Source organism: Hymenobacter jeongseonensis (assembly GCF_015694725.1).
Lineage (GTDB): Bacteria > Bacteroidota > Bacteroidia > Cytophagales > Hymenobacteraceae > Hymenobacter > Hymenobacter jeongseonensis.
The window spans coordinates 1-57,529 of record NZ_JADQDQ010000011.1 but is presented as its reverse complement, the minus strand read 5'-3'; the positions used below and the strand labels follow the sequence as shown (position 1 = coordinate 57,529).

The 57,529-nt window shown below is 61.0% G+C and carries 47 protein-coding genes; 28 read left to right on the top strand and 19 right to left on the bottom strand.

Annotation, left to right across the window (positions count from 1 at the left end; genetic code table 11):
- Positions 1-79 precede the first annotated feature (79 nt).
- The 8 genes from I2I05_RS18130 (at position 80) to I2I05_RS18095 (ending at position 6,928) form a co-directional block, all read left to right on the top strand.
- The gene (locus tag I2I05_RS18130) at positions 80-277 is read left to right on the top strand and encodes a hypothetical protein (protein WP_196283666.1); all 198 of its coding nucleotides are present in this window, start codon (positions 80-82) and stop codon (positions 275-277) included.
- Positions 271-1,161: a cbb3-type cytochrome c oxidase N-terminal domain-containing protein gene (locus I2I05_RS18125; RefSeq protein ID WP_196283665.1), complete on the top strand. Its 891-nt coding sequence runs from the start codon at positions 271-273 to the stop codon at positions 1,159-1,161. Before I2I05_RS18130 ends, I2I05_RS18125 begins: the two co-directional genes overlap by 7 nt.
- 155 nt (positions 1,162-1,316) lie before the next feature.
- Positions 1,317-2,726 (top strand): cytochrome c oxidase accessory protein CcoG, encoded by a 1,410-nt coding sequence (ccoG, locus tag I2I05_RS18120; protein WP_196283664.1) that lies wholly within the window; start codon positions 1,317-1,319, stop codon positions 2,724-2,726.
- A 143-nt stretch (positions 2,727-2,869) separates the two neighbouring features.
- Positions 2,870-3,346, top strand: a complete 477-nt coding sequence (locus I2I05_RS18115; protein WP_196283663.1) for a FixH family protein — start codon at positions 2,870-2,872, stop codon at positions 3,344-3,346.
- 8 nt (positions 3,347-3,354) lie between these two features.
- Entirely contained in the window at positions 3,355-4,086 is a 732-nt protein-coding gene (locus I2I05_RS18110; protein ID WP_196283662.1) for a sulfite exporter TauE/SafE family protein, read from the top strand.
- Between the two features lie 50 nt (positions 4,087-4,136).
- The gene (locus I2I05_RS18105; RefSeq protein WP_196283661.1) at positions 4,137-5,057 is read left to right on the top strand and encodes a universal stress protein; all 921 of its coding nucleotides are present in this window, start codon (positions 4,137-4,139) and stop codon (positions 5,055-5,057) included.
- 49 nt (positions 5,058-5,106) lie between these two features.
- Positions 5,107-6,045 carry an oxygen-dependent coproporphyrinogen oxidase gene (gene hemF / locus I2I05_RS18100; protein WP_196283660.1) on the top strand — a complete coding sequence of 313 codons (939 nt, stop codon included), beginning with the start codon at positions 5,107-5,109 and terminating at the stop codon, positions 6,043-6,045.
- 175 nt (positions 6,046-6,220) lie between these two features.
- Positions 6,221-6,928 carry a hypothetical protein gene (locus tag I2I05_RS18095; protein ID WP_196283659.1) on the top strand — a complete coding sequence of 236 codons (708 nt, stop codon included), beginning with the start codon at positions 6,221-6,223 and terminating at the stop codon, positions 6,926-6,928.
- A 9-nt stretch (positions 6,929-6,937) separates the two neighbouring features.
- On the opposite strand, the gene hemA is transcribed toward I2I05_RS18095, so the two are convergent.
- Entirely contained in the window at positions 6,938-8,212 is a 1,275-nt protein-coding gene (gene hemA, locus I2I05_RS18090) for a glutamyl-tRNA reductase (protein ID WP_196283658.1), read from the bottom strand.
- Positions 8,213-8,528: 316 nt separating this feature from the next.
- Between hemA and I2I05_RS18085 the strand changes: the two genes are divergently transcribed.
- The 5 genes from I2I05_RS18085 to I2I05_RS18065 all read left to right on the top strand — a co-directional run bounded on the left by I2I05_RS18085 (position 8,529) and on the right by I2I05_RS18065 (position 16,475).
- Positions 8,529-8,975 (top strand): hypothetical protein, encoded by a 447-nt coding sequence (locus tag I2I05_RS18085; RefSeq protein ID WP_196283657.1) that lies wholly within the window; start codon positions 8,529-8,531, stop codon positions 8,973-8,975.
- A 780-nt stretch (positions 8,976-9,755) separates the two neighbouring features.
- Positions 9,756-11,789, top strand: coding sequence for a carbohydrate binding domain-containing protein (locus I2I05_RS22385; protein ID WP_196283656.1), 2,034 nt, complete (start codon positions 9,756-9,758; stop codon positions 11,787-11,789).
- Positions 11,790-12,038: 249 nt separating this feature from the next.
- Positions 12,039-12,461: a nuclear transport factor 2 family protein gene (locus tag I2I05_RS18075; RefSeq protein ID WP_196283655.1), complete on the top strand. Its 423-nt coding sequence runs from the start codon at positions 12,039-12,041 to the stop codon at positions 12,459-12,461.
- 267 nt (positions 12,462-12,728) lie between these two features.
- Positions 12,729-15,140 carry a TonB-dependent receptor gene (locus tag I2I05_RS18070; protein ID WP_196283654.1) on the top strand — a complete coding sequence of 804 codons (2,412 nt, stop codon included), beginning with the start codon at positions 12,729-12,731 and terminating at the stop codon, positions 15,138-15,140.
- Positions 15,141-15,299: 159 nt separating this feature from the next.
- Entirely contained in the window at positions 15,300-16,475 is a 1,176-nt protein-coding gene (locus tag I2I05_RS18065) for a PepSY-associated TM helix domain-containing protein (RefSeq protein ID WP_196283653.1), read from the top strand.
- Between the two features lie 95 nt (positions 16,476-16,570).
- Here the strand turns inward: I2I05_RS18065 and I2I05_RS18060 are convergent, their stop codons facing one another.
- Complete coding sequence (locus I2I05_RS18060; RefSeq protein WP_230688411.1) at positions 16,571-19,582, bottom strand: PAS domain S-box protein; 3,012 nt, start codon at positions 19,580-19,582, stop codon at positions 16,571-16,573.
- A gap of 283 nt (positions 19,583-19,865) precedes the next feature.
- Complete coding sequence (locus I2I05_RS18055; protein WP_196283652.1) at positions 19,866-20,528, bottom strand: YceI family protein; 663 nt, start codon at positions 20,526-20,528, stop codon at positions 19,866-19,868.
- Between the two features lie 191 nt (positions 20,529-20,719).
- Between I2I05_RS18055 and I2I05_RS18050 the strand changes: the two genes are divergently transcribed.
- The 3 genes from I2I05_RS18050 to I2I05_RS18040 all read left to right on the top strand — a co-directional run bounded on the left by I2I05_RS18050 (position 20,720) and on the right by I2I05_RS18040 (position 23,591).
- On the top strand, positions 20,720-21,343 hold the full coding sequence (locus I2I05_RS18050) for a BLUF domain-containing protein (RefSeq protein WP_230688410.1): 624 nt from the start codon (positions 20,720-20,722) through the stop codon (positions 21,341-21,343).
- A 152-nt stretch (positions 21,344-21,495) separates the two neighbouring features.
- The gene (locus tag I2I05_RS18045) at positions 21,496-22,701 is read left to right on the top strand and encodes a PAS domain-containing sensor histidine kinase (protein WP_196283651.1); all 1,206 of its coding nucleotides are present in this window, start codon (positions 21,496-21,498) and stop codon (positions 22,699-22,701) included.
- Between the two features lie 272 nt (positions 22,702-22,973).
- On the top strand, positions 22,974-23,591 hold the full coding sequence (locus I2I05_RS18040) for an OmpA family protein (RefSeq protein ID WP_196283650.1): 618 nt from the start codon (positions 22,974-22,976) through the stop codon (positions 23,589-23,591).
- Positions 23,592-23,837: 246 nt separating this feature from the next.
- Here the strand turns inward: I2I05_RS18040 and I2I05_RS18035 are convergent, their stop codons facing one another.
- The 10 genes from I2I05_RS18035 to I2I05_RS17990 form a co-directional block, all read right to left on the bottom strand.
- The gene (locus I2I05_RS18035) at positions 23,838-24,626 is read right to left on the bottom strand and encodes an SGNH/GDSL hydrolase family protein (RefSeq protein WP_196283649.1); all 789 of its coding nucleotides are present in this window, start codon (positions 24,624-24,626) and stop codon (positions 23,838-23,840) included.
- A 23-nt stretch (positions 24,627-24,649) separates the two neighbouring features.
- Positions 24,650-26,137 carry a glycoside hydrolase family 30 protein gene (locus I2I05_RS18030; RefSeq protein WP_196283648.1) on the bottom strand — a complete coding sequence of 496 codons (1,488 nt, stop codon included), beginning with the start codon at positions 26,135-26,137 and terminating at the stop codon, positions 24,650-24,652.
- Positions 26,138-26,252: 115 nt separating this feature from the next.
- The gene (locus tag I2I05_RS18025; protein WP_196283647.1) at positions 26,253-28,454 is read right to left on the bottom strand and encodes an RICIN domain-containing protein; all 2,202 of its coding nucleotides are present in this window, start codon (positions 28,452-28,454) and stop codon (positions 26,253-26,255) included.
- Positions 28,455-28,663: 209 nt separating this feature from the next.
- Positions 28,664-30,115, bottom strand: a complete 1,452-nt coding sequence (locus I2I05_RS18020) for a glycoside hydrolase family 30 protein (protein ID WP_196283646.1) — start codon at positions 30,113-30,115, stop codon at positions 28,664-28,666.
- A gap of 81 nt (positions 30,116-30,196) precedes the next feature.
- Positions 30,197-31,312, bottom strand: coding sequence for a T9SS type A sorting domain-containing protein (locus I2I05_RS18015; RefSeq protein WP_196283645.1), 1,116 nt, complete (start codon positions 31,310-31,312; stop codon positions 30,197-30,199).
- 75 nt (positions 31,313-31,387) lie between these two features.
- Positions 31,388-32,833 (bottom strand): glycoside hydrolase family 30 protein, encoded by a 1,446-nt coding sequence (locus tag I2I05_RS18010; protein WP_196283644.1) that lies wholly within the window; start codon positions 32,831-32,833, stop codon positions 31,388-31,390.
- 156 nt (positions 32,834-32,989) lie between these two features.
- Entirely contained in the window at positions 32,990-34,447 is a 1,458-nt protein-coding gene (locus tag I2I05_RS18005) for a RagB/SusD family nutrient uptake outer membrane protein (protein ID WP_196283643.1), read from the bottom strand.
- A gap of 26 nt (positions 34,448-34,473) precedes the next feature.
- On the bottom strand, positions 34,474-37,917 hold the full coding sequence (locus I2I05_RS18000) for a SusC/RagA family TonB-linked outer membrane protein (protein WP_196283642.1): 3,444 nt from the start codon (positions 37,915-37,917) through the stop codon (positions 34,474-34,476).
- A 6-nt stretch (positions 37,918-37,923) separates the two neighbouring features.
- Positions 37,924-38,961 carry a FecR family protein gene (locus I2I05_RS17995; RefSeq protein WP_196283641.1) on the bottom strand — a complete coding sequence of 346 codons (1,038 nt, stop codon included), beginning with the start codon at positions 38,959-38,961 and terminating at the stop codon, positions 37,924-37,926.
- A gap of 170 nt (positions 38,962-39,131) precedes the next feature.
- On the bottom strand, positions 39,132-39,722 hold the full coding sequence (locus tag I2I05_RS17990) for an RNA polymerase sigma-70 factor (RefSeq protein WP_196283640.1): 591 nt from the start codon (positions 39,720-39,722) through the stop codon (positions 39,132-39,134).
- 687 nt (positions 39,723-40,409) lie between these two features.
- On the opposite strand from I2I05_RS17990, the gene I2I05_RS17985 reads away from it, so the two are divergent.
- The 5 genes from I2I05_RS17985 to I2I05_RS17965 all read left to right on the top strand — a co-directional run bounded on the left by I2I05_RS17985 (position 40,410) and on the right by I2I05_RS17965 (position 44,447).
- Complete coding sequence (locus I2I05_RS17985; protein WP_196283639.1) at positions 40,410-41,198, top strand: hypothetical protein; 789 nt, start codon at positions 40,410-40,412, stop codon at positions 41,196-41,198.
- 5 nt (positions 41,199-41,203) lie between these two features.
- Complete coding sequence (locus I2I05_RS17980; RefSeq protein WP_196283638.1) at positions 41,204-41,833, top strand: recombinase family protein; 630 nt, start codon at positions 41,204-41,206, stop codon at positions 41,831-41,833.
- Positions 41,834-41,870: 37 nt separating this feature from the next.
- A complete protein-coding gene (locus I2I05_RS17975) occupies positions 41,871-42,431 on the top strand; it encodes a hypothetical protein (protein ID WP_196283637.1) in 561 nt (186 codons plus the stop codon).
- Between the two features lie 90 nt (positions 42,432-42,521).
- Complete coding sequence (locus I2I05_RS17970) at positions 42,522-42,920, top strand: hypothetical protein (RefSeq protein ID WP_196283636.1); 399 nt, start codon at positions 42,522-42,524, stop codon at positions 42,918-42,920.
- Positions 42,921-43,187: 267 nt separating this feature from the next.
- Positions 43,188-44,447: a site-specific integrase gene (locus I2I05_RS17965; RefSeq protein WP_196283635.1), complete on the top strand. Its 1,260-nt coding sequence runs from the start codon at positions 43,188-43,190 to the stop codon at positions 44,445-44,447.
- Between the two features lie 284 nt (positions 44,448-44,731).
- Here the strand turns inward: I2I05_RS17965 and I2I05_RS17960 are convergent, their stop codons facing one another.
- Together I2I05_RS17960 and I2I05_RS17955 are read right to left on the bottom strand one after the other, a co-directional pair.
- Entirely contained in the window at positions 44,732-45,241 is a 510-nt protein-coding gene (locus I2I05_RS17960; protein ID WP_196283634.1) for a hypothetical protein, read from the bottom strand.
- Between the two features lie 82 nt (positions 45,242-45,323).
- Positions 45,324-45,773, bottom strand: a complete 450-nt coding sequence (locus I2I05_RS17955) for a hypothetical protein (RefSeq protein WP_196283633.1) — start codon at positions 45,771-45,773, stop codon at positions 45,324-45,326.
- Positions 45,774-46,027: 254 nt separating this feature from the next.
- Between I2I05_RS17955 and I2I05_RS17950 the strand changes: the two genes are divergently transcribed.
- The 4 genes from I2I05_RS17950 to I2I05_RS17935 all read left to right on the top strand — a co-directional run bounded on the left by I2I05_RS17950 (position 46,028) and on the right by I2I05_RS17935 (position 51,301).
- Positions 46,028-46,549 (top strand): RNA polymerase sigma-70 factor, encoded by a 522-nt coding sequence (locus I2I05_RS17950; protein ID WP_196283632.1) that lies wholly within the window; start codon positions 46,028-46,030, stop codon positions 46,547-46,549.
- A gap of 144 nt (positions 46,550-46,693) precedes the next feature.
- A complete protein-coding gene (locus I2I05_RS17945) occupies positions 46,694-47,713 on the top strand; it encodes a FecR family protein (protein WP_196283631.1) in 1,020 nt (339 codons plus the stop codon).
- A 44-nt stretch (positions 47,714-47,757) separates the two neighbouring features.
- Positions 47,758-50,436, top strand: a complete 2,679-nt coding sequence (locus I2I05_RS17940; RefSeq protein ID WP_196283630.1) for a TonB-dependent receptor — start codon at positions 47,758-47,760, stop codon at positions 50,434-50,436.
- The gene (locus I2I05_RS17935) at positions 50,420-51,301 is read left to right on the top strand and encodes a DUF4249 domain-containing protein (protein WP_196283629.1); all 882 of its coding nucleotides are present in this window, start codon (positions 50,420-50,422) and stop codon (positions 51,299-51,301) included. Before I2I05_RS17940 ends, I2I05_RS17935 begins: the two co-directional genes overlap by 17 nt.
- Positions 51,302-51,395: 94 nt before the next feature.
- On the opposite strand, the gene I2I05_RS17930 is transcribed toward I2I05_RS17935, so the two are convergent.
- A complete protein-coding gene (locus I2I05_RS17930; protein ID WP_196283628.1) occupies positions 51,396-51,710 on the bottom strand; it encodes a hypothetical protein in 315 nt (104 codons plus the stop codon).
- A gap of 158 nt (positions 51,711-51,868) precedes the next feature.
- On the opposite strand from I2I05_RS17930, the gene I2I05_RS17925 reads away from it, so the two are divergent.
- Together I2I05_RS17925 and I2I05_RS17920 are read left to right on the top strand one after the other, a co-directional pair.
- Entirely contained in the window at positions 51,869-53,002 is a 1,134-nt protein-coding gene (locus I2I05_RS17925; protein WP_196283627.1) for a hypothetical protein, read from the top strand.
- 2 nt (positions 53,003-53,004) lie between these two features.
- Complete coding sequence (locus tag I2I05_RS17920; RefSeq protein ID WP_196283626.1) at positions 53,005-53,247, top strand: hypothetical protein; 243 nt, start codon at positions 53,005-53,007, stop codon at positions 53,245-53,247.
- A gap of 152 nt (positions 53,248-53,399) precedes the next feature.
- On the opposite strand, the gene I2I05_RS17915 is transcribed toward I2I05_RS17920, so the two are convergent.
- Positions 53,400-53,954: a hypothetical protein gene (locus tag I2I05_RS17915; protein WP_196283625.1), complete on the bottom strand. Its 555-nt coding sequence runs from the start codon at positions 53,952-53,954 to the stop codon at positions 53,400-53,402.
- 74 nt (positions 53,955-54,028) lie between these two features.
- On the opposite strand from I2I05_RS17915, the gene I2I05_RS17910 reads away from it, so the two are divergent.
- Positions 54,029-54,418, top strand: a complete 390-nt coding sequence (locus I2I05_RS17910) for a hypothetical protein (protein WP_196283624.1) — start codon at positions 54,029-54,031, stop codon at positions 54,416-54,418.
- Positions 54,419-54,475: 57 nt separating this feature from the next.
- On the opposite strand, the gene I2I05_RS17905 is transcribed toward I2I05_RS17910, so the two are convergent.
- Both I2I05_RS17905 and I2I05_RS17900 read right to left on the bottom strand, forming a co-directional pair.
- On the bottom strand, positions 54,476-56,371 hold the full coding sequence (locus I2I05_RS17905) for an Ig-like domain-containing protein (protein WP_196283623.1): 1,896 nt from the start codon (positions 56,369-56,371) through the stop codon (positions 54,476-54,478).
- A 421-nt stretch (positions 56,372-56,792) separates the two neighbouring features.
- The gene (locus I2I05_RS17900) at positions 56,793-57,353 is read right to left on the bottom strand and encodes a DUF6567 family protein (RefSeq protein ID WP_196283622.1); all 561 of its coding nucleotides are present in this window, start codon (positions 57,351-57,353) and stop codon (positions 56,793-56,795) included.
- Between the last annotated feature and the right edge of the window lie 176 nt (positions 57,354-57,529).

Below are 57,529 nucleotides of genomic sequence, written 5' to 3'. Positions count from 1 at the left end.
CAACGAAGCGGCAGAGATGCTTCGACAAGCTCAGCATGACCGGCGGCTGGCAATCAAATCCCTCCAAAACCTCCTCACCATGTACAAAGAAGTTCTGCAGTCCATCACGGGCATTTCGATTTACCCGCTCATCTCCTTCGTCATTTTCTTCCTCTTTTTCATAGCCCTGTTGGTGTACGTGCTGGTCGTCAATCGCCAGCACATCAGTGCCATGAGCATGCTGCCGCTGCTGGAAGATGAGCCCCTGAAACCCGTTAAATCCAACCCCTCATGCTAGCGCCAGCGAAAACCACCCGATTGGCGTTGCTGACTGCGGCCAGCCTCCTGCTGCGCGGCGTAGCCCACGCCCAGACTCCGGAAACCACCGCGCCCGCCAAAGCCGCCGGCATGAACCAGCAGGAGCTGCTGTTCTGGCTGCTGCTGGGCCTGTTGGGCGTGCTGCTGCTGACGCTGCTGTCCGTAGGCATCACCATCGTAGTGCAGATGAAGACGCAGCTGCGCCAGCTCTACGACCTGCCCACGGTGCACGGCACCTGGAGCGGCAAGGTGCTGGGCCTGCTGGTGGGCGATGCCACGCTGGTGCGCGGCGAGTACAAGGATGAGCTCCTCGACCACAACTACGACGGCATCCACGAGTTCGACAACGACCTGCCGCCGTGGTGGAAGTACGGTTTCTACTTCACCATCGTGTTTGGCCTTGTGTACGTGGGCTACTACCACCTCACCACCAAGGGCCAGCTGCAAGCCGCTGAGTACGAAACCGAAATGCGCCAGGCGGCGCTGCTCGTCTCGGCCGGGGCCGATGACCCCACCAAGCTCACCACCTACCAGGCCCTGGCCACCGCGGCCGACCTGAGCAGCGGCAAAAGCATCTACACCACCAACTGCGCCCCCTGCCACGGCGCCAACGCCGAGGGCAAAGTCGGTCCCAACCTGACCGACGAATTCTGGCTGCACGGCGGGGAGGTGAACCACGTCTACAAAACCATCAAGTACGGCATTCCGAGCAAGGGCATGGTGGCCTGGAAAGGCAAGCTTTCTGGCAAGCAGATTCTGCAGGTGGCGTCCTACGCCCTGAGTTTGCAAGGCTCCAAGCCGGCTAATGCCAAGGAGCCGCAGGGCGAGAAAGAGGCTCCTAATAAGCCTGTAGCCAAGCTGTAACGGCTGATTACAACCCCAGTAGCACGTCATGCTGAGCGCAGTCGAAGCATCTCTACTGCTTCGTTGGGTAGCGTTGATTACTCCTGCGGTAGAGATGCTTCGACTGCGCTCAGCATGACGTCCCTATTTGATTTTCCTCCCACTTCCTCCAACCCATGGCCACCACCCAATTCAAACCCGACGACGCCTACCGCGACAGCATCTCCACGGTGGATGCGGCGGGCAAGCGGGTGTGGCTCTATCCTAAGAAGCCCGCCGGCCGCCTCTACCGCGCCCGGAAGTGGCTGAGCTACGGCTTTCTGGCCGTGCTGTTTGCCGGGCCCTGGCTGCGGCTCAATGGCCTGCCGCTGCTGATGCTGAACCTGCCGGCGCGGAAGTTCATCATCTTCGGCCAGATATTCTGGCCGCAGGACTTCTTCATTCTGCTGCTGGCCACGCTCACATTTCTGGTGTTCATCATCCTGTTCACGGTGGTGTACGGGCGCGTGTTTTGCGGCTGGGTGTGCCCGCAGACCATTTTCCTTGAGATGGTGTTCCGCCGCATTGAGTACTGGCTGGAAGGCGACGCCCCCCAGCAAAAGGCCCTCGACCGGCGCGCGCTTGATTGGGACAAGCTCTGGCGCAAAACCACCAAGCACGTTCTGTTTCTGGCTGTCTCGTTTTTCATTGCCAACACCTTTCTGGCCTACATCATCGGCTCGGATGCGCTGGTGGCCATCATCACCGACCCGCTCACGGCCCATTTGGGCGGGCTGGCGGCCATGATCGGCTTCACGGGCGTGTTCTACGCCGTGTTTGCGCGGTTTCGGGAGCAGGTGTGCACCATTGTGTGCCCCTACGGCCGCCTGCAGGGCGTATTGCTCGACCAGGACAGCCTGGTAGTGGCCTATGACTACAAGCGGGGCGAGCCGCGCGAGAAGCTGCACAAGAACAAGGTGCGCACCGAGGGCGACTGCATCGACTGCCACCAGTGCGTGCAGGTGTGCCCCACCGGCATCGACATCCGCAACGGCGCGCAGCAGATGGAGTGCACCAACTGCACCGCCTGCATCGATGCCTGCAATTCCATCATGGACCTGGTGAATTTGCCGCAGGGCCTCATCCGCCACGCCTCGGAAAACGGCATTGCCAACGGCACCAAATTCCGGTTCACGGGCCGCGTGAAGGCGCTCTCGGGCGGGCTGGTGCTGCTGCTGGCCGTGCTCACGGGCCTGCTGGTGTCGCGCTCCAACGTGGAAGCCACCGTGCTACGCACGCCCGGGCAGCTCTACCAAAAAACCGACCACGGCACCATCACCAACCTCTACAACATCTCGGTCATCAACAAAACCAACCGCCGCTACCCCATCACCCTGCGCATCCTCGAACCCGCGCAGGGCCAGATTTCGCTCATCGGCACCAATGGCCTGAAACTGCCCGCCCAAGGCATCACCGAAGGCGTGTTTTTCGCTGAACTACCCCGCACCGCCCTGCACCGCACCAACCAGAAAATCCGCATCGGCCTGTTCAGCGGCGGCGAGTTGATTTCGGAAACCAGCACCAAGTTTCTCGGGCCATCGCAGTAGCTGGTAGTGCTGGCAACTAATTAGCACGTCATGCTGAGCGCAGCCGAAGCATCTCTACCGCAGTAGTAATCAACGCTGCCACAACGAAGCGGTAGAGATGCTTCGACTGCGCTCAGCATGACCGTTCTCAAACCCAAACACCCATGACTAACCCGGCCGTTTCCCCTCCCAAACGCAACATCTGGCCCTACGCCATCATCGCGGTATTCGTGCTGTTCGCCGCCTACATCGGCTCGATGGTGTACCGGGCCATGCAAACCGACGTGAACCTGGTCAGCGCCGACTATTACCAAAAGGAGCTGGCCCACCAGCAGCGCATGGACGCCGTGGCCCGCACCACCGCTTTGCCCACGCCGGTGCAAATCCGCCACGATGCCGCCAGCCGGCGCCTGACGCTGGAGTTGCCGGCGGCGCTGGCGGGCCAGGCCGTGCAGGGCCAAGTCCACTTTTTCCGCCCTTCCAACGAAGACCTGGATTTCGCGCTGCCCCTGCAGCCGGCGGCGGATTTGCGGCAGTCCATCAACACCAGCAAAATGGCGCCCGGCCTGTGGCGCGTTCAGCTCGATTTCACGGCCGGTGGACAAGCCTATTTCCTCGAACAAGACCTCACGCTTAACTGAACTAAACCATGCTCTTGGCCGGATTCCTCTTTGGATTGCTGGGCAGTTTCCACTGCGTGGGCATGTGCGGGGCCATTGCCCTGGCGCTGCCCGGCGGCGTGGATAAGGCGACTTCGCCGCTGCGCTACGCGGGCGGCCGCCTGCTCTACAACCTGGGCCGCGTCACGACCTATGCTACCCTAGGGGCCGCGGCCGGGCTGGTGGGCCAAGGCCTGCGCCTAGCCGGGGTGCAGCAGGGCTTATCCATTGCCTCGGGCGTGCTGATTTTGCTGCTGGTGGCGGTGCCGGAGCGCTACACCAGCCGCCTGGCCAGTGCTCTGGGCCTGAACCAGCCGCTGGCTTGGGTGAAAACCACTTTGGGCCGCCTGTTTCAGCGGCCTGCGCTGTCGGCTCTGTATGCCACGGGCGTGCTCAATGGCCTGCTGCCCTGCGGCCTGGTGTACCTCGCGCTGGCCGGGGCGCTGAGCGCGCCGGGCGTGGCGGGCGCGGCGGCTTACATGGCCTGCTTTGGCCTGGGCACGCTGCCGCTGATGTTCGGCTTGTCGTTGAGCGGGCGCCTGGTGCCGTTGTTCTGGCGCACCCGCATGCGCCAGGCCGTGCCCTACGCGGCTTCGGTGCTGGCGGTGCTGTTCATCGTGCGCGGGCTGGGACTCGGCATTCCTTACCTGAGCCCGCAGTTGGGGCCTTCCGCTGCCAAAACCACCGCTTCCCAGCGGGCCACGGTGTACGACTGTCACTAGTCTCTTCTCATTTTCTCTCCCATTATTCGGCCTACTGCGCGCCCCTGCTCATGAAAACCATTCTCGTCCCCATCGACCACACCCCGGCCGCCGAATTCACCTTGGCTTACGCCAACAAGCTGGCCGTGCGCTGGCCCGCCGAAGTGGTGCTGCTGTACTGCCACCAGCTCGATGACCAGGCCGCCGAGCCCGCCGCCGTGCTGCGGGCCCAGGAGCAGCGGTTGCGCGTGTTGGTTGAGCGCCTGCGTTACCAGCAGCTCACCCGCCAAAATGGCCGCCGCATTCAGTACCGCTACCGGGTGCTGGCCGGCTGCCTGCACGACCATGTGCAAGCCGAAGCCGCCGCCTGCGCCGCTGACCTCGTGGTGATGGGCCTCGAGCACATCGACTGCGGCCAGGAAGAAGCCCCCGGCAACCACGCGGCCACCATCGCCGCCCTGGTGAGCTGCCCGGTGCTGGTGGTGCCGGCCAAGCACCGCTCCTTGCCCAACAGCTTGGTTTTCTCCGCCGATTTTGATGCCTTGGGCCTGCACCTGCTGCCTCGGCTCTCGGGCCTGGCCAGTGCCTTTCCGGGTTCGCTGGATTTGGTGCAGTTCTACCCGCGCACGGCGCGGCCCCGGCGCCGGCGCCTGAAGCAGGCCCTCGGGCGGGCCGCGTCGCAGCTCACCTGGCCCACCATCACCGAGCATTTGGTGGAAGACGAAGCGCCCTTGGAAGGCATCAGCGAGTACTGCGCCCGCACGCAGGCGCAGCTGCTCATCATTGCACCGGCCACCACGGCGCAGCTCCTGCGCTACTTCGACCAGTGCTACACCCAAACGCAGGCCTACCACACCCAAATCCCGGTGCTGGTGCTGCGCGCCACCGAACCCGCCGTGCCCGAAGCCTGCTGCGAACACTGCCAGCAGCGCCTGGCCCAGGAAGAAGCCGCCGCCCGGCTCGCCGCCTACCGCGCCGTGGCCTGGGCCTGAACCAGTCCTGCTCATTCTTAACTCCGCATTTGCTTAACTCTGCTTCATCATGACTGCTGTTGAAACCCTGACCCTGCCCCGCACCCGGGTTGAGAACTGGATGCGCCACTTTCAAGATTGGCTCTGCTACCGGCTGGAGCTGGCCGATGGCAGCGGCATCAAGTTCCAGGAAACGCCCTGGGAGCACGCCGGCGGTGGCGGGGGCCGCACCCGCGTGCTGCTAAACGGCGACATATTGGAGAAAGGCGGCGTGGCCTTTTCCACCGTGCGCGGCGGCCTCACCGAGCAGGCCGCGCAAGCGCTGCTCCTGCCCGACCGGCGCTACTTTGCCACCGGCGTGAGCGTGGTGCAGCACCCGCGCAGCCCCCTGGTGCCCATCTCGCACATGAACGTGCGCTACTTTGAGGCCGGCAACGGTGAAGCCTGGTTCGGTGGCGGGCTCGACCTGACCCCGATTTACGTGGACGAGGCGCAGGCCCGCTGGTTTCACGAGCAGATTCGCGAGATGTGCCAGCGTCACGACCCCAGCTATTACTCGCGCTTTAAGAAGTGGGCCGACGAGTATTTCTACCTGCCGCATCGCAAGGAAACGCGCGGCGTAGGCGGCATCTTTTTCGACCGCCTCACCGTGGGCCAAGACGGCTCGTTTGAAGAGCTGTTTGCCTTCGTGCAGGACGTGGGCGAACTCTACGGCCGCACCTACGCCGCCATCATGCGGCAAAACCAGGGCCTGATTTTCACTGAGCGGGAAAAGCAATGGCAGCAAGTGCGCCGCAGCCGCTACGCCGAGTTCAACCTCGCCATTGACCGAGGCACCCGCTTCGGCCTCGAAACCGGCGGCCGCACCGAAAGCATCCTCATGAGCCTGCCCCCGCAAGCCGAGTGGCACTACAACTACACCGTCGAGCCCGGCTCGCCGGAGGAAGCCACGCAGCAGTGGCTGAAGCAGGGTGTGGAGTGGGCGCCGGCTGCGGCCGTGCCGGCGTAGTGCTTACCTAAGAAACAGCGTCATGCTGAGCGCAGCCGAAGCATCTCTACCGCCAGAGTAATTATTTACTTCCTCAGTAGAGATGCTTCGGCTGCGCTCAGCATGACGGTCTAGTCCCCAAAATTTTAACCTTAATAAGCGCCTGGTGCTTTTAAACTCCTTCTTATTTGACCTCATGCGAATTCCCCTCGGCCTTACCAGCCTTTCCCTAGCCTTGTTGCTCGTGGCCTGTGACACCAAAAATCCCAACGGCATGCCCGATGAAGCGGCCGGTCAGGGTGCCATCAAGGTTGCCACCGACAATCCGCCCAAGCCTGACTCGGCCGCTGCGCGCACCGAAAACGCTGTGATGCCCGCCGACACCTCCGTGGCCGGGGCGTGGCTGCTGCTGGAAGGCGCCCTGCGCGGCCACGATGCCGCAGTGCTCAACCAGCTCCTCGACCCGGAATTTGGCCTCTGGATTCTGGAGCAGCCCGGCGCTGTGCCGCTGGTGACGCGAGTGGCCGAAGTGGAAGCTTTCCGCCGCTCTTACCAGAACCTGCCGCTGTTTTCGCTGGACAAGCAGCTCATGACCTGCCCGCAGCTGCAAAACGTGGCGCGGCTGCTGGAAGCCGACTGCGCCCTGCAAACCAAGGATAACGCGGGGTTTGCCCGGCAAGGTTGTTTTGCTGGTCCGGCCACCGCCTTTCGGGCGCTGGACTTGTGGGGGAGTGCCACGGTGAAAGGTGGCACGGCCGCGCAGGGCCAGGCGGCCCAAGGGCGCACCGTGCGCAGCGTGCTGCAAACCCGGACCGGGTTTCGGTTTCACTTCGCCAAGTCGGCGGGGGTGGGCGGGCGCTGGCGCCTGATATTTCTGGACCTGCGCGTGCCCTGTTCGGCCTGATGCCGGGCGCTAGGCTAGGGCGGCAGCCGGCTGCCGCTCCAAGTCGAATAGCTCGCTGAGCAGTTCGACCAGCTGGCCGGGTTCGCCGCGCTTGCAGGCCGCCTTGAGCTGCAGCACGGGCTGCTTGAGCACCTTTTGCATCAGCGAGCGGGTGATTTCGTCCAGCATTCCGGCTTCGGCAGGGCTCATTCGCTTGCCGTAGCGCTGCATTTCCTCCTGCCGCAGCTGCTCCAGGGCGTTTTTCAGCTTGTGGATGGTGGGCGACACGGCCATTTCCTCGCTCCAGTCCTGCAGGCCGGCCACACTTTCGGCAATGATGGCGCGCACCTGGGGCACGGCTGCTAGCCGCCGCTCTAGGGCCGCCGAGGCCTTGCTCTGAATGGCCTCGAGTGGATAGAGCAACACGCCGGGCACCGTTTCGACCGTGGCAGCAATGCTGTGGGGCATGGACAAATCGACCAGGTACTTGTGGCTGAGCACGGGCTGGTTGCCCAGCAGTTCCGGTGTGATGAGCGGCGATGGAGCGGCCACCGAAGAAATAACAACGTCGGCCGCCTGAATGCCGCGGGCCAAATCGGCAAAATCTAGCACGGGCAGTCCGCACTCGGCCGCTACGGCTTCGGCCCGGGCCCGCGTGCGGTTGCAAATAGTGACGTGCGCAAACCGCGGGTTGGCCGCAAAATACCGGGCCACGTCGGCTCCGAAATCTCCCGCGCCCAGCAGCAGCACCCGGGGGCTGGGCAGGTGGGCCGTGAGGTCCTCCACCAGCTGCAAGGCAGCGTAGGCAACCGAGGCGGTTCCGTCGCAGAAGCCCGTTTCCTGGCGCACCCGCTTGTGGGTGAAAAATACGGTGTGCAGCAGCCGGTGCAGAAATGGGCCCGCCGTATCCGCGTCCGCCGACCATTGGTAGGCCTGCTTCACCTGGTGGCTTATCTGCTGGTCGCCGATTACCTGCGCGTCCAGGCCCATGGCTACTTCGAAGAGATGTTGCACGGCGGCGGCCCCGGTGAGACTGATAAAGTAAGGCGCGAGCCGGGCGGGGGAGGGGAAGTGCTTAATGCGGGCCCATTCGTCGAGGATGGCGCCGCTCTGGTCCTGGTCAGCACAGTAATATATTTCGGTGCGGTTGCAGGTGCTCAGCACGAGCACATCGGTAAGCCCCAGGCCTTTGTTTAGCGTAATCAGCAAGGCGCGGCAGGCGGGCTCGCTCAGTGCCAACTGCTCCCGAACGGCAGCAGGGGCGTGCCGGTGACTAAGGCTGAGAACGTTGAAACCTTGGTTCATGCGAAGATTCGAAGTGGAGAGAGTAGGAACGCGCACGCCGGATGCGAATCAGGCGCTGACAAAGGTCCTTGCCACCGCAAGCCGAAAGCATGACACACGTCATCAGTCCAGCTGATTGGTGTCATGGTAAGCCGGACCGGACCGTGGCACTTTTGTGGGATAAAACCGGGGTGTGCCCAGGCTAAAGCAGGGGCGAGGCCAGCGGTCGGTTTCCGGGCCTGCTTTGCCTTTCGGTTCCGGCCTGGCGCGCTCCCTGCCTGCTCCAGGTCCTGCTGCACTACTGCAGCAGGCCAGTACTTCCCAGCAATTTCGCGCTATGAAAACCCTTCTGTTACTTGGTGTGGTCCTGCTGCTGGCCAGCAGCAGTCGTGCCCAACTCATCAGCTCCGACCAAGTGCCACCGCTGGCCTTCGTGGCCCTCCAGCAGCAGCATCCGCGCGCCACCACCGTTCAATGGAAAAAGACCCAGGGGCTGTATCAGGCCAGTTTCACCCAGGGCCCGGCCCAGCAATTGGTCCGTTTTACGGCTAATGGGGACGTGGAATCCACCGGTGTGCCGTTGGCCGTGAGTGCCCTGCCAGCCTCCGTGCTCCAAACGCTGGCCGTGCACTACCCGAGCCGGAAAGTCTGCCAGGCTGCCAAATTCGTGAACGCCCACACGCAGGCTATTACCTATGAGGCCGCGACTTGCGAAAGCAGTCTCAGCCGAACCCTCGTGTTCACGGCCGATGGCCGCAAGGTGCGCCGCACCAGCCACCGCTAGCTTGTTTGATTTGTACACGAAGCTGTTTGATTCCTGTTCTCGGCGGGCAAGGGGCTGGAGGACCTTTGTATTACACCGGCACTACGCCGCTTGCGTTTCGCCAAGCGGCGTAAAAAGCACTAATCGTTCCTAACGAAGGCCACACCGAAACGAGCCGACCATCAGGTCGGCTCGTTTCGGTGTGGCCTTCGTTTAAATAAGCTGATAGTGCGCATAAGGTACTTGCTCGTCCCAATTGCAGTGAGAACCCCATCAGCATGCGTCCCCCCCACGCTCCAACGGCTGCTTAGTGTTTGCTGCCAAACGCTAGGAGCGGAGCGCCCCTGAGTTGCTTTGCCTAAGCGGTGGGTTCAACTCCTGTCAAATGCCACGCCTGCTGAAGCCCTTGCGCGCTGCTTTGGTGGTCTGCTCATACATCGCAGGAGAGGTAGAGTAACTCATTGTCTGTGAGGCGATTTTTAGCTATATAAGCCGCCCGCGCCCTGACGGCCGCCTGCTTCCCAACTCTGGTTAGGAAAAAAACCTCGACAAAATGGCACTGCTGCGCTTGAGCCGGTGTTGAAGCTCAACATTTTTCGGTTTTAATGAATTTACAGCGCTGATTAGTGATATTTTTTATGTGAATATTTCCGAGTTTTCGTGCTTGGGTCGCCTTGCTTTTCAGCCATTTCTGCTTCTCTATTCTTTCACACATACGCTTTATTTATTATGAGAAATGCAATGAGATGGGCTTGGTTGGTCTTTGGTGCCAGTCCGTTACTCACAAAAGCGCAGGCGACGGTGGTCGTTAATACGGAGTCGGTCATTGCGAGCGGGGTAGCCGACAAATACGGCATCAACCTCAACGCGGGGCTTGATGCCGACGCCAACCGGCCCGCCGGGGCCCGGCCGCTGGCCCAGGCCGTTCAGGAAATGGGGGCCAAGCGGCTGCGCTTCCCCGGCGGTGCAAAATCTAATTTTTACGTGTGGGCTGCGGCACCCTACACTTCGGCGGCCACGGCGCACTGGGTTCCGGGCAGCTATTACGCTGGGGCTTCGCGCAACACCATGAACACGGACCAACTCATGGCCACGTGCCGGCAAACGGGCGCCCAGGCCCACATCAACGTGGCCTACAACCCGGCAGCCGGCCTCGACCAGCAAGTAGCCGCGGCGTGGGTCCGGTACGCAAATATCACGAAGGGGTACGGCATCAAATACTGGGAAGTGGGCAACGAGATGTGGAACGACAAAGGCCTAAGCGCGGCGCAGGCCGCCGACATTGCCAGCCGCTACGCCGCGGCCATGAAAGCCGTCGACCCATCCATCAAAGTCGGCATCAGTTGGAACAGCCAGGCCGGCTTTCAAACCATTGTCAATGCCGCGCCCAATATCGATTTTGTGGCGTGTAGCAATTACACCACCGCTTGGTATGGTGCTTACAGTACGTACGCCACCACTCCCGACATAGACCTGCTGCCGGACGCCCGCGCGGCGCTCAATGCCGTGGGCAGCAGCGGAAAATCGGTGGTGGTTTCGGAATTCAACGCCATCAACTGGTACCAGGGCTGGGGCAAAACCAACGACCTGGGCCACGCGCTGGTCAACTTCGAAACCATTGGCCAGCTGCTCACCACCCCCCGCATTGATTACGGGGCGCTTTGGAACACCCGCTGGTTTGGCGAGGAATGGGATGGCTTTTCTCTGTACACCGCGCTCAACCGCGCCAATGGCCTGCATGCATCGGGCATGGCGCTGGCCGTGTGGGGCAAGTTCATTCAAGACCAACTCGTGAGGACCACCAGCAGCCCCACCGTGAAGACCTTTGCGGCGTACGATGCCAGCACGGGCACGCTCAATGTTTTTCTGGAAAACAAGGCCGAGCAGGCCCAGCGCGTCGCGGTGCCCATCCGGTCCTCCAACGCCTACGGGGCCACGGCGGCGGTGTGGCAGCTTACGGGCAGTGGCTCCTGGGACCAAACCCCCACGTGGGCCGCGGCCGCCCCGGTGCGCGTGGCCGGCAACACCATTCCCGAAATAAACCTGCCGGCGGTGTCCGTCACGGTGGTGTCGCTCACCAAAGCGGGCGCCGGGCCCGTGGCCACCACCCGGGTGGCGAACGGCGGCTTTGAAACCGGCACGCTGGCCCCGTGGGCCACTTGGCTGAACGGCGGCGAGGCGGGTCTCACCACCTCCACCACGCGGGCGGGCAGCCAGGCGGGCTGGGCCGGCGGCGGCTTGGCCTATCTCTACCAGGTAGTGCAGGGCCTGCAGCCCAATACCACCTACACCCTCACCTGCGACGTGGCGGCCTACAGCAGCAGCGGCGCCACGGCCTGGGTAGGTGTGAAGAACACGGGCACAACCGAACAGTACCAGGAAGTGGGCGATACCAATGGCGGTTGGCGCACGGTTAGCTTCACCTTTACGACTGGCAGCTCCCAAACTTCAGCGGAAATCTACCTCTGGAACACCGATGCCTCGACCTGGGCCTGGATAGACGAAGTGCGCCTAACCGACGGCTCCAGTGCCGCGCGGCAGCTCAGTGCCGTGGCGGCCGACCAACGGGCAGCCCCGCCGCTCGCAAACGCCCAGCTCACGGTATTTCCCAATCCCTTTCGGTCAACATTTACCTATGAGCTGCCCGAGCCCCATACACTCCAGGAAGTGCAGCTGCTGGACTTGCGCGGGGCGGAGGTATCCGGCGTGCTGGTGCAGCAGGGCGGCCGCCAAGGCCGCATCACACCGCCTGCGTCCCTGCCCGCCGGCCTTTACCTGCTCCGCCTGACCACCCCGCAAGGAAAGACGACGGTGCACAAAGTGGTGAAACAGTAAGCAAGGTCAATTTGAAAGGCCGGTAGCTTGGTTGCCGCGGTTTTGGCAGGCCAAAGCGAACTATGGAATGCCGCCATTTGCAGGCTGTTTTATGGTGTAAATCAGTGAAAATTTTAGTATATTTAAAGAGTAGTGGGCTTGTCGGTAATTCATTTATTGGTGCCGCTTCAACCGTTGAAAGGCGCCATCGCCATCCGAGTAAAGCACTTATGTGTCCAATAATCTTTCTCACTCATTAATTATACGGCCATGAATGAGCAGCAAAACACTCAGACAGTGCAAGAGGGATACGACCTATTTGTGAAAGGCGACATCTCCAACTTGCTCAACTTGTACACGGAAGACATTGAATTCATTTATCCCGGCATGGCGTCGCTGGTTCCGTATGCCGGCGTATTTCGTGGCAAGGAGGAAGTGGCCAAGTTCTTTGCCAAGGTGAGCGAGGCCATCGATTTTGAGCGGTTCGAGGTTCAGGAATGCATCGCGCAAGGCGATGCCGTTGTGGCCCTGGGCTACAGCAAAGGACACGTTCGCTCCACCGGGCAGCCCGAGGAAGAGGAGTGGGCCCACGTCCTGCGGATGCGAGATGGCAAAGTCGCGCACTTCCAGGCTTATACCGACACCGCGGCGGTGGCGCAGGCCTTCCAGCGCAGCAGCCACATGGCGGTATAGGCCCAATGCCCGGCGTCGGTGCGGAACCTGGCGACTGGGCTCTCGGCGGTGTGCCGGGAACAAGTCGCTTCCGAAGGTGCTGATAATAAAAAGACCCTTTGCGTTAGCGCAAAGGGTCTTTTTTATAACCGTACGCAGACACTTCGAACCTACTGGCTATAAGATATTACCTGAGCTACTATTTAGAATTGTTCTAAATAGACTTTCTGGCGCAGCTGTCAGCGCCTACCTTTGCTACTGTTTAGAATCATTCCAAATAAGTTTCTCATGGTTTCCCGAATTTACTGCGCTGCCCTTGTTCTGCTTTCTCTGGTCACTTTGCCCGCATTGGCCCAACAAACGGGCCGCATTGCTGGCCGCGTGACTACCACCGACGGCGACCCGGCCGAGTCGGTGAGCGTGGGCGTAGAAGGCCAGCCCCTGGGCGGCATTACTGATAGCAAGGGCCGCTACCGCATTAGCGCAGTGCCCGAAGGCACCTATAGGGTAGTGGTTTCCTTCGTGGGGCTCAAGCCGGCCCAGCAGCAGGTAACGGTAGCGGCGGGCCAGGTCGTGACCCTGGATTTTCGTTTGGTTGAGAGTACGGCGCAGCTGCAGGAGGTCGTAGTGCAGGGCGCCCGCACCAACCGGTTTGCCCGCACCAACAGCGAGTACGTGGGCAAAATGCCGCTCAAGAACCTGGAAAACCCGCAGGTGTACGCCACGGTGGGCAAGGAATTGTTGACCGAACAGCTGGTATTTACCGCCGATGACGCGACGCGCAACGTGCCCGGCCTGCAAAAAATGTGGGAAGCCACCGGGCGCGGCGGCGACGGCGGTGCGTTTTACAGCAGCCGGGGCTTCATCTTGTCCAGCCAGCTGCGCAACGGCGTGGCCGGCAACGTGACCAGCGACATCGACGCCATCAACCTGGAAAAGCTGGAGGTGATAAAGGGCCCGTCGGGCACGCTGTTTGGCAGCGCGCTCACGTCCTACGGGGGCTTGCTGAACCGCGTGACCAAGAAGCCGCTCGACACGTTTGGCGGCGAGCTGAACGTGGCGGCCGGCAGCTACGGCTTCCACCGGGTGAGCGCCGACGTGAACCTAGTGGACGGCCAGACGCCGACGCTGCAGCCCAAGCCGCTGGCCTTCCGCCTGAACACGGCCTACACCTACGAAGACAGCTTCCAGAACCTTGACTACACCGGGTTTGGCAAAAGCCTGGCCGTGGCGCCCAGCCTGCAATTCCGCCCCAACGACCGGTTGACGGTGAACGTGGATGCCGAGATTTACAAGGGCACCAACGTGGGCAAGCAGATTCTCTTCTTCTACTACCCATCGGCCGCGCTGGGGGCGTCGCGGGCCGATGAGCTGCCGCTCGACTACCGCCAGTCGTACCAAGGCGCGGGCTTGACGCAGGACACGCGCAGCACCAACCTGTTTGGACAGGTGCAGTACAAGATTTCACCGAGCATCACGTCCACCACTTTCCTGAGCAGTAGCCACAGCTTCTCGAACGGGTTCGGGCCGTATTTCTACCTGATGCCCGGCGACACGTTGGCCCGCGCCGACCAATCGACGGGCAACAGCCGCCGTACCGTGGTGGAGGCCCAGCAGCTGTTCAACGGAGACTTTAAAGTGGGCCGCCTGCGCAACCGCGTGGTGCTGGGCCTGGATTTCCTGCGCATCGATTCCGACGTGAACTTCCTCGGTGGCAACTTCGATAAAATCTCCTTGAACGCATCCAGCGCCGCCATTCGGGCCTTCAACGCCACGAATGTGAATGCGCTGTACGCGGCTGCTCCAACGGGCAATTACCTGGTAACGACCAAAACCAACACCTACAGCGCCTTTGTTTCGGATGTGCTCAACCTGACTGAGCAGCTGAGTGTGCTGGCCGCGCTGCGCGTCGACCATTTCGATAACAAGGGCGGACTCTTCTACTCGCCGGTCGCGGCTTATTCGCAAACGGCTTTCTCGCCGAAATTCGGCGCGGTTTATCAGCCCGTGAAGGACCGGGTGGCGTTCTTCGCCAACTACCAGAACAGCTTTAATAACCTCGGCACGTTCATCAACAGCAGCGGCGAATCGCGCATTGCCACGCCTGAGCGCGCCAACCAGCTCGAAGGCGGCGTGAAACTGGACGCGGCTGGGGGCCGTCTGAGCGCCACGGTGAGCTACTACGATATTCGGGTGGAAAACCGCCTGCGTAGCGTGCCCACCGTGGACCTGCCCAATGCCCAAACCCAGGATGCCACCCAGCTCAGCCGCGGCGTAGAGGTGAGCGTGATTGCCAGCCCGGCGCGCGGCTTTAACCTCGTGGGCGGCTTTTCCTACAACGACTCGAAGTTTGAGAACACCGCCGAGGACGTGAACGGCCGCCGGCCCAACACCGCGTCGTCGCCCATCGTGGCCAATGCTTGGCTGAGCTACCGCCAGCCCGAGGGCGTGCTCAAAGGCTTGGGCGCAGGTTTCGGCGGCAACTACGCCAGCGACAACCGCATCCAGAATACCAACACCAACGTCTTCACCCTGCCCGCCTACACCGTGCTCAACGCCAGCGTCTTCTACGACCAGCCCAAGTTTCGCCTGTCGGCCAAAGTCGATAACCTGACCGACCAGAAATATTGGATTGGCTACACTACCATGAACGCGCAGAAGCTGCGTAGCGTCATTGGCAGCGTGGCGTATAAGTTTTAAGCTTACGCTGGTGATGCCGAAATGTCATGCAGAGCGCCGCGAAGCATCTCGCGTGTGGTAGTAAACCAATCGTAAGGATTAGTGGTGGCACGCGAGATGCTTCGCGGCGCTCTGCATGACGTTCGTGCTTTTTTAATAGAAATCCAGTTTCCCCGCCCCATGACCATCAAAAAAGCCATCGGCAAATTGCACCTCTGGTTGGGCCTGAGCACGGGGCTGGTGGTGTTCATCGTGAGCCTGACGGGGGCCATCTTCACCTTTCAGGACGAAATCCGGGACGTAACGGAGCCCTGGCGCAAGGTGGAAGCCCAGGCTACTACGCCCATGCTGCGGCCTTCGCGCCTGCAGGCCGCCGCGCTGGCAACTCACCCGGGCGTGGCGAAAACCACGACGTGGGTGACTTATTTTGGTCCCGAGCGCTCGGCTACGGTATTTTTCACCGACCCGGCTGGCACACCCACGCTGGTGTACTTGAATCCTTATACCGGCCGGGTGCTGCAAGAGCTGGACCTCAGCCGGCACTTCTTCAGCATTGTGCAGGAAATTCACATGACTCTGCTGCTGCCCGAGGCCATCGCCAAATGGGTGGTGGGCGGCAGCGTCATCATCTTTCTGGTGATGCTGGTCACGGGCTTGGTGCTGTGGTGGCCCAAGCGCAAGCAGGAGCGCAAGCAGCGTTTCACCATCAAGTGGGGTGCCCGCTGGCGGCGCATCAACTATGATTTGCACAACGTGTTGGGTTTCTACATTGCCAGCCTTGCCGGGGTGCTGGCCCTCACGGGCTTGTTCATGCTTTTCCCTGTTATGCTCGACGCGACCATGTGGGCAGCCAATGGCGGGCGGACGTATCCGCAGGAAAAAGTGCTGCCCAAAGTGGACACCCTGCAAGCCGTGACGGCCGCTGCTCAGCCCCTGCCCGATGTCATTTACCGCACGGTGCTGCGCCGCTCGCCGGGGGCGGAAATGGTGCTCATCGGGCCAACCGGTACCGGCAAGGACCCCGCGTATTGCTGGACCTACCAGCAGGCGCTGCACTACTACCACCGCGACGAGTATGCGTTTCATCCCGTGTCGGGCCAATTGCTACTGGCCCGCTTCCACGCCGGGAAAAGTGCCGGCATGAAGCTGGGCGACATGAATTACGACGTGCACACCGGCCAGATTTTGGGCTTGGGCGGCAAAATCGTGGCTTTTCTTGTCAGCCTGTTGGCCGCCAGCCTGCCCGTGACGGGCACCTTGCTGTGGTGGGGCCGCCGGAACAAAAAGGCCAAGAAGTCGGCGCGCTTGCCGGTAGCTGGGCCGCCCCAAGTAGCGAATAGAAAAGCGCTCCAATAAAGTCCCGGACCAAGCTGTGGTTCCTGGAAAAGGCCTTTTTAAGGCAGCCCTATCGCAAGTAACACGAGAATCGTAACGAGCTATATTCCATAGCGCTAGGCGGGAGTGCGTACGGGCTTATTAGTTTTCGTCAGCAGGGCCAGCTTTTCCTCCAGCTCGCGGGCGGCCAAAGCGCACACGGTTTCTATCTTCCCAAACAGCGTATGGATGCGGGCCCGGCTTTCGTCGCTTTCCCAGTCCCCGGTGTCTTTCAAAATAAGCATCACGGCCAGGGCCTGAATGGCTTTGGCGATGTCCTCGTACTGCGGGTCGATGCCCATGGTGGCAAAGGTGGGAATGATGGAATGCGTCGCCATTTTCAAGGCAATCCAATTCTTCTCGCCGATGGCTTTTTTCATGGTTTGCACCAGCTGCGGAATCTCCTGCAGGTAGAGGCGAATCATTTCGGCCATGCGGGCCTCACTCTTGGTGATGCGTTTCAGGTAGTCAAAATTCACACAGGTGAAGGCCGTGGGTTCTTGCGCATCGGGCGTGGAGAGGTCGCTGCCCCCCAGCTTCAAAAACTTGATGATTTTGCTATAGAGCAGCTTGTCGTCGATGGGTTTGGAGATGTAGTCGTTCATGCCCACGGCCTTGCATTTGTCCACGTCCACGGTTGTCACGTCGGCCGTGAGGGCAATGATAGGGACCTTCAATTTCAACTCCTTGCGAATGCATTCGGTGGCCTCAAAGCCGTTCATCACGGGCATCTGCAAGTCCATCAGCACGATGTCGAAGGCGGTGGTGCGCAGCTTCTCCACCGCGATTTGCCCGTTGCCGGCCACTTCCATCTCAAAGCCGAAGTCCTCAAGCAGCGTCTTCATCAGCAACTGGTTGAGGGCAATGTCTTCCACCACCAACACCTTCACGTTTTTAAAGCCCGTCTCCAGGTCGATGTGCAGGCCGAGGTCGGCAGCGGCTTTTTCGGTGGTTTTCGGAAAGCTCAGGATAAAGCTGAACGTGGAGCCTTCGCCCACGCGGCTGCGCACGTTCACGGTGCCGCCCTGCGGCTCTACCAGGTTTTTCACAATGGCCAGGCCCAGGCCCGTGCCGCCGTACAGGCGGCTGGTACCGCTGGTGGCCTGCTGGAAATTGTCGAACACGGTGTCCAGCTTCGCTTCTTCAATGCCGATGCCGGTATCGGTCACGGCAAATTCCAGGATGACTTTTTCCTTGTCCTGCACCAGCAGCCGCACGCCCACGGTGATTTTGCCTTCGGTGGTAAACTTCACGGCGTTGCTCACCAGGTTCAGAATAATCTGGTGCAGGCGCACGGGGTCGCCCATCAGCACCTCCGGAATGCGGGTATCGTAGTCCATCACCAGGGCCAGGTTTTTTTCCTGAATCTTGGTTTCGAACAGGTGCACCATGGCCGTGACCGAGGCCGCGAGCTTGAAGGGAATCTGCTCGAAGGTCATCTTGCCCGCATCCACCTTAGCCAGGTCCAAAATGTCGTTGATGAGCACAATCAGCGTGTCGCCGCTGAGCTTGATGGCCGTCAGGTATTCCTGCTGTTTTTCCGTGAGCTCCGTTTTCAGCACCACCTTCGTGAAGCCGATGATGGCGTTCATGGGCGTGCGGATTTCGTGGCTCATGTTGCTCAGAAACTGCTGCTTGGCTTTCACCGCGTCTTCGGCTTTGGCCTGGGCTTCCTCGGCCAGCACGGTGGCCAGCTCGGCGGCAATTTTGGCTTCGGTAAGCTCGGTGGCAATGCGTTTCTGGTCGGTCACGTCGCGCGCTACTACCACCACGCCCAGCACCTCGCCCTCGTCGTTTTTGTACACCGAGCCGTTGAACAGCACGTCGGTCAGCTTGCCGTCTTTGTGGCGCAGGGTGAGCGGCGAATCGGCCACGGTTCCCTTGGCAAACACTTCCTGGTACACTTCGCTCGCCATCTGCGGGTCGGTGAAGTACACGAAGAAGTCGGAGCCGCTGAGCTGCTCGCGGTCCAGGCCGGTGATGTTTACCGTGGCCTGGTTCATGTCCGTGATTTTGCCTTCCGGGCTGATGGTCACCAGCGGGTCGCGGCTGGCTTCAATCAGGCCGCGGGCGTAGTTGGCAATGCGCAGTTCGGCCGCCCGCTTCACCTTCTCGTCGTTCTGAAACGCTAGCTCCTTGTTGGCCAGCACCAGTTCGGCGGCCCGTTTTTCCTTTTCGTCGTTCTGGAATGCCAGCTCAATATTGGCGATGCCAAGCTCGGCCGCGCGCTTCTCCTTCTCGTCGTTCTGGAACGCCAGCTCCGTGTTGGCAATGCTCAGTTCTTCGGCCCGTTTCTCCTTCTCGTTGTTCTGAAACGCCAGTTCTTCGTTGGCCACGCTCAATTCCTGCGCCCGCTTTTCTTTCTCGTCGTTCTGGAATGCCAGTTCTTCGTTGGCCACACTCAGCTCGGCGGCCCGCTTCTCTTTCTCGTCGTTCTGAAACGCTAGTTCCTTGTTCGCAATGCTGAGCTCGGCCGCCCGTTTTTCCTTCTCATCATTCTGAAAGGCCAACTCGGTATTGGCAATGCTTAGCTCCTGCGCCCGTTTTTCCTTCTCGTCGTTCTGAAACGCCAGCTCTTTGTTGGCGATGCTCAGCTCCTGGGCCCGCTTTTCCTTCTCGTCGTTCTGAAACGCCAGCTCCTCGTTGGCAATGCTGAGCTCGTCGGCCCGTTTTTCCTTCTCGTGGTGCTGGAAGGCAAGTTCTTTGTTGGCGATGCCCAGCTCCGTGGCCCATTTCTTTTCGGCAATTTCACGGGCCACAATGACCGCGCCCAGCAGTTCGCCGTCGTCGCCCTTGTACACCGAGCCGTCGAACAGCACCTCGGTCAGCGTGCCGTTGGTGTGGCGCAGCGTAAACGGCACGTTGCTCACGGCGCCACTTGCCACCACTTCCTGGTACACCTCCCGCACCAGTTCGGGCTCGGTGAAATAATGAAAGAAGTCCGAGCCCATCAAGGTCTCTCGGTCTACGCCCGTAATTTTCACGGCTGCCTCGTTGGTGTCGATGATGCGGCCTTGCAGGCTCACCGTAACCAGCAAGTCCTGACTGGCTTCAATCAAGCGCCGGTACCTCTTTTCACTTTCCTTCATGGCCTGCTTGGATACAAAACAAATCAGCGCTGTGCCCTTCGTACTTGGCTGATTTACATCTAAGGTAGTCCTTTTATTTCCTCGGAAAAGTTATATGCGATAACCTGGGCCGGGAATGCCAATGCAGTGCCTTATGCCAAGGCGTATAACGGCTGGCCAAATGGCTTTCGCCAGCTTGCCCAACGCCTTGGTAGAGAGAAGCGGCGGGCCGATAAAACGGAAAAGCCCCGGCGGCAAGGGCAGCCAGGGCTTTTCTGGTATCCTGAGGGCGTAGTGCCGCGAATTAGCGTTTGGCCACGCCGTCGGCCTTGGCAATTACATTGAAAGTCAAGGTAAACGTGTCGTCAATGGCTTTGTCGCCAATGCTTTCGAAAAAGGACTTGGACCGGTAGCGGATGTCATACTTTGTGCGGTCCACGGTGGCCGTGCCGCTGGCGGCCGCAATGCCGCTTTTTACTCCGATTTTGGCTGGAAAGCTCAGTGGGTTGGTTTTGCCCTTAATGGTCAGGTTGCCGGTGATGGTGGCGTTGTTGCCGCTGGCGTCGCCCTTAAGCGGCTTCACGCTCGTGATGACGAAGGTGGCCGTGGGGTTTTTCTCCACGGCAAAAAAGTCCTCCGATTTGAGGTGCCCCACCAGCTTGGCGTTGGATTCGGCGCTGGTGATGTCCTCCACCTTCATCGATGCCATGTCCACCGTGAACGTGCCGCCCACAATTTGGCTGCCTTTCACCAGCACCTGCCCGCTTTGAAACTGAATGGTGCCGTTGTGTTGGCCGGTTACTTTTTTGGCCAGCCACCCCAGCGTGCTCAGCTGCGGCTGCAAGGCATAGGGCTCGGGGGCGGGCTTGCTGGTTGTCTTGGAAGGCAGCGGTGCGGCAGGGGCTGCCAAGGTTGGCGCCGCGAGAACAGCGGCCGCGAGCAGCACGGGAAGCAGGAACTTTTTCATGGGTGCAAAAAAGAGGAGGGTACGTCGTAAGCCCACAAGTTAGCAGGAAGTAAGCAACTTATGGCCGCCCGTGCCGCTCCGGCGCTAAGCCCACTCAGGTCACTCAATAATGGGAAAGTAATAATTACTTTCGAATAATATTAACTATATAGTAATCAAATAAGGTTGCGGAAGCGTACAAGTTCAAAAAAATGCTTTACCACTCCTTGGCTACGGAAGCCCAACAACGCCGGGCGGCCGACTGGGTTCAGACCTTGACCGCCAACACCGACCCCTCGTCCCAACGCTACGAGCGCCAGCTGATGGAGCACTACCGGCTGGGCGAACTGACCATTGACGAAGTGATGAACCTGCTGGACGTCAGCCAATACCACGTCCTCTACCGCAGCCTCGCCACCCAGCCCTTCACCGAAACGCAATTGGAGGACTTGCTGGCCTCGGCGCGGCCCTTTAATGCGGCCAACCAGCTCACCGGCTTGCTGCTCTACAGCGAAGGCCGCTTTGTGCAGGTGCTCGAAGGTCCCGAGGCGGCCGTGCGGGCCCTGTACGCCCGCATTCAGCAGGACCCGCGCCACAACCACGTCGTCACCGTGAGCGAAGGCCCGGGGCCGGGGCGGCGGTTTGGCGAATGGGGCATGGCCTTCGGGCGCGTGGCCGGCCCCGCCGTGGTCCGCGCCTTCGATACGGTGCTGGCCCAGGACCCCGTGCCCGGTACTCCCACCGACAGCGCCCTTTTGCTGGCGCTGCTCCAGGCTTTTGGGGTGAAGCAGGAAACCAGAGCCGTTGCGGCGCTTCCGCAGCCCGACGAAAAATAACGCCTGTGCCTGCGGGGCAGGCTGCTTTCTGAAAATGTGCTGACGGGTACGCCCATTGCTTCTTGCGGGGCAGGGCCTACCTTCACCTGGGGGCGGCGCCGGCCTCGTCGTTGCCGCGCGTTCGTACAAGCAGCCTTATTAACACCCTTTCGATGCCGCAAGACAACAACTCCTCCGTCGGTGCCCTACAGGCCGAGAACGAAGCCTTGCGCGAGGAAATCCGGCGGCTTCGCGAAAGGCAGAGCGCCACCGCCGAGCAACAAGACCGGCAAGATTCCTACACCCAAAGCCAAGTGCGCTTCCGTACGGTGTTCGAAAATTCCCCCCTGGGCCAGAAAATTATCACGCCCGACCTGACCATCCGCCAGGTGAACCAGGCCGTGGTGACCATGCTTGGCTACGCCCGGCCCGAAGACCTCATTGGGCGCAAAATCCTCGAGTTCACCCACCCCGACCACCGCGCCGACTGGCAGGAGTTACAGAGGCGCCTGTGGGACCACCGCATGCCGCATTTCGGCCTCGAAACCTGCCTGGTGCGCGCCGACGGCTCGTCGTTCTGGTGCCAAATTACCTCGGTGTTATTCCCCGACGAAGGCGCCGAACTGGGCTACACCATCTTGGAAGACATTTCCGGACGTAAGAAACTCGAAGCCACCCTGCGGCGCCTTTACGACGCCCAAGAAACCATTCTGCAGCTGGCCACCCACGACCTCAAAGGTCCCGTGGCCCACATCGAGCTGCTCGTGGACCTGCTGCAGCGCGAAGTGGCCAGCCGCAGCGGCGAAGGGCCGCCTCCGCCCGAAATGGTGCAGTATCTGGCCCTCATCCAGACGGCTTGTGCCCAGGCAAATTCTCTGCTCGAAGACGTGCTCTACGTCGGCGACCTCGATGCGGACGCCTTGCAGAAAAAGCCGACCGACCTAAACGCCTACGCCGCCACGCGGCTCGAAGTCCACCAGTTGGCCGCCCAGACCGCCGGCGTGACCCTGGCCCTGGACCTGCCCGCCGAGGCCGTGCACGCCCGCATCCACGGCGAGAAGTTCAGCCGCGTGCTCGACAACCTGCTCAGCAACGCCATCAAGTTCACCCCGGCCGGCGGCACCATCACCCTCCGCTTGGCTCAGCCGGGTGGCAAAACCCGCTTCATCGTGCAGGATACCGGTATTGGCATTCCCAGCAAGCTGCACGCCAACCTGTTCGACAAGTTCAATCCTACCCGCCGGGCCGGCCTGCAGGGCGAAAAAACCACTGGGCTAGGCTTGTTCATTGCCCGCCAGATTGTGGAACTCCACGATGGTCATATCTGGCTAGAAAGCCGCGAGCAAAGAGGCACCAGCTTCTTCATCGAATTGCCGTAAGCTTTTTGTAAGTAGGGCTTAGCTCCTTACCGAGGGAGCGGCAATTGCTGAGTAAGCAGCCAGGTTAGCGTTGGCTGACTTGTGGTTGTTGTTTCTTGCTGCTGAGGCTGCGGGCAATTAACCACTGGTCAAAGTAGCGCCCAGTCGTGTAGAGCTGCCTTTTTGGTTCTCAGGATATTATATTGTCTATATAAACATCTCCGCGTTGGCTGCGTACTGGCAAGGGCTTAATTTTTCCCATCCCCATCCTATTTCCTTTCCCAACACCTTTCATGAAACAGACCCTTCTTTCCCTGCTTGCTGCCACTGCTTTGCTGACCAGCTGCGAAACCAAACGTTCGGAAACCAAAGACCAACTCGCCGAAGCCGGCCAGGACACCGCCGTCATGACCCGCGACGGCCAAACGGCTGCTGACATGGCCGCCGGCGCGGCCTCGTCCGTGGACAATGCCTGGGACATGACCAAGGCCAAGCTAGCCGATGTGAAGTACGAGGAAGTAACGTCGCCCAGCGTTTCTGTGCGCGGCAATGACACGTATAACGTTTACAGTGTGGACGAAACCGTACTTTTCGACACCGACAAAGCCGACATCAAGCCCGCCGCTGCCGAAGCCCTGCAGCAAATCACCGGTTCCATTGGCAAGCGCTACGCCACGGGCCCCGTGCGCGTGATGGGCTTCGCCGACTCACGCGGCGACAAAAACTACAACCGGGAACTGAGCGAGAAACGGGCCGAAGCCGTGAAAAACTACCTTGTGTCCACGGGCAAGCTCGACGCCGCCCGCGTCAGCGTTGAGCCCATGGGCGAAGCTGCCCCCGTGGCCAGCAACGCCACGGCCGCCGGCCGCCAGGAAAACCGCCGCGTCGAAATCGCCGTCCGTACCAAGTAGCCTCCAGCAGCGCTGGGCCCATTACGGCCCGTAGGTTGCCGCTTGAGTCAATAATAAAAAGAGCGCCAACTGCAGATGCAGTTGGCGCTCTTTTTATTCTCAATACAATTCACGCTGAGACTGAAAATACAAGCAGACCTACATTGACCAAAGGTTGCTGATTTTTGAATTGTACTTCAAGTAAGGAGTCAGCCTTCAACTAGCAGTTGTTATCCTCGGTAGTTGTTGCAGCACTCGCACGATGGCTTATTTGCGCGGCTTGCGTTTTAGCGCCGTGGCCACGGCTTGGTTTAGCAGGGGCTCCATCACGCGGTAGCCGGCCAGGTTGGGGTGAACCCCGTCCTCCCCGTATACCTTTTTCAGCCCTTGCTGCTCGTCGGCCATGGGGGTGTGGTAGTCGAGGTACACGCAACCGCTTTGGGCTGCGTAGGCTTTGATTTGTTGGTTCAGCGCCACGATTTTGGCGGCTGGCAACAAGCCTTTGCGCCACCAGAAGTCGGCCGCTGGCGTCACCGAGCACAGCACCACCCGAATGTTATGAAGCTGGGCCAGCTCGGTCATGGTCATGAGGTTGCTGAGGGTGACTTGCGGGTTGTAAGGGCCGCTGTTCTGGGCCACGTCGTTGGTGCCCACCAGCAGCACCACCGCAGCGGGGCGCAGGTTGATGACGTCTTGCCGGAAGCGCAGCAGGGTTTGCCCCGTCGTTTGCCCGCTGATGCCCCGGCCGATGTAGGCGTACGGCTTGCCCGCAAAAAATGCAGAATCGGCTTTGGGCCAGCCCTCCGTGATGGAATTGCCCAGCAGCACCACGCGGGGCACGCCGGGCGTGGGCGCGGGCAAGCGCAGGTTGGCCGCGGCGTAGCGCTGCAGGTTGGCCCAGTCGTTGTGCAGCAGGTACTCCTGTTGCCGGTGGTATTCGTCGTCGTCGGCTGTTTTGGGCGGCGCGGCTGCCGGCTGCTGGGCCTGCGCGGCTGCCGGCCCCAGCAGACTGCTCAGCACGAGCGCCGTAATTGCGAGGGTTTGGGGGAAGGACATCGAACGTTGTTTCACTAGGTTTCTCAGAGCACCATGGTCATGATGGAGTGGGGGGCGGCGGTGGTTTTGGCAGCCTGGCCGGCAATCCAGAGCTGAAAATCGAGCGGCTTATCGGTCTGGTTCATCACCACCACGGCCACCGTACCGTCGGGATTGCGGAAGGCCGTAGTTTGCAGCGCGTCGCGGTTGGAGGCGGCGCTGATGCGCTTGGCGCCGGGTCGGATGAACTTGGCGAAGTGGCCGATGTAGTAGTAGGCATTCGTGTAAATCAGCTTGCCGGCCTTGGTGTCGGCAATGATGGGGGCGTAGCAGAAATTGCCCACGTGGTTGGGGCCGCCGGTCTCGTCGAGCAGCACGTTCCAGTCGGTCCAGCCCACGGTGCCGGCGTTGAAGTCGCCAATCATCGACATACCGTACTTTTCGCCCAGGTCCCAGCGGTTCACCGTGGCCAGCTCGAATTTTTCCAAGCAGCCTTCGGTGAAAATCAGGTTCTTATCGGGGTAGGTTTCGTGCACGCGGCGCACGTTGTCGAAGAGCATGGCGCTGCCGGTCCAGGTTTCGTACCAGTGGTAGCCGACGCCCCACACGTACTTGGCGGCCTGGGGGTCGTCGAGCACGGCGCTGGCCCGCTGGGTCAGCAGGTCGCGGTTGTGGTCCCAGGCAATGAGCTTCTTGCCGCCTAGGCCAGCTTTGGCCAGGGTGGGGCCGAGAAAGCCCTTGATGAAGTCGCGTTCCTCTTCGCCCGTGAAAATGCAGGACTCCCACTTCTGAGTGGCCATGGGTTCATTCTGCACCGTCAGGCCCCAAATGGGAATGCCGAGCCGCTCGTACGTCTGAATAAACTTGACATAGTAGTCGGCCCACGCCTGGCGGTAGGCGGGCAGCAGCTTGCCGCCGCGCAGCATGTTGTTGCTGTCTTTCATCCAGGCCGGCGGGCTCCAGGGGCTGGCGTAGAGGGTGAGCTTGCCACCGGCGGCGGCCATGGCCTGCTTGATGAAGGGAATGCGGAACTGCTCGTCGTGCTTGACGCTGAAGGTTTTCAGGGCCTTGTCGTTGTCGGCCACGTAGGTGTAGCTGCCGCTAGAAAAGTCGGAGCTGTGGATGCTGGTTCGGGCCAGGGTGTAGCCAATGCCCTTCGTGGGGCTGTAGTAGGCCTGCAAAAATTCCTGCTGCTGGGCCTTGGGCAGCTTGGCAAAGGTCTCGGCCGACGCATCGGTGAGCGCCCCGCCGATGCCGAGCATGGTTTGAAACGAATGGCCAGGGTCGACGAACACGCAGACCTGGGTTTCGAGCGGCTGCCCGGCGGGCGCAAAGGCCAAGTCCGCGCCGGCCGAGAGGCGCTGGGTCGTGTTGGCCGCCGTGGCGTACACCTTCACCGTTTTGCCCGCCGCCGAGTAGGCTTTAAGGGGCGCTTTGGCAGGAGTCTTGGAATTCGGGGTGGGCTTTTGGGCGTGGGCGCTGCCCAGGCCAAGGGTAGCCAGCAGCGTCAGGGAGAGAAATCGAATGGACATGGGCAAGGATATGAATGGGCAAACTAACTAATTTGCCCGGCCGGGCATTCTGGGGCCGCCCGGCCGGGCTGGAAGAACGTGAACAGGCAAGTACTGGGCCTGCAGCTTGAAACGCTTAGCGGTGAATGAGAATGCGCCGTTGCAGGTAGCCTTCGCCCGTGAGCACCCGCAGCACGTACAGGCCCGGGCTGGCCGCCCCCACGGACAGGCGCAGCTGGTTGAGACCGGAATGTACGGGGATGGCGGCGGGCAAGACGACGTTCTTGCCCAAAGCATCGACCAATTGCACCTGCAGCGTTTCGGCGCCGCGGGCCGTGTAGTCAAAAGTCAACTCCTGGTCGACGCTGGTTGGGTAGACCTGCAGGCGGGCATCGGCGGCGGAACCGGCCGTAGCCAGGGCCGTGCGGGCCGCGCCCTGGTCGCTGAACCACCAGCGCTGGTTGTCGGCGCCGGTCCAATCCCACTGCTGCACGGCGGTGCCGTCGGCCAGGGAGGCGCTGGGCACGTCGAGGGCCTTGCCGCTGTACTTGCTCTGGATGCGGTAGGTGCCGTCGGTTTGCTGCTGCACCAGCCAGGCCTGGCTGTCGCCGCTGCTCCAGTCCCACTGGTGCACCAGCGCGCCGTTGGCCGTGGAAGGCCCGGCAATGTCGAGCGACTTGTTACTGTTCAGGTTCACGATGCGCACGTAGCCGCCGCCCAGGTCCAGCACGCGCCACTTCTGGTTGGCGCCGCTCACCCAGCCCCACTGTTGCACGCGGCCGCCGTTGGCCGTCGACGAAGCCGACACTTCCAGGGCTTTGCCGCTGTGCTTGGCGCTGATTTCGTAGGTGCGGCCCACGGGGATGTTACTCACGCCGGCGGGCGGCGTGCTGCCGCCCCCGTTCCACTTGTAGGTGGCCAGGGCCCCAGCCGGCAGGGTGTAGTTGAAGGACTGGCTGCCCCACTGCACCTTGAAGGTGCTGGCCCCGTTGCCGTTATTCAGCGCAATGAGGACTTTGCTGCCGTCGGGGTTGCGGAAGGCCACGGTTTCGATGCCGCCGGCGTTGGAGTTCGAGGCAATGCGCAGCGCGCCGGCGTCCACAAACTTGCTGGCGTGGCCCAGCACGTAGTACTCCACGTTTTTGGTCACGGCCCCGGTGCCGTTGTTGACGGTGACCACGCCGCGGCAGGTGGTGCAGCCGCCGTTGGTGGGGCCGTTGTTCTGGTCCAGGGCCAGGTTCCATTCCAGGGCGCACTTGGCCCAGTTGCGGGTGGTGCCGATGAGGATGTTGGAGGCGTGCCACTTCAGGTCGCCGGCAAAGTTGCCCCCGGCCGAGCCCGACACTTCCGTAAACCAGATGTCCTTGCCGGGGTAGGCGTTGTGCACCGCCGTTTGGTTGGCAATGCCCGAGGTAGGGGAGTAGCCGTGGAAGGCCGACCCGGCCGCGTACTGGGCCGCGGCCGCGTCGGCAAAAACGGCATTGGGATAATCGGGCCGGTCCCAGTTGTGGTCGTACACGATGAGCTTGGTATTGATATTGGCCGCCTGGAAGGCCGGGCCGATGTTGTTTTTCAGGAACGCGGCCTGGTTGCCGGCGTCCATGCGCATGGCCATGTAGGGCGCGGCGTACAGCGGCTCGTTCTGCAGCGTCACGGCGTATACCGGCAGGCCCTGGGCGTTGTAGGCCTGCACGTACTTCACGAAGTAGTTGGCGTAGGCCTGGTACCAGGCCGTGTTCAGCCAGCCGCCGCCGCGCAGGTTGTAGGTTTCCTTCATCCAGGCCGGGGCCGACCACGGCGAACCCATGATTTTCAGGTTGGGGTTGCGGGCGTAGGCCGCCTTCAGCATGGGCACCACATCAACCAGGTCGTTGGCAATGCTGAAGTTGACCAGGTTGGCGTCGGTCTGGCCCTGGGACCGGTCGTTGTACGTAAAGTCGCCCTGGGCCGAGAAATCGGAGCCGCCCATGGTGTGGCGCAAAAAGCCCAGCCGGATGCCGCCGCTGCCGAACAAGTCGTTGAGCAGGGCGTCGCGCTGGCTGGTGCTCATGCGGCGGTTCAGCAGGAAGGCCGAGGAACCCGTCATCGACGCGCCGAACCCGTCCATGCTCTGGTAGGTAGTGCCCTCGTTTACGGTGATGGTGGTGCCCGCTCCCGGCGCCGAAGAGCTGAAGCTGACGTTGGCCTGGGCCTGCAGCAGCTTGGACTGGTCGCCGGTGGTAATCCACACGCTCACCGGTTCATTGGCCAGCGGGGCCGCAGGCCGGGAGGCGCTCAGCGGGAGCAAGGCCAGGGTAGCGGCCAGCAGGGAGTAAAACGGTCTGGAAAGCTTTTTCATGAACTGTGGGGATTTTGGGTGAAAAGGAATTCAGAAGAAAAAAGCAGTTGGCAAACCAGACACTCTCGCGCACGCCGGGCCAGTCAACAATGAATCAGGACATTGTAGAAAACAGTAAGCAGTTTGAAAATCAGAAATAGGAAGTACTTGGGAGAGGGGAAAGCCCGAACCACTATTCGAGCCGGCCGCTCACTTGGCTTCCGCTGGGGCTACCAGATGTAGGTGCCCACTGCTCCGCCGTAGAGCGCCGTGGAAGCCATTTTGCCCTTGAACTGGATGTTGAAGGTTTGCAGGGAACTGCCGGTGTTCAGCACCACGAGTACTTTGCGGCCGTCGGGCCGCACGTAGGCCACGTTCTGTAGGTTGCCGGGCACGTTGGTGGCCACGCGCACGCTGCCGGGCCGGACAAATTTGCTGGCGTGGGCCACGGTGTAGTAGGAGGGGTTGCGCGTAACGGTATTGCCCGAAATGGTTACCGCCCCGAGGCATTCGGTGCAGCCGCCGGTGGTGTGAGGGCCGTAGCTGGCGTCGTTGGCCAGGTTCCATTCCAGCACGTTGCGGCTCCAGTTGCGCGGCGCCCCAATAATCAGGTTGTCGACGTGGTAGCGCACGTCGCTGGCAAAGGAGCCCGGGGCCTGGGTCCACTGCTCGGTGAAGTAGATATTTTTGGTGGGAAAGGCGTCGTGCACCGTGCTCAGCGCGCTGATGCTGCCGCCGTAGAGGTGAAAGGCCGAGCCATCGACATAAGGGCGGGCCGCCGGGTCGCTGAGCACCGCAATGGGGTAGTCGGGGCGGTCGGCGTTGTGGTCGTAGGCAATGATTTTGGTGCTCAGGCCGGCCGCGGCCAGGGCGGGGCCCACGTGGTTTTTGATGAATTCGGTCTGCTCGGCCGCCGACATCAGCATGCTGGGGTTATTGCCGCCGTAGAGGGGCTCGTTTTGCAGGGTGATGGCGTCAATGGGAATGCCCTCGGCCGCCATGCCCTGTAGGTATTTTACAAAATAGCGGGCGTAAGCCGCGTAGAATTCGGGCCGGAGGCTGCCGCCCACGGGGTTGTTGTTGGTCTTCATCCAGGACGGAGCGGTCCAGGGCGAGCCCATGATTTTGATGTTGGGGCTCAGGGCCAGAATTTCCTTGAGCACAGGAATGAAATGCTCGCGCTCGGGCGCTAGGCTGAACTCGTTCATGTTCACATCGGTCTGCCCGGCGGGCAGGTCGTTGTAGGTATACACCCGCTCGCTGAGGTCGGACGCTCCGATGCTTACGCGCAGGTAGCTCACGCCCAGCCAGGTGCTGTCGGTGGCAAACAACTCACGCAGCAGGGCCGCGCGCTCCGTGGCACCCATGCGGCTGAGCACTTGGGTGCTGCCGCCCGTTAGGGTGTAGCCGAACCCGTCCATGGTCTGGTAACGCTGGGTGGTATCGACGGCGATGACGGGGTTGGAGTTGGCCGCGGCCGTGAAGTTCAGGACCACGCGCTGCCGGGCAAAGAGCGACGATTTGTCGGCGTTGGTGACCCACGTCGCAATTTGGGAGGGCGCTACTGGCACCACTACCGGGGGCGTGGGGTCGGGCTTGACCTCGCTTTTTTCTTTGCAGCCCCAGGCCGTAAGCAACAGCAGCCCGCTGGCGAAAAGCCGGGTCCGAATAGGTAGAAACATAGCGCAATTCATAAAACAGAAAGTAGTGTGTGCCTCAGCCAAGAGGGCGGCGCCAACCGGCGCCGCCCCTGGCCGAAGGCCTTATTCCACCACCACGCGGTGGCGGCTCAGGTACTGGCCCACGCGCAGCGTGACCAAGTAGGAACCAGCGGCCAAGCCATGCAGGGGCGCCAGGGCCACGTCGTGGCGACCGGCGGCCTGGGTGGCGTTTACCAATGACAAAGCTTTTTGTCCCAAGCTGTTGTAAACCTCTACTGTGACGGGCTGGGCGCTCGTGGGCACCGTGTAAGCCAGGCGGCTAGTGGCGGCCAGCGGGTTGGGGTAAGCGGCCGCTTGCAGCGCAGGGGCGCTGCCGGTGCGGGTAGCCAGCACGCCGGTGCCCACCTGGTAGGTGTAGAACTGCTTGCCGGGGATGGTCGTGAAGTTAGGGTCGATGCCGAGGGCTGTCGTCTGCGTGGCAATGGAGGGCAGCACGTCGGAGTTGAAGCTCTTGAAGTCGTCGATGTAGGCCACCATCATGTTGAGGTTGCTGCCTGCGGCCGCGCCGCCAAGGGCCGCCAGCGGAATCTCAAATTCCCAGCCGGTGGTGGTATTAGCCGCCACGCTGCCCGTGGCGCTGGTTTGGAAGGCCGTCTTCGCGCCAGCAGGGTCGTTGGCGTCCGTGGTCAGGGTACCGTCTTTCCGACCTGCACCCATGCCGATTTCGTCGTAGCCGTTGGCACCCGGGGTGACAGTGTAGTCAACCCGGCTCAGGTAGATGGCATTGTTGGCGTCGAGAAAGGGCGAGGTGGTGAGGCGGAAGCCGTAATCAACGGGCATGTCCAGGGTGGGGCGCTGCCGCAGCGACTCCCGGCCCCCATTGCCGCTGTTGCTGCTGCCGGGCAGCTGGGTGTTGGCCGCGATGCCCGTCTTGTTGGGGACATCGAGGTAAAACACCATGGAGTTGTACTCGTTGATTTCGGGGGAAGCCACAATCATCACGTTGAGCGTGGTGGCCGTAGTGCCCACGTACAGAGCTTTCAGGCCGCGGTCGGGTTTGGAGTGCGTGCCAGCGAAGGTGCCCACCAGCTGGTACTTGCCGGTGCCGGTCCCGACTTCGGTGGCGGCCAAGGTGCCGTCAACGGTGAACTGAGCCTGCGCCCCGAGGGATGCGGTGGCCAGCGCCGCCATGAGGGGAAGAGTAAAAAGGTTTTTCATGGGAATTGTGGGAAAAAGGGTTGGGAAATTGAAAAATGGGAACTGCGAAATGGAATGAAATATCGTGGAAGGGGGCTACCAGACGTAGGTGCCCACGGCCCCGGCCGGTAGCGTGGTGCGCAGCTGTTTGCCTTGGTGCCGAATGCTGAAGGGCTGGGCCGTCGTGCCCTCGTTGTACACGATGACTACCCGCGAGCCGTTGGGCGTTCGAAACGCCACGTTGGGCAGCTTGCCCGGAGTGGTGGAGGCAATGCGCACGCTGCCGGGCCGCACAAACTTGCTGGCATGGGCAATGATGTAGTAGGCCGGGTTGCGCGTCACCGCGTTGCCGGCCAGCGTTATCGCGCCCAGGCACTCGGTGCAGCCGCCGGGCGTGTGCGGATTCTGTTGCGGGTCGGCGGCCAGGTTCCACTCCAGCACGGTGCGGGCCCAGTTGCGGGTGGCCCCGATGATGAGGGTTTTGGTGTGCCAAGCCAGGTCGCCGGCGAACTTGCCGGGCGCCCCAATCCACTGCTCGGTGAAGTAGACGCTTTTGTCGGGGTGGGCGTCGTGCACTTGGCTCAGCGCCTCAATGGGGCCGGCGTAGAGGTGAAAGGCCGAGCCGTCCACATACTGCCGGGCCTCCTTGTCGTTGAGGATGGTGATGGGGTAATCGGGCCGGTCGGCGTTGTGGTCGTAAACAATGATTTTGGTGTCGAGCTTCGCCGCCCGAAACGCCGGCCCCAGGCTTCGTTTGATGAATTCGGCCTGCTGCTCGGCCAGCATCAGCAGGCTGGGGTTGTTGCCGGGGTGCAGCGGTTCGTTCTGGATGGTGATGGCATCAATGCGCACGCCCTCGGCCTTCATGCCCTGGATGTACTTGATGAAATACTGCGCGTAGGCGTCGTAGAACTCCGGCTTTAGGCTGCCGCCTTTGGATTCGCCATTCGTCTTCATCCACGTGGGCGGCGACCACGGCGACCCCAGGATTTTGATGCTGGGGTTGATGGCCAGGATTTCCCTCAGCACCGGCAGCAGGTGCTCGCGGTCGGGCGCCAGGCTGAACTTGGCCAGGGTTGGGTCCGTTTCCCCCGCCGGCAAGTCGTCGTAGCTGAACACCCGGTCATCCAAGTCCGAGGCCCCGATGCTCAGGCGCAAGTAGCTCACCCCAATGTTGTTTCCTGCGGTGCCAAACAGCTCGCGCAGCAGCTTGGCCCGCTCAGTGGCACCCATGCGGTGCAGCAGCATGGCGCTGCCGCCCGTCAGGCAATACCCAAACCCGTCGATGGGCTGAAAGGTCTTTTTCTCGTCCACTTCAATGGTAAGGCCTTTCGCAGGCGCGGCACTAAAAGGCAGCTTGGCTGGCTGGAGCTGAAAGAGACGGGTTTTATCCGGCGTCGTGAGCCAAAGGGCCGCCTGGGCCGTTTTAGCTGTCGTCGCGCGGGAAGCCTTGGGCTGCGGGCGCCCGGGTTTCTGCGCTTCGGCATTGAAGGCCAGCAGCGCCAGACCTAGAAGCAATCCGCGGTGGGAGGGGAAAAGCATATGCAGTTCGAAATCAGAAAGTAGAAAGCAGAATTCGGGCCGTGGGGTACCCGAAGCTGCGCCGGCCGCAAGCCGACTGTAAGGTAGTGAAAAGCCGTTCCAGGGCAGGTACTGTTTTAGTTCCCACCTGCTTCCCTGCCCCGAAACGACCGCACCCTAGTACCCGGGATTCTGCTGAATCTGGGTATTGGTGTTCAACTCGCCCAGAGGAATGGGGAACAGTAAGTAGTTCACATCGCGCTGGCCCTGCCGCTGCTGGGCAATAAGGTCGAGCGCCGTCACGGCGTGGGCGCCGGGCTCGGCCTGGTTGTGGCGGGCGTAGCGCAGCAGGTCAAACCACCGCTCGCCTTCAAAGGCCAGCTCCAGGCGGCGCTGGCGGTCAATCTCGTTGCGCAGGGTCTGCTTGGTTGCGGCCTGGCTCGAGGTGGAAGTGAGGGCCGGGAGGCCGGCGCGCTGGCGCACCAGGTTGAGCTTGGCCAGGGCCTCGCCGCTGGGGCCGGTCAGCTCGTTGGTGGCTTCGGCGTACATCAGCAGCACGTCGGCATAGCGCAGCACGTAGTAGTTGTCGGGGCTGTTGAAGCCGTTGGGGTTGCTGGGCCACTTATACACGAAGGGGCCGTCGTCGTTGCCGGTGCCGCGGCCGCCGTCTACGTAGCTGCCGTGGTCGCGGCCGGCGTTGGTCACGCCCTGGAATTTCCAGCGCAGGTCGTTCACCGTGTCGGCGTAGGCGAGCAGCTCGGCGGTGGGAATGTTGAACTTCGGAAACGAGTAGGTGGCAGGGGGCGAAGGCAGCAGCAGGTCGGGCAAAATGTTGAAGGTGCCGCCGTCGGGGTTGCCCGCGTACTGCACTTCAAACACCGACTCGGCCTTGTTGTCGGCGGGAAACAGCGACTTGAAGCTGCCGGCCAGGGCGTAGCCGCCCCCGCCGGTGATGACCTGGTTGGCCGCCGCCTGCGCCGCGGCCCAGTTGCGCTGGGTGAGCTGCACCCGCGCCAGCAGCGCGTTCACCGAGCCCTTGCTGGCCCGCGTGGCGTTGGCGGCGGGCGTCAGGCCGTCGGCTTCGGTCAGGTCGGCCACCACCTGCTGGTATACCTGCTCCACGGTTGCCCGGGGCAGGTTGAGCACGGCCGGGTCGCCGCTTTCGGTGGGTTCGAGGCGCAGGGGCACGCCGCCGTAGAGCTTCACCAGGTTGAAGTAGGAGAGGGCGCGCAGGAAGCGGGCTTCGCCGAGAATGGAGTTCTTGCGGGCCTCGGACATCTGCAGGGCGGGCACGTACTTGAGCACGGCGTTGGCCCGGTTGATGGCGATGTAGGCTTCGCGGTAAACGTTGTTGACTTGGCTGGTGGTCGAGGTCCAGGCAATTTTGTCCATGGCGGCCACGTCGCCGTTGGTGCTCGAGCAGTTGTCGGAGGGCATCTCGCCCACCACGTTGAGGTCCTGGGCGTAGGCGCCCGTGCCCTGAATGCCGTCGTAGGCGGCCGTGAGGGCGGCTTCGGCGTCGTCGGCGGTTTGAAAGAAGTTGGCCGGCGAAATGCTGGGCAGCGGGTCCTTGTCGAGCACGTTGCAGCTCGCGAGCAGGGCCAACGCAAAAAGGGAAGTTGTGAGCTTTTTCATGGGAAGGAGAAGGCTAGGCGCGGAGCTTAAAAGGAAGCGTTGAGGCCCACCGTATAGGTGCGTGCCTGCGGGTACACGCCGAAGTCGCGGCCCAGGCCCGTGGTGGAGAAGGGGTCGGAACTAACCTCGGGGTCGTAGCCAGAATAATCGGTCCAGGTAATGAGGTTTTGGCCGGTCACGTACAGGCGCAGGCTGCTGATGGCCGCGCGCTTGGACAGCGAAGTAGGCACGTTGTAGGCCAGGGTCACGTTTTTCAGGCGCACGTAGGAGCCGTCTTCCAGGAAGCGGTCCGAGTAGCGGGCGTTCTGGTTGGGGTCGTTGCGGACGGCCCGGGGCACGTTGGTGTTGGTATTAGTCGGGGTCCAGCGGTCGAGCACGGTCGTCAGCTGGTTCAGCGGGTCGCGCATGCCCTCAATGGTCTCGCGGTTCTGATTGTAGATGTCGTTGCCGAAGCTGCCCTGGAAGAAAACGCTCAATTCCAGTCCTTTGAAACCAAAAGTGTTGGTGACACCGGCCACCGCTTTGGGGTTGGGGTTGCCGATAACCGTGCGGTCCTCGTCGTTGATAATCTTGTCGTTGTTCAGGTCGCGGAAGCGGATGTCGCCGGGAGAAGCGTTGTCCTGCTTGGCTGCCTGCGAAATTTCGTCCTGCGACTGGAAGATGCCCTGCACCTGGTAGCCGTAGAACACGCCCAGGGGCTGGCCCACCAGTGTGAAGCCGTTGCCGCTGCCCAGGCGGCGGTCCACCTGCTCACCGGTTTCGTCAATTACTTTGCCCAGGTCGAGCACCTTGTTGCGGTTCATCGACACGTTGAAGTTGGTCGACCAGGTGAAGGCCTCCGCGGCACTGCCTTTTACATTGATGGTGTTCAGGCCCAGTTCAAAGCCCCGGTTCTGCACGGTGCCCACGTTCTGGAGAATTTCCAGGCTTTGGGCGCCGGTGCTCAACGGAATGCTTACCAGCGTGAGCAGGTCTTCGGTGCGCTTGTGGTAGGCGTCCAGCGTCAGGGTAAGGCGGTCACCGAGCAGGCCCAGGTCCACGCCGGCATTATACTGGTAAGTGGTTTCCCACTTCACGTCGGCGTTGCCGATGCTGGAAGGGGCAATGCCGGGTAGCACGGTGCTGCCGGTGCCGGGGTAGCTGAAGCCCACGGCGTACAGCGGAAAGCGCTGGTAGGTGTAGAATTCCTGGTTGCCGTTGGCGCCGAAGCTAGCGCGCAGCTTCAGCTCCGATACGGCCTGGATTTTAGGAAAAAACGGTTCCTGTGAGATGCGCCAGCCTGCGCTCACGGCCGGGAAGTAGCCAAACTTCTGGCCTTCGGCGAAGCGGCTCGAGCCGTCGGCGCGCATGCTCACCGTGGCCAGGTAGCGGCCGTCGTAGTTGTAGATGGCCCGGCCGAAGAAGCTGAGCAGGCCCCACTGGTCCTGGTAGCTGCTGGGCTTGGTGAACACCGACACGCCCGAGAGGTAGGGTACGCCGTTGGACGGGTAGCCCGAGCCAGAGGCGCTCGACGTGAAGCGGTCCGACTCCTGCATGGACTCGCCGGCCAGCAGCGTCAGGTTGTGCTTGTCGCCCAGGTCGGGGTTGTAAGTCAACGTGTTTTCCTGCAGCCAGATAACCTGCTGGTTGGTGCCGGTGCGGCCGCTGCCGCGGGTTTCGGGCTGCGAAGTCGAGGTGCCCGGGTAGTCGCGGGTGATAAACTCGTTCTCAATCTGGCTCCGGAAATCGATGCCGATGGAGCTGCGCAGGGACAAGTTTTTCAAAATATCGAGCTCACCGTACACGTTGCCGATAACCTGATAGATGTTGGCCTTGTTGCTGGTCTCTAGCAGGTTGCCCACGGGGTTGTCGAAGTTCTGGAAGGGGTTGGTGCCGTAGGTGCCGTCGGCTTTGCGCACGGGCACGGTGGGCGCCTGGGCCAAGGCCCCGAGCACGGTGCCCGAGTTGCCAATGCCTTTTTCGCTGCGTACGCTGCCGTTGGTCATCGTGCGGCTCAGGTTGAGCGTGGTGCCGGCCCGGAAGCGCTGGCCGAGCTGCTGGTCCAGGTTTACTTTGAAGTTGAAGCGGTCAAAGCCGGAGTTCAGGCTGATGCCGTCCTGCTTGAAGTAGCCGCCGGACAGGTAGTAGCGGGTTTTGTCGGTGCCGCCGCTCACGTTGAGCTGGTAGTTCTGAATCGCCGCCGAGCGGTAGATTTCGTCCTGCCAGTCGGTGTCGGCGGGCAGGTTGTTGAGGTCGGGGTAGCCCGGGGCCAAGCCGGCGTTGGTCTGCGCCTCGTTGAAGTATTCGGCAAACTGGCGGCCGTTGAGCAGGTCCAGCTTCTTGCGCAGGGTCTGGCGGCCGTAGTAGGTGCTGAAGCCCACCGTGGCCGTGCCCACCTTGCCGCGCTTGGTGGTGATAACCACCACGCCGTTGGAAGCGCGCACGCCGTAAATGGCCGCGCCCGCGCCGTCCTTCAGGATGGTAATATCCTCGATGTCGTTGGGATTGAGTGCGTTCAGCGGGTTGGGGCGCTGGTTGCCCACGGCCAGCTCCTGGTCGTAAGTAGGCAGAATGGGAATGCCGTCGATAACGTACAGCGGCGAGGCGTTCAAACTCACCGTGCTGTTGCCCCGGATGCGGACGTTGATGCCCGCGCCGGGCGCGCCCGAAGGTGCCGTCACCTGCACGCCGGCCGCCTGCCCTTGCAGGGCTTGGTCGAAGCCGGCAACGGGCTGCCGCTCGATGGCCCGGGCGTTTACCGAAGTCACGGCCGTGGTCAGTTCTTGGCGGTTCTGGGTGCCGTAGCCTACCACTACCACTTCGTTCAGGGCTTGCTGGTCGTCGACCATGCGAATGGCCAGGCTGCTGGTGGCCCCGGTCACGGGTACTTCCTGCCGCACAAAACCCACCGAGCTGAATATGAGCACGCTGTTTTCGGGCACGCTCAGCGAAAAGCTGCCGTCGGCTCCGGTAGAGGTGCCGATGCTGGTGCCCTTGACGAGCACCGTCACGCCGGGCAGGCCTTCGCCGTTGGCCTGGGTTACGCGGCCGGATACCGGCACGTCCTGGGCAATGGGCAGGCCGGTGCCGGCGTTGGTGGTGGTAGCCGTAGCTGGAGCGTTGCTGGTTACGATGAAGTAATCCTCGCGCAGCTTCTTGAAGCCCAGGTCGGCTGCGGGCAGCACGGCGCTCAGCCGGGTTTCGAGGGTGGCCACGCCCGTGGGCTGCGGCACGCGCTTGTTGCCGACGAGGTTGCTTTCGTAGAAGATGGTGACGTGGTAGTCGCTTTCCCACTGCTTGAGCAGGGCTTTGAGCGACACCGTTTCCGCCAGGACGGGGGCGGGGGCCGTGCTAGCCGGGGTTTGGAGGCGCTGAGCCGAAGCCAGCAGTTGGGCCGTAGCGGGCACGTGCAGGGCGCCCAACAGCAGAACTCCCGCAGCGAGCCCGGCCGGTCGGGCGTAGCGACTGCCCTTAGGGGTAAGGTTGTTCATAACGATTTACTTAGAAGGGTTGGTGGGATGGGAAGCAGTTTGGTCGGATAAGGTGAGGCGGTTGCCCGCGCGGGTGGCCTTGAGGTGGAAGGCTTCCTCCAGGGCCAGGAGCAGCACGTCTAGGTCGCGCACCGCAATGGTGCCCGTCACTTTGCGCTGGTTGAGTTCGGGGCTTTCTACCACCACCTCAATGCCGTAGGTGTCCTGGAGGCGGGTTGCCATTTCGGCAATGGTGGTTTCGTCGAGAACCAGGCGGGCGTCTTTCCAGGCGGCGTAGGGGGCCGTGCGCACGGTTTTGTGCACCACGGCGGCGGGCTGGGCGTCGCGCGTTTCCACCAGCTCGCCGGGCTTCATGATGACGTCGGCCACCGCCGGATTGTCGAAGTTCACCCGCACTTTGCCCGACAGCAGCACCACCCGGGCCTGGTCGCGGCGCCGGTTCACGGTGAACTTGGTGCCGAGCACCTCCACGCTAAAGCCGGCCTGGGTGTGCACCACGAAGCGCTGGTGGTTGGGCTGGTGCTGCACCGAAAAATACCCTTCGCCGTCCAGCCACACTTCGCGGGGTTTATCGGCCGCCCATTGGGTGGCGTAGCGCAGCTTGGAGTGGCCGTTAAGGATTACTTCCGAGCCGTCGGGCAGCCGGATGGTTTGGGTTTGGCCGTAGTTGGTGGCTGCCTCTACCGGGGCCGCGGTGCGCTGGGAATACAGGAGCCAGCCGCTGCCGGCCACCGTGCCCGCCACGGCGGCGGCGGCGGCCCAGCGCCGCCACAGGGGGCTGGGCTGCGGCACGAGCAAGCGCGGCTGGCCAAAGTCCAAGCGCTGGTGCAGGCTGCTGAGCATGGCTTCGTAGTTGGGCTCGTCGGGGTGGCCGGCGGGTGCGGGTGCCGTTGTCAAGCCATCCCACTGCCGGCGCATCCATTCGAGCGCCTGGGCCTGGGTGGCCGCATTGGTAAGCCACTCGCGCACGGCCGCCGCTTCGGTGCCGGAAGCGTTGCCTTGGCTGTAGCGGGCCAGAATTTCTTCGGTAATCGGTGTTTGCATGTAGTTCAAAAAGGGAATGGGAATGAACAGAGGCGCTTGCCGGGTTTTCCTGGCCAGGGAAAAGTCGTGCGTTCCGTTCATTTTTTGCAAACGATTGGGCAATGTGTCGCAATCGTTTGCAGTACTACACCGCAAGCGCACTTCCCCCTTACTCTCCCTCGAAATTATTTTTAAGGCGTGCCTACGGCCAGCAGCAGCAGTAAGCTCAGTACTTCACTGCCGTGGGCCCGAAAGAAAGCACGCAAGAATTTGAGCGACTGCATTATCTGCGTCTCAACGGTCTTCACCGACAGGTTGAGCTGCTGGGCAATTTCCGGGTAGGTGAGGCCCTGCTGCCGACTCAAAATAAATATCTGCCGCCGCTTGGGGGGCATTCTGTCCAGTGCCGCCAGATATAGTGCCTCCATCTCCGAAAACTCCGCGCTGTTGGTGGCCACGCCGGGAACCAGAGTGGCCAAATGCGTTTGGAAGCGCAGATGGTGCTGGTTGCGACGCAGTTGGTTGAGAATGGCGTGGTGGGCTATGGTAAACAGGTAGCCCTTGAGCGGCACATCGGCGCGCAGCTCGTGCCGCTTCTCCCAAATTTTAAGAAAGCAGTCCTGCACGGTTTCCTCCGCCTCTACCCGTGACTTGAGGTAGCTGTAGGCAAACCGATAAACCAAGGCACTGTAATAACGAAACAACGCATCGAACGCACGCTCGTCGTCCAGCTTCAACTGCCGGATGCAGTCTAGTTCTGAAAAATCACGCGCTATTTTCAAGGTTTCCGGTTTTAGGTAGCTAAAAGTAACAGAAAGCAAGAAAGTAAGCATCATGCAGCCCGTAATAGTAAAATCTCGCCATCGAAGAAGCATACTATTCGGAGCCATCGCGGCTGCATCAGGCACCAATTCGAGCACGAAGAATCCCTTGGATGCAGAAGCAATTAAAGGTTGTGGCCGTGAAAAACTAGCTGGAAACCCGGCACCTACGGGTCAAGCTGACGGCGCCACCAACTCTGCCGCCAGCCTGACGGTATTCATCCCGCCGCTCACGTCGGAATGGGAGCTGACTTACGCCGTGCAGCTGCTCGATGCCCTGCAGCAAATGACCCAGCAGTTGGGAACGTGCGCGAGTGGCAGCAGAAGCTGGAGCTGCACCAGAATTTGCAGACCGTGAAATCCGGGCTCGACACCTTAAAGCAGGTGGAGCAGGAGTCGGCGATTCGAGCGTAGCCAAGTGTTCAAATTACTCTACGAATAATGGCCCCGAAAATCATCGTTTTCGGGGCCTTTTGGCGGTGTCGAAAAGTATTCAAAAAAGAAATCTAATTTGAACGACGGCTGCTCAATACAAGCCCTCCAATGGGCGGTACAAACAACTCTTATGTTTGGGGTAGATTATCTGCTTTCTAATCTCTTTTAATTATATCAATCATCAGATACCGTTCTGATTCAAACATAAACAGGGTGGCCTATTACCTCAGCGAGGAGAAACAAGCAATTGCCATTGACTTGTTGGCTACTATGTTTCAAATACTGAGCGAATCGACAAAGAGATTGGAAGGTAAAATATCAGATATTTCCCTTTCGCAAGGCTTGAACGCGATGCCTGTGCCTAAATCACTTGAACTCCATACGGCAATTAGCCTTTTGGACTACAAGCGAGAGCCAGAACAATTGCAAATTCGGACCGCTCTTGCTGAAGCATGGACAATTATTGACTATGCACACCGTGTGGGAGAGCTTTTGCCGTTGGCAAGAGTAAATACAAACAAATACAGTGACGATATATTCGAGCGCATTAGGTTGATGCGAAATTCATATCATCATACCAACGAACGAATCGAAAATCACTTTTTGAATGGTGGGTCTGTATTCGGTAATTTAACGTGGCAATTTATGGATGCACAGAAAACGGCTGTGCTAACCCTATTCCCCAGCGTGTCGCCTAATGAGGAAACGTCAGGGAATTTCGAAACTAGCAAGGGTCATTACGCGACGACTGCCGGTATTTCAATGGTGAAACTGCACTTTGTGATTAAGAAGAGCAAAACGGTATTGGACGAAGAATTAAGACTCGATGATGTCGCAGCATTGATTAATAACATAATTGAGCGCATGGAATCACACTTTCAACAAGTTGTCGATTGGGCAAATGCGAAAAAGCAGGAGCATGAAGGGACGTGGGAGTATTCAAGAATGCCCCCTTCGATAATGGTGAGTGTCAGAAACAATGAGGATACGCGTCCCGACTAGCAATTATGCGAGTAGCCCTTTACGCCCGGGTATCGACGAGTGACAAAGACCAGAACCCGGAGAACCAACTGGTGCTCCTGCGCAGGGAGGCCGAGCGCGCCGGCGATACCATTTATAAAGAGTACGTCGACGAGAAGTCGGGCGGCAGCTCGAACCGCAAGGCCTTTCAGGAAATGATGAAGGATGCCGGCAAGCGGCGCTTCGACCTGGTGCGCGTGTTTGCCCTAGACCGGTTCAGCAGCGAGGGCATCGAGAAGGTGTTTGAGCACACGGCCGCACTGGAGCAGGCGGGGGTGCTCTTCTGGAGCTACTGCGAACCGGCTCTGAACACCACCGGCCCCATGGCCAGCCTGTTCAAGTCCATCATTGCCTGGGCCGCCGGCTACCGTAACCAGCGCCACTCGGAGAATGTGCGGCTGGGCCAGGCCCGCAAGCGTGCCGAAGCCGCCGCTGCAGGGAAGGAGTACGCGCACGGCCGACGGGCCACCAGCCCCGAAGTGATTGCGGAAATACAGCGGTTGATTGGCGAGGGCCTCAGCCAGCGGAAGATTGCGACGCAGCTCAACGTCTCGGTGGGCACGGTCAACAAACACTCCGGGATGATTAAGTTATCTCATCCCCCGCAACCCGATTAGGGCAGGAGTGCGCCAATGATACTGTAATATAAATCTTATGAACACGGATAATACCAGAACCAACGACCACAGCCAGATGTATTTGGCCATCGGCAAATTGGTGGTCAGGTTTGAACATTTGACCCATTCATTAAAAATGAAACTGACCGTTCTCTGCGGTATGAATTATCAGACTAGAATGCTGGTGGAGGATTACTCCATGAGCCAAGCCATTGATGGGCTAAGCAAGCAAATCGAGTGGCAGCTTGCTGCTGTAGGAGCGGTACCGCAAGAGGTCGCACATTTCAGGTTTTTAATTTCAGATTTAAGAACATTAAACACCAATCGGAACAATGTTATTCACAGAGAGTGGGAGCTTGATACTCCAAAAGAGTCCAATGCGATAACGTCGGGCAGGGGAAGAGCCTTTGTATTGAAGAAGCCACCTGTGGTGTACACCCACTTGGATGTGGATGCGTTTTCTCATCAGGCAGATAGACTGCACAGGGTGATTTGGACAATTTGGGCTGTTTTTCTTGACCCGTCTGCTGATATACCACCATTGTATGAGTTATGGCATCGCTCAGCCCAGGGTGAGTGGACTGATGACCATCGGTAAGGGGATATAAAACGGCTGTCCTTTTTTCCGCTGCTGCAGGGCAAAACCTTTGGGTTCTTATTTATTCACCCAAACCAAATGCCCACAAGCATGAGAAAACTAGTTGTGTTGCTGCTCGGCAGCTTTATGCTGTGCGTGGCCACCTTCACCGGTGTGCACGCCAGCCCGCCCGTTCCCGACCGAAAGGTCGACTACACCGAGTGCGTGATGTACAAGCCAACCATGGCCACGTGCTTCATCGATACAGTGGCCACCGTGCACGCTGTCATCCTGAAGCCCAGCTTGGGCCCGGTGGCTCCGAACTCGCTGGTAGCCGTCGACGGTGGCCACGAGTTCCTGGCGCTGCTGCGCACGATGACGTGCCCCGACAATCGATGGCCTGGCCACGTGGGCGTGTTGTACCCGACAAAAAGTAAAACGGGCCGACAAGCACTCCTGAAGGAATATCCCACCGCTGGACCGCCTAAAGTCATTGACCCGGGGCGATAAATTCCTAAAGTGACACGCAAATTGACACGACCACGAAAAAGGCCCTCAGTGCAAACTGAGGGCCTTTTTCGTGGTCGTGTAAGGACTACCTACTTCTGGTTGTCGCCTGCTGTCTTAGGTCATGTAATGCTTTCCTATTGCCTGTAATGGCATTTTTGGGTGCGGTTAGAACCAGCTGTGACTAGATATGGTCAGAAGTTTTGTCCCGTGACTTGTCCCGTGGCAACACCGGGACTACCTTCGTTTACTCACTTTTATATATAGTAAATGCTGCGGACCAAGTACTATTTAACCGATGCCAAATCAGTGGGTGAAACCGCCCTCTATGCCGCCTGTTACCTCGAAGGGCAGCGCAAAAAGATCTATCTGCCCACCCTAACGGTGAAGCCCGAACAATGGGACGCGAAAGCCCAAAAGTACCGGCGCAATTACGCGGGCTTTTCCGATGCCAACCACCTGTTGAAGAAACTGGCCGAAGGACTCGAAGCGGCCCATCTGCAACACACGGCGAAAGGGAAAGTGACCACGGTGGAGGACCTGCGTGCGGTGGCAGCGCGCTTCACCTCCGGCAAGCAAGACCAGCCACCGGCGGGGCTGCTGGAGCATTTGGATTCGTGGATTGAGTCGGCGAAACGCGACCGGGCCCCGTCCACCATCAAGGCCTATAACACGCTGCGCCAGCACCTGATTGCTTACTCGAAGCTGCGGCGACTCCGCTTGGAATTTGCCTCGTTGGACGTCGCGTTTTGCGAGGCGTTCAAAAGTTACTTGCTCAAGACCCTGAGCATGGGCAATGCGTCCGTCAACAACCAAGTTAAGAACCTGAAGGTGTTTCTCGGGCAAACCTTTGAGCAAGAGTTGCACGGGTACGCCCACTTCAAGCGCTTCCGTAAAATGGAGGCCGTCGCGCCGGAGGTCGTGTACCTCACGGCTGCCGAAAAAGCACGCCTTTTTGCTCTTCCCCTGGCCCATATCCCGTACCTGGAACAGACCCGCGACATTTTCCTCTTCGAATGCGAGACGGGGCTGCGGTTCTCCGACGTGTTGGCGTTGCGCGCAGAACAAGTCACCAACGATTCGCTGGTGCTCACCACCCAGAAAACCGGTGATTTGTTGAAGGTGCCCCTTTCTCCGGTTGCCCAGGGCATTCTCAAGCGCTACGCTGGCCGGGCGGACGGGCGGGCCCTCCCGGTCATCAGCAACCAAAAAACCAATGCCCACCTCAAGACTCTGGGCAAGCTGGCGCGCATCGACGCCCCGACCACGACCAGTCAACACAAGGGCAGCGAGCGGGTGGCCACCACCCGGCCCAAGTACGAACTGATGGGCACCCACACGGCCCGTCGCACCTTCGTTACCCTGGCCCTGGAAGGAGGGATGCGTCCGGAAACCCTCATGCGCATTACCGGCCACAAAGACTATAAGATGCTCCACCGCTACCTGAAGATTACCGATTCCGTGGTGCAGGATGAATTCGCTCAGTACCTGGAGCGGCAAGCAAGCCCGTTGATGCGGGTTGCTGGATAATTCCTGAGGGTTGGCAAAATTGAACCCAGGGCTGCTGAGCAAGTTTGCGCGGGGGCGGTGGGGAGGCGACTAATGGGACCAAGGACCGGCCGCACTTTGAGGGGTAGGGTGGAAACGAGACGAGCGGGCCAAATGGTCCCGCTCGTCTCGTTTAGTGGCACTTTTAGTCGGCATGAAATCCTATTCTGAGGCTGTCGTTTACTTATTCTACCGTTTTTGTGAACTCAGGCTAGTTCCTCGGAAACGACTTCGGTGGTACGGCTCAGGCGGTTGGTGACGGCAATCTAAAAGCAATCGAACCCATTCCGCTGCGCCTCGGCAAACGGCATCTGCCGCCCATCCGGCAGGGCAATGTTTCCCTGGCTGTCTACTTCATCCAAGTAGCCTTCGTCCTCGTCCTCGTAATCAATCTGGTAATAGGCCGACAGCACCACGCCGAAGGTGTCTTCCCCGTCCTGGTCCTGGTAAAAGGCCCACGCCACCGGGTCTGACCGATGGGCCTCGGCATCCCCAAACAAGGCTTCGTGCCCGTGCTGGCTGCCGTCGAACAATAGCATTTCTTCCTGCGTCTGGTCATCCACCGCCACCACAATGGCCGGGCGGCCGTTCGTCCCAACCACAAGATTGGTGTGCTTGTGATGCCGTTGGCCAGCATACTTGAGGCGAAACCACGTGTTGCCCGTTGCCCCCTGCAGCTTCCTTCGCCATTCAAACGGCGCCACGCCCTGAGGTGCTTCAAGAGGAACCGTGCGGCCTTGCAGGTGGGTAGGGCCAAGTAATACGCCAGAGGACATAGCTAGTGGAGGAGGTAGTGAAGGAGCAAATAAAACGCTCCTTTCGCTGTTCGGCCCGTTTCCCGCGCAGGCCCCGCCCGCGCTAGTTCACGTGCTGGTAGGCGAGTCCCGGGCCGTCGCACGCCTGCCACGTGCTCGCCAACGTCCCGTCGGCTTGGAAGGCCAGGGTTTCGGTCAACGCAGTCGCCGTGCACGAGCCGATCAGCGGGCTGGCCGCGGCGTAGACCAGCACGGCGTACCGGCCGTCGGGCAAGTCCTGCACCGCAAACGTGCCGCGGGCCTCGGTGCGTTGCGCGCCGTGCCGACGCGTTTTCAGGAAGGTGCCATCGGCCCGGAAGACGTACGTTTCCTGCCACGGCAGGTCCGCCCCGGTCCGGCGGGAGCCCACGAGTTGCCCCGTCATTTCCACCAATTGCCACGTTTGGGGGTAAGCCGCCGCCGGGGCCGCTTCGGGGGCCGGGCTGGCTTTGCGGCAGGCGACCGCGGCGGCCAGCCCCAGGAAGAACAGGCAGCACAGGAGGGACTTCTTCATCACAGGCACGGGTTACGGGTTCTTAAGGATGACCGGCCACGCGACGAAAAGGTTGCGCGGGCTATTGGCCACACCGGGCACCGTTCGTTTCCTATAGGCTCAGTAATCCCTCGTTTTGTCATTCGGACCGTTTTCTTAAACTCAACGATTATTCACACTTACCTCAGGTTGGATGAATATATGACCGGGTAAGGAGTAGAATCAGGGCTAAGCGGCATTTGACTGGTCGGGCGCCTAATTTCGCCGCCGAGAACATGGAGAACACTCGGGGCTTTGAAGACCTATTTCGACGCGAATACGCCCGGCTTTGTCAGCGGGCTCACCGCATCACGCGCGACCTGGCCGTGGCCGAGGACTTGGTGCAGGACATCTTTGTGGCCTTCTGGCACCAGGAGGACCGCGCCAGCATTGCTTCGCCCAGCGCTTACCTCTACCGCGCGGTTATCAACAAAGCGCTGAGCGCGGCCACCGGCCAGCAGCGTCGTAGCGAGCTGACCGCGCAGTATGGCCTGCCTCGCAGCGAAACCACCAACGCCGGCGAGCAGGCCCTGCACCTGGCCGACCTGGAGCGGCAGCTTCGGCAGGCCATCGCCAGCCTGCCACCCATGTGCCAGCGGGTGTTTCTGCTCAGCCGCTACGAGGAAATGAGCCACCGGGAAATTGCCGATTTTCTTGACATCTCGCCCAATACCGTGGACAACCACATCAAAAAGGCGCTGACCATTCTGCGGCAGGCCCTGCTGGCGGGATTAATGCTGCTTTTTATTAGTTGGTAAGTAAGTCGCTGTATGCGAGTTATCTTTTCTTTCTTCCGAAGTCAGCTATTATTTTTTTGGTGTGAGTAGCGGTGCGACCATTCTCACGGGTCTAGAAAGCAAGGAAGGTCACTTCCGCTTTTTCACCGCTTTCACCCCGGCACCTTGGACACCTATTATTGGGATTTGGCTGCCCGCCAGTTCGCCAACACCGCCACCGCGGCCGAATTGGAGACCCTGCGCCAGTGGCGCGCGGTGCAGCCGGCGCACGAAGCGCAGTATCAGCAGCAAAAGCAGCTCTGGCTCCGCACGGCCCCACCCGCCGAGCGCGTGGTCGACACCGACGCGGCCTGGCAGCAGGTGAGTGCCCGGCTGCCGCAGCCCGCCACCCGTTTGCTCTGGTCAGCAGGGGGTGACAGGGCGGTGGCGCCCCGGCCGACGCGCTTTTGGCCCGTGCTGCGTTTGGCGGCTTCCTTGGTCGTGGCGCTGGGACTGGGCTGGCTGATGGTTTCCTATTTCCGGGCTGATGCCGCGATGCAGGTGGTGCAGTCCGGCGACCAGCGGCGCGAGGTGTGGCTGCCCGACAGCAGCTGCGTGTGGCTCAACCGGGGCAGCGTGCTCACCTACGCGGCGGCGTTTGATGGAGCTGAACGGGTGGTGCAGCTGGAAGGCGAGGCTTTTTTTGAGGTGCGGCGCAACCCGCAGCAGCCGTTTGTGGTGCGGACGGGCCAGGCCACCACGCGGGTGCTGGGCACTTCTTTTAACCTGAGCGCTTACCCGAATGCGCCCGCCGTTTCCCTGACGGTTGCGACGGGCAAGGTGGCTTTTTCCGCGTCAGCCGGCGGCCCCGCGACCTTGGTCACGCCCGGCTACGGCGCCCGGCTGGACAAGCGTGATGGGCGCCTAACCAAGCGGCGCGTGACTGATGGCAACGCCTGGGCCTGGCAGTCGGGGCAGCTACGCTTTGCCGCCCAGCCGCTACGGGCCGTGCTGCCCACGCTGGAACAGTACTACGGCGTGCAGCTGCCCTTGGCCGACACCACGCTGGCCCGCTGCCGCTTCACCGGCACCTTCGACCGCGCCCCGCTGAGCGAGGTGCTGCAGGTGCTGGAAGCCACCCTGCAGCTGCGCGCGGCCCAGCAAACAGCACAGGTGTATCAGCTAGAGGGCCCCGGCTGCCGCTAAGCCCGCTGCAATATTGACTACCTGACCACTGCATTGCATTTGACATGAAGAACCTCGTCTTTTTTCTCCTTATCGGGTGGCTGACCGGGCTGCGGCCGGCCCTGGCCCAGACGACTTCCCCGCTGGACCTGCCCGTGTCGGTGACGGCCGCCAACCGGCCGCTGCCGCAGGTGCTGACCGAGCTGGCGGCCACGTACGGCATCCGGTTTTCCTACGACCCCGACTTGCTGCGCCGCCAACCCCCGGTGAGCCTGCGCATGGAGCAACAGCCGCTGCGCGAGGTGCTCGACCAACTCTTGCGCGGCTCCAAGCTCCGCTACCAGCTCATTGGGCCGCAGGTGGTGTTGCAAGCCATTCCTAACGGTGTTTCATCGACCCAGCAGGGGGGAGTCACCATCAGCGGGCACGTGACGGACAAGACCTCGGGCGAGGCGCTGATTGGCGCCAGCGTGAGCTTGGCGGGCCCTCCGGCGACGGGCACGGGCAGCAATGTGTACGGCTTTTACTCCTTGCGCCTGCCGGTATCACCCCCTGCTGGCGAGGCCCAGCTGCGAGTGCGCTACCTGGGCTATGCGCCGCTGGAAGTACCATTGGCCGGACTGCGGCGCGACACCACCATTGCCCTGCGGCTGGAGCCCCTGGCCCGGGAGCTGAGTGAGGTGGAGGTGGCCGGCAACCCCGTCTCGGCCCTGGACCAGTCTGACCGGCTCACCTTGCGTGGCTCCGAGCTAAAGCAGCTGCCCCGCCTGCTGGGTGAGGCCGATGCCGTGAAGGCACTGCAGCTGCTGCCGGGCGTGCAGGCCGGCCGCGAGGGCTCGTCGGACCTGAGCGTGCGCGGCGGCGGCCCCGACCAGAACCTGATGCTGCTCGACGGGGTGCCGGTGTACAACGTGTCGCATTTGCTGGGCACGTTTTCCGTCTTCAACCCCGACGCGGTGAAAAGCGTGGAGTTGCTCAAGGGCAGCTTTCCGGCCCAGTATGGCGGCCGGCTGTCGTCGGTGGTGGACGTGCGGCTGAAGGAAGGCAACAACCAGCGCTTCGGCGGCGAAGGCGCAGTGGGGTTAATTTCCTCGAAAGTGCTGTTGGAAGGGCCCATCGGCAGCGAGAAAACCTCTTTTTTGCTGGCCGCCCGCCGCACCTACCTCGACGTGCTGACCAGCGCCGCGGCCGCCCTGAGCGGCGAGAGCCTGGGCAATTACCACTTCTTCGACCTCAACGCCAAGGTAAACCACACCTTCTCGGACCGCGACAAGGTGTACCTGAGCGTGTACGGCGGCCAGGACCGGTTCGGCGACCAGCAGGAGTTTGCCGGCAGGGCCGACCAAAATGAGACGCAGGATTTTGCCATGCGCTGGGGCAACGTGACCGGGGCGCTGCGCTGGAACCACACCTTCGGCCCCCGGCTGTTTGCCAACCTGACCCTGACCCACAGCCGCTACCAGTTCAGCCAGCGCACCGACTTCACGCAGCAGAATGGCGAGAGTCGCCTGAGCCGCTTTTCCGACTACCGGTCGGGCATCGTGGACTGGGGCGCCAAGGCCGAGGCCGACTTTTTCGCCAATGCCCGGCACAGCATCCGGTTTGGCGCCAGCTACACGCACCACCGCTTCAGCCCCGAGTCCTTCGTGCTGAAGACCGACAGCCTCACGTTCCAGGCCAACGCCTTTTCCACCATCGGCACCCACGAAGGCTACGTGTACGCCGAAGACCGCCTGCAGCTCAGCGAGCGGCTGCAAGCCAGCGTGGGCCTGCACGCCTCGGGTTTTCAGGTAAACGGCACGTTTTACTCGTCGTTGCAGCCGCGGCTGGCGCTGGCTTACACCGCCGCCCACGACCTGCGCCTGCGCGCTTCGTTCGTGACGATGGCGCAGTACCTGCACCTGCTCAGCAACGTCTCGACGGGCAACCCGACCGACATCTGGGTGCCGGCCACCGACAAGGTGAAGCCGCAGCGCTCCTGGCAGGCCGCGCTGGGCGCGGCGCGGCCGCTGGGCGCGCAGTGGGAGCTGACGGCGGACGTGTACTACAAGGAGATGCGCGACGTGACCGAGTTTCGGGACGGGGCCGACTTCGTGTCGGACTTCCTGCGCAGCGGGCCCGAAACCAACTTCGGCAACCTGATTTCGGCGCCCTACGAGACGCGCCTCGTGACCGGGCGGGGCTGGAGCTACGGCTCCGAATGGCTGCTGCGCAAGCGCCAGGGCAAAACCACCGGCTGGCTGGGCTACACCCTGGCCTGGGCATGGCGGCAGCTACCGGGCATCAACTTCGACCAGCAATACCCTTACGCCTACGACACGCGGCACAGCATCGCGGCCGTGGCCAACCACCAGCTCAGTCCGCGCCTCACGTTGGGCGGCAGCTTCACGTACCGCACCGGCTTCGTTACCACGCTGCCCACCACTTCTTACAAGGCCTATAATGAGCCGGTGTACCAGCCGGGCAGCAGCACGCCGTTCGTGCAGAACGTGGAGTATTTGGGGCAGCGCAACAACTACCGCCTCGGCGCCTACCACCGGCTGGACTTAAGCCTGACCCACACCAAGACCAAGAAGTGGGGCACCCGCACCTGGAACGTGTCGGTCTACAACGCCTACAATCGTCAGAACCCCTATTTCGTGCGGCTCAGCAGCGCCGCGGCCGGCATCACCTCGCGCCGGCAGCTGTATCAGGTGTCCTTATTTCCCATTTTGCCTTCTGTCAGCTATGGCTTTACTTTCTAAAAAGATACGCCGGGCGGCACGCCAACCGCTCGGCCGGCTGCTGGCCCTGCTGGCCTTGCTGAGCAGCTGCGAAACCGTGGTCGAGCTGGACTTGCCCGAGCCGGAGCCGCAGCTGGTGCTGAACAGCGTGCTGAACCCCGACAGCGTATTCACGGCCGACCTCAGCGCCAGCCGCAGTATTTTCAGCAACGGCCCGCACACCCCGTTGACCACGGCTCTGGTGCAGGTGTACCAAGCCGGGCAGCTGCTGGAGGAGCTGCCGCACCAGGGCCAGGGGCAGTACCGCGGCACGCACCGGCCGCAGCCCCGGCTGGCCTATGAGCTGCGGGCCAGCGCGCCCGGCTATCCATCCGTTCGCGCCACTACCCAACTGCCGGCGCCGCCCGCCCTCCGCGACGTGAAAGCCAGCCGGGGGGCCGACACGGACTTTGGGGCACGCACCGTGGAGGCCGCCTTCGTCCTGACGGATGACCCCGCGCAGGAAAATTTCTACTACCTGCAGGCCTACCGGCCCGAAATCGACCGGTTCAACAACGCGCGGACGTACAACCAGGCGGTTAGCATCATTCAGTTCGCGCCTTTTGAAGGAGAATTCTCGATGGAAGCCCGGTATTTTTTCAGCGACCGGCTTTTCAACGGCCAGACGGTTCCGTTCCATTTGCGCCTGGAAACCAACCCCGACCGGCCAACCTACGTGCGCGTGGCCCACGTCTCCAAGGCGTATTATGACTACGTGCGAACCCTGCGGCAGCAGTCGTATGGCGACAACGTATTGCCCAGTCCCGTGACCGTACCCAGCAACATAACCGACGGGTTGGGCGTGCTGGCCAGCTACTCGGCTGCGACTCTCTACCTCAAGCCGTAAAGTCAGGCAAGTAAGTTGGAGCAGAAAAGCAGGCAAGTTTAATAAACGAACGTTTACGGCTTGTAAAAGGGCTTAATCTAATTTTAATCACCGTTTAGCTGAACTTCGGGTTAAATACCTTCTGCCCTTTACACGGAGCTAAGTTCTCGAGCTTGACGCTGGTCTTTATAGCCAATACGGGGGCAATGTCCTCGTACCTGGCTACCTCTACGACCTCTTCTTGTAGGTGCTCTTCGCTCATGGCTATCAGTGCTTCCGCGATGTCGCTCAGGTAAATCTTGTAGGCACCATTCCACCACTGGACGCCAACAGAAGCCCAATGCGTCTGACCAGCTTTTTCGTAGGAGAAGGTTGTACCTATTTGCTTTCCCGCCTCAAGCCACTCTTGTACTGTTGAAAGGGGGTGCATACTACTTCATGAGTGGTGATACTTCTTGCAGCAAAGGTCTGTCAACTTAAGGCTCCTAAAAATAAACGCGCGGGTTGTTGTAACGAATCACGGGCCGAGCGGTAGCCCCGTTGTTTCACCCGTGGCCGCTGCAGAGGGGCTGCTCAACCGCTTGACGAATGCTTCCTGCCCGTCTCCTGCTGCTCCTGCTGCTCCTGCTCGTCGCCTTGCCGCCCCGGCCCGCTCGGGCCCAACCCACGCTCACGCCCGCCCAGTGGCGGCAGGACCTGCAGGTGGTGCTGGACTCCTTTCTGCGGCGCGACAAAACGTTCAGCCCGGCCAGGGCCGCCCAATTCCGCGCCCGGGTGAGCGCCTTGCGCGACTCGGCGGCGCAGCTGAGCGCGCCGCAGCTACTGGTGGGCTTGGCCGCGGCCGTGGCCACGAGCGGCAATGCCCATACGCGGCTCTACCTGCTGCGCAACCGCAGCGTGCTGCGCCGGTACCCCGTCCGCCTGTGGTGGTTTGCCGACGGGCTGTACGTGGTCAAAACCACGCCCGCGCACGCGGCGTTGCTGGGCGCCAAAGTCGAGCGGTTGGCCGGGCAGCGCCCCGAAGCCCTGCTTCGGCGCGTGGCCCCGCTCTACGCCGGCAACGCCGCGTGGCAAGCGTACATGAGCACGTATACGCTCACCAGCCCCGAAATCCTGCAGGGGCTGGGCCTGGTCGGCGCCGGCGGCGGCCTTGCGCTGGAGGTGCGCACGCGCGCGGGCAAGCACCTGCGCGCGCCGCTGCAGCCGCTGCCCCTGGCCCCTTCCCGCCTGCCGCTGGAAGCGTGGTGGGACCTGCACCCGGGCCATCCGGGCCGTGGGGCCAGCTGGGCGAGCGCGCTGCCGGATGATTCTACCCGGTTGCCGCTGTACCTGCGCCGCCCCTTGCGCCAGTACTGGCAGCACTACCTGCCGGCCGAACAGCTCCTGTACGTGCAGTACAACCGCGCCGGCAACCAGCCCGGCACCGAAACCGTCGCGGCCTTCGGGGCCCGCGTGCTGGCCGAGCTGCGGGTTCGGCCCGTGGCCAAGGCCGTGGTGGACCTGCGCCACAACACCGGCGGCAACCTGCTCGTGGCCCGGGAGTTCTGGGCGCAGTTCGCGGCCCTGGCCCGGGAGCGCGGGGCCCGGCTGTACGTCATCACCGGGCCGGCCACCTTTTCGGCGGGCCTCTACCACGCGGCCCAGCTGCGGCAGGCGGGGGCCATCGTGGTAGAGGCCCGGCGGGCGATGCGCTGGACTTTTGGGCAGAGGGGGGGAACCTGACCTTGCCCCACTCGCGCCTGGACGTGCACTTCGCCGACCGGTTTCACAGCTACTCCCCCGTCCCACACCCCGAGCTGGCGCCCTACCTGTTCCTGGATTTGAGTACGCCCGACATCGCGCCCCGCCTCCGGACGGAACTGAGCAGCCGGGACTACTTTGCCCGGCGCGACCCGGCGCTGGCGGCCATTGTTCGCGACGGCGCGGCACGGGCCACCCGCCGTACCCGGACCGGCAACACCCCGTGAGCCCGTGACCGGGCACGGCCGGGGCGCATGGCGCAACCCGGTCGGGGTTGCGCAGATGAATCACCCTTTCACTGAACGTTTGTTAGAGTGGACAGCCAATTCTGTTAAGGGCCTTTCTCACTTCCGCATCGATAGAGGAGCGAGTAAAAAGGCTATGGATTTATCGTGATGGAATTAAAGAAGCGTCGGCGCTGGGCGTGGTCAACTAAGCCCAAGCTGTCGGAGAGGTTAGCAGGCCGGAAAAGAAGATTATAGCCGATAGACTCCAAAATAAGACTGCGCATGTAACGCACTCTACGATGGCCTGTGCGCGCATCTAATACTGTATACTTAATCTCGATGCCAAGGCCGCCAGCTATTTGGAAGGGAGTGCGCTTGAGTAGATGAGCCTGGTTTTCATCTGCCAATGCCCCCTTGACTACACTATCATAAAAAAGCCGATGCTGCGTTGTGTCCCCTTGTCTAATTACTTCGACATTCACGTAAGGAATTCGCATGATTACGCATAGTCCTTCCGACGCCCGCGCCACCCATGTCTGGGTATGTGTGGGAGCTTGGCCAGCGGGCAGCATCTGGGCCACATTTAGCTCTGTGGCCTGAACGGGCAGCTCTACGGTGAGTCGTTTATCTATTGCGAAGGACTGCCAGGTGTCGGTGGCTGCACAGGCAAACAGCGGCAACATTAACAAGTAGCGAGTAAGCTTCATGCCCGCAAAGGTCAGCAATTCCCTCGTTTACCTTAGGACCGTTTGGCTAAACAAGTACCTACCTTGTCCCCCGCATGGCGAACATTGTCAACATCACGGTCGGCGTCGCGGTTTCCCTGCTCGTGGTCGTGGGGGCACAGCATTATATGGCCAGCTCCGTGGTCTTACAAGCGTCCGTCGACTCGGTGGCTGGAACCGCAGAGTGGCTGGAATTACGAGCCAACGGCACCTTTGACCACACCAGCGCCGGCCTGTTTTCGGAAACCATTACCCACGGCCGCTATACCCGAACGGACGGTCTCATCCACTTGGACCGGCTGCCGGAAGGTGGGACCCTTAAGCGCAAAACGCTTCGGGTGGAGGCGTCCTCTGCCTTTGCCACGGGGAAAGGACTCTGGCAGGTGGGGCCAACCGGCCGCATCGATTCCGCCTTGGCTGGGTTGAGAATCGTTCACGAAGAATAATGCTCCTTTCTAAAGGTTACGACCACCCATGACAACAGTTTTTGTTTCAACACGCGCTCACTCTGGCCGGAACGTAAAAATACTGTAGCCAGCCGAGTTTTCGGCACGAACAACTAGCTGCGTGGCCGTAAGGGCAACAATTTGGCCACTCCCATAACCTATTGAAAAACCGATATTTGGCCTACAAAAAGGATCGGGTCCGTACACTGTCAGTGGAGTAGCTCTTTGTATATTTAAATACTCAATGGGGGCAGGTGGAACGTCCTTAATCATGGTTTGCCAAAGGTCCTGCATAAGCGTATTATTGCTGTTGAAGCTGTATCGAATAGGCGGCCCGATAGCCTGTACTGGGGCACCAGTGCTGGTGGACTGAAACGTCACCAAGTGCCACACTTTGGTGCCGCCGCCGGTAAGCAGGGCCGATTGAGCTGGCGTTAAGCAGCCGCCCATAGTGGCTGTGACGGCAAGCGGGGCGTTGCTGATATCCTGTCCATCGCCCTTTTTGGCCGTGACGCTCAGGCTCTGCACGCCGCCTGCCGTTCCCAGGGTCCAACTGGTTTGGGCGTAGCCGTTCGCGTCAGTCGTTACGCTGGCCGGGGAAACGCTCCCGTGGTTGGGAGCGGGCGTGAAGGAGACCCGTACAAATTGCACCGGTCCCCCCCGGGAGTTGAGCACCCGGGTGCGCACGGGCTGAGGCAGCGCGGTGGCGCTCGGCCCGGTCTGGTTGTTGCCCGACGTCAACTCGAGGCGTTCCGGCGCTTTTTGCACAAACCGCACCCAGGGCCAAGTCGCGTTGAAATTATCCACCTGCGGCCCCAAGAAGCTGCCGGCGGCCAGCCCCGCTTTGGCGTCGATGCCAGCAGTGGATTCGTAGTCCCAATTTGGCGCGCCCGACGTTACTTTAAAGCCAGCCTTCAGGTCCAAGGCAATGTAAGGCCCCACCATGTTATAGAACCTCACGTCCAGTCTTGGCACCAGCGCCACCGATGCGTCCCCCGTGGCGTTGACGGTCACCGGGCCGGGGAGGTAAGAGTTTTCCGTTACCACATTGTTGATGCCTTGCCATTTTCCGTTGGCGTAGGCCATTCCCAGGTCAAAATTCGCGTGACTAGCCAGGGTGCCATCGTAATTTAAACCGGCATTCAGCGCCATGGAGGTCTCCAAGTTCAAGGTGACGACAACGAACATGACTACGGGCACGGGGAAGGGCACGGAAGGCACGGCCGTTCGGATCACGTGGGTGAACCGCTTCAGTCGAATCGGCTCGTTGGGGAAAGCCAACGCCCCGCCCACGTTGGTGTTCAGGACCATGTTGGCGTCGAATATTCCGCCGCGCGTAGCCACTTCGGCGCTAGTCAAGCCCAATAAGCCAAATTCGGCTTTGAAGCGCATATGAGGCTCCAAATCTGCCTTGACGCTGCGGATGGTCACCGAGAGGCCGGAGCGTTGGATGACCGGAATGTTGCTGGCCGAGTAGTGAATGCCGGCTGCATCCGCCGTGCCGCGGCCCTGCTTAATCGTAGAGCGGCCCTGCAGCACGCCAAAGTCGATGGGCAGGTCCAAGGTGCCGCTGCTGAAGACTTGGGCGAGGCTCGCGGGTTCGGTCGTCAGGGTAGTCACGTTACCGGCCGTGGAGCTGCCTGTCACCTTGCGCAAGAATCCGTACCCTTGGGCGCCGACGATGACAGCCCCCACAGGCATGTTCAAGGGCGCCCCGCTGGCCGTGAAGCGGTAATTGCCAGCCGCCAGTTGGGTGCTGGCGGTGTCGAGTCGAAACAACGTGGAATCAATTACCCTCACGTTGTCAAAGACCGTTAGGCCACCTGTCGGCGACGTTGGCGGAGTTGGCGGAGTTGGCGACTGAGGTGGCTCTTCCGTTTTCTGGCAGCCCGAAAGGAGCAGCATTGAGCAGATGAGGGCATACGCGACGCGAGGGAGGAAACGTCTTAGCATGAATAGAGGGAAATTAAGTATCGTACTAGCAATATAAACCTTTTAACCTTAAAGATAACTATCCTGTGGTATATTGTCACTATTAATTATAAGCTCGCTGTTAAAGTGTGGGGTCGGTGCAACAATGTGCCCACGCTGGTAGGTAGCAATGGCCTTTGATCTAGTTGTCTGAGACGAGCACCACGCAAAATGACCCGGCTGGGCACAAAAAAGGGCCCCGGAAGGCCCTTCTTAAAAAATAGATTAATTCCTCCCTTCCCCAATTCTTTGCCATGTAAAATGTCTTAGAACCACCGTTTAGCAAGAACGTTTGATATTACGCTGGTAAAACCTCTCTCTATACAAAAGCCGCAGTCTGTTTAGGCTGCGGCTTTTGTATGATGACTAGACTTGAAGTATCGTACTCCTGTCCGTGAACCGGTTATTCGCCCTTTTCCTTTGAAGAGGAATTAGGAGTGCTCGGCACTGCCGATTGTCCGGACGGCAGGACCCCACTGAACTCCACAATATCTGCCGTGAGCGTGCATCGATTGCCTGTGACAATCGGTAAGTAGGACCCGCGGAAATCCAGGATGAAGTTGGCATACGCCTGCCCGGATTTAAGCGGGTGATTCTTGGTCAAATCTTTTTTGGCTTCCGCCACCAGCGCGCTTTTGGACAAGCCCCCAATACCAAAAATGTACTTGGTTTTGGCGGTGCCTTGCACATTGCTGGCCACGTAGGAAAAGTTATTGGTTTGCAGATTGGCGCCTCCGGTAATCAAGCCGCTATGGACGGCGCACGATTGGGTGCTCAGGGCAATTCCAGCCAGTAGAAGGCAGGGGTACAGTCTTTTTTGCATGAAAAATAATAAACGAGGATGAAGAAATAGGGGCAAAGGTTTCGGCGTAGGAAGGCGCCATGCAAAGGCCAAATATTTCTTTTCAACCAAAAGCATTCCATCAGCCTGTAGGAGTTCACGAAACTCATCCCCTTGGCGCATTTCGTAAACTTTGATTCGTAGACCAGTTTCCTAAACTCGTTTAGCCCTGCAGTGGCCAATTGCTACCAGGTTCTGGCCAGTTGCTAGGGGTTCAGGGATAGGAGGGTATTCTGTTTGTGCTTATAATTGCTAACATGACCAAGCACTATGTCTTCGTGGCCGCCCGCTTCCTGCTG

Excerpts from the sequence above, each read along its gene's own strand:
- I2I05_RS17970 (WP_196283636.1), top strand. The coding sequence starts at position 42,522 with ATGAGAAAACTAGTTGTGTTGCTGCTCGGCAGCTTTATGCTGTGCGTG.
- I2I05_RS17910 (WP_196283624.1), top strand. The coding sequence starts at position 54,029 with ATGGCGAACATTGTCAACATCACGGTCGGCGTCGCGGTTTCCCTGCTC.
- I2I05_RS18000 (WP_196283642.1), bottom strand. The coding sequence starts at position 37,917 with ATGAACAACCTTACCCCTAAGGGCAGTCGCTACGCCCGACCGGCCGGG.
- I2I05_RS17980 (WP_196283638.1), top strand. The coding sequence starts at position 41,204 with ATGCGAGTAGCCCTTTACGCCCGGGTATCGACGAGTGACAAAGACCAG.
- I2I05_RS18065 (WP_196283653.1), top strand. The coding sequence starts at position 15,300 with ATGACCATCAAAAAAGCCATCGGCAAATTGCACCTCTGGTTGGGCCTG.
- I2I05_RS18035 (WP_196283649.1), bottom strand. The coding sequence starts at position 24,626 with ATGTCCTTCCCCCAAACCCTCGCAATTACGGCGCTCGTGCTGAGCAGT.
- I2I05_RS18050 (WP_230688410.1), top strand. The coding sequence starts at position 20,720 with ATGCTTTACCACTCCTTGGCTACGGAAGCCCAACAACGCCGGGCGGCC.
- I2I05_RS18045 (WP_196283651.1), top strand. The coding sequence starts at position 21,496 with ATGCCGCAAGACAACAACTCCTCCGTCGGTGCCCTACAGGCCGAGAAC.
- I2I05_RS17900 (WP_196283622.1), bottom strand. The coding sequence starts at position 57,353 with ATGCGCCAAGGGGATGAGTTTCGTGAACTCCTACAGGCTGATGGAATG.
- I2I05_RS17925 (WP_196283627.1), top strand. The coding sequence starts at position 51,869 with ATGCTTCCTGCCCGTCTCCTGCTGCTCCTGCTGCTCCTGCTCGTCGCC.
- I2I05_RS17960 (WP_196283634.1), bottom strand. The coding sequence starts at position 45,241 with ATGTCCTCTGGCGTATTACTTGGCCCTACCCACCTGCAAGGCCGCACG.
- I2I05_RS18110 (WP_196283662.1), top strand. The coding sequence starts at position 3,355 with ATGCTCTTGGCCGGATTCCTCTTTGGATTGCTGGGCAGTTTCCACTGC.
- I2I05_RS17930 (WP_196283628.1), bottom strand. The coding sequence starts at position 51,710 with ATGCACCCCCTTTCAACAGTACAAGAGTGGCTTGAGGCGGGAAAGCAA.
- I2I05_RS18125 (WP_196283665.1), top strand. The coding sequence starts at position 271 with ATGCTAGCGCCAGCGAAAACCACCCGATTGGCGTTGCTGACTGCGGCC.
- I2I05_RS17940 (WP_196283630.1), top strand. The coding sequence starts at position 47,758 with ATGAAGAACCTCGTCTTTTTTCTCCTTATCGGGTGGCTGACCGGGCTG.
- I2I05_RS17975 (WP_196283637.1), top strand. The coding sequence starts at position 41,871 with ATGAACACGGATAATACCAGAACCAACGACCACAGCCAGATGTATTTG.
- I2I05_RS18085 (WP_196283657.1), top strand. The coding sequence starts at position 8,529 with ATGAAAACCCTTCTGTTACTTGGTGTGGTCCTGCTGCTGGCCAGCAGC.
- I2I05_RS18025 (WP_196283647.1), bottom strand. The coding sequence starts at position 28,454 with ATGAAAAAGCTTTCCAGACCGTTTTACTCCCTGCTGGCCGCTACCCTG.
- I2I05_RS18060 (WP_230688411.1), bottom strand. The coding sequence starts at position 19,582 with ATGAAGGAAAGTGAAAAGAGGTACCGGCGCTTGATTGAAGCCAGTCAG.
- I2I05_RS17955 (WP_196283633.1), bottom strand. The coding sequence starts at position 45,773 with ATGAAGAAGTCCCTCCTGTGCTGCCTGTTCTTCCTGGGGCTGGCCGCC.
- I2I05_RS18015 (WP_196283645.1), bottom strand. The coding sequence starts at position 31,312 with ATGAAAAACCTTTTTACTCTTCCCCTCATGGCGGCGCTGGCCACCGCA.
- I2I05_RS17905 (WP_196283623.1), bottom strand. The coding sequence starts at position 56,371 with ATGCTAAGACGTTTCCTCCCTCGCGTCGCGTATGCCCTCATCTGCTCA.
- I2I05_RS18075 (WP_196283655.1), top strand. The coding sequence starts at position 12,039 with ATGAATGAGCAGCAAAACACTCAGACAGTGCAAGAGGGATACGACCTA.
- I2I05_RS18010 (WP_196283644.1), bottom strand. The coding sequence starts at position 32,833 with ATGCTTTTCCCCTCCCACCGCGGATTGCTTCTAGGTCTGGCGCTGCTG.
- I2I05_RS17915 (WP_196283625.1), bottom strand. The coding sequence starts at position 53,954 with ATGAAGCTTACTCGCTACTTGTTAATGTTGCCGCTGTTTGCCTGTGCA.
- I2I05_RS17965 (WP_196283635.1), top strand. The coding sequence starts at position 43,188 with ATGCTGCGGACCAAGTACTATTTAACCGATGCCAAATCAGTGGGTGAA.
- I2I05_RS17995 (WP_196283641.1), bottom strand. The coding sequence starts at position 38,961 with ATGCAAACACCGATTACCGAAGAAATTCTGGCCCGCTACAGCCAAGGC.
- I2I05_RS18105 (WP_196283661.1), top strand. The coding sequence starts at position 4,137 with ATGAAAACCATTCTCGTCCCCATCGACCACACCCCGGCCGCCGAATTC.
- hemA (WP_196283658.1), bottom strand. The coding sequence starts at position 8,212 with ATGAACCAAGGTTTCAACGTTCTCAGCCTTAGTCACCGGCACGCCCCT.
- ccoG (WP_196283664.1), top strand. The coding sequence starts at position 1,317 with ATGGCCACCACCCAATTCAAACCCGACGACGCCTACCGCGACAGCATC.
- I2I05_RS18095 (WP_196283659.1), top strand. The coding sequence starts at position 6,221 with ATGCGAATTCCCCTCGGCCTTACCAGCCTTTCCCTAGCCTTGTTGCTC.
- I2I05_RS18055 (WP_196283652.1), bottom strand. The coding sequence starts at position 20,528 with ATGAAAAAGTTCCTGCTTCCCGTGCTGCTCGCGGCCGCTGTTCTCGCG.
- hemF (WP_196283660.1), top strand. The coding sequence starts at position 5,107 with ATGACTGCTGTTGAAACCCTGACCCTGCCCCGCACCCGGGTTGAGAAC.
- I2I05_RS18040 (WP_196283650.1), top strand. The coding sequence starts at position 22,974 with ATGAAACAGACCCTTCTTTCCCTGCTTGCTGCCACTGCTTTGCTGACC.
- I2I05_RS18020 (WP_196283646.1), bottom strand. The coding sequence starts at position 30,115 with ATGTTTCTACCTATTCGGACCCGGCTTTTCGCCAGCGGGCTGCTGTTG.
- I2I05_RS18130 (WP_196283666.1), top strand. The coding sequence starts at position 80 with ATGTACAAAGAAGTTCTGCAGTCCATCACGGGCATTTCGATTTACCCG.
- I2I05_RS17935 (WP_196283629.1), top strand. The coding sequence starts at position 50,420 with ATGGCTTTACTTTCTAAAAAGATACGCCGGGCGGCACGCCAACCGCTC.
- I2I05_RS18115 (WP_196283663.1), top strand. The coding sequence starts at position 2,870 with ATGACTAACCCGGCCGTTTCCCCTCCCAAACGCAACATCTGGCCCTAC.
- I2I05_RS18005 (WP_196283643.1), bottom strand. The coding sequence starts at position 34,447 with ATGAAAAAGCTCACAACTTCCCTTTTTGCGTTGGCCCTGCTCGCGAGC.
- I2I05_RS18030 (WP_196283648.1), bottom strand. The coding sequence starts at position 26,137 with ATGTCCATTCGATTTCTCTCCCTGACGCTGCTGGCTACCCTTGGCCTG.
- I2I05_RS18070 (WP_196283654.1), top strand. The coding sequence starts at position 12,729 with ATGGTTTCCCGAATTTACTGCGCTGCCCTTGTTCTGCTTTCTCTGGTC.
- I2I05_RS17950 (WP_196283632.1), top strand. The coding sequence starts at position 46,028 with ATGGAGAACACTCGGGGCTTTGAAGACCTATTTCGACGCGAATACGCC.